The following is a 57,119-nucleotide window of genomic DNA, read 5'->3' as shown; positions in this document are numbered from 1 at the left end:
CGGCTGGAATGAGAGAGCACGAGGCCCACACTATGTTCGCTGAGCAGCGCGACTGCCTCCTTGCTGAAGCATGACTCGTGTCTGAACTCCATCGCGAGCCGCAGCGGGGGCCGTGAAGCGCCGTAGCCGAGAAACCTTTCCACCAGCTTCAGATTCTGCGGTGTGGCGTGAAAGCTCGGCGGAAGCTGAAGAAGAATGGGGCCGAGTTTTTCCTTGAGGGCAACGGCTCGTCCGACGAACTCGGTCCATTCTGCCCTCACACCCTTGAGCCGCTTCATATGCGTGATTAGGCGCGACGACTTGAGAGCGAAAATGAAACCTTCGGGCGTTTGGCTGTGCCAGTTCTCGCAGGTCGTCAAGCGCGGCAGATGATAGAAGGAGTAATTGACCTCCGTGGTGTTGAAATGCTTTGCGTAGTAGGAAAGCCACTGTCGAGACGGAAGATCCTCGGGATAGAAACTGCCGCGCCAGCCGTAGTAATTCCAGCCTGAAGTGCCTACGAAGAATTGAGCCATTTGCACAAGCTCCGACAACGCCCCTTCGTCGCTTCGCGCGGTCCACGTAGCCAGGACCTCCTGCGCCACCTGGCCGGCCGCCACGACGTAGCGTCGGGCTTTTGAAATGAACTCCCAGCCCGGATCAAATCACGGCTTCCTTCGCGCCGGCTTCGCCTTCGCCCTGGCCTTGCGAGGGACTACTTTGGATTTCGCCGCCGCGACGGCCTTGCTCGCCTTCCCGCGAGCCTGGCGTGCAACCGGCCGGCGCTTCTTTTTGCCCCGGGCCAGATCGAGCAGAGTCTTACCGGAACGCCTCGATTTCTCACGCCCGCGCACGATCTCTTGAACAGTCTCTTCAGGCAGCACCTCTACAATCACCGCAAGCCCGTCGCGATCGCTGACATGTGGAAGGAGTCGACGGATGAGTTCAAGGCCGTATCCCGCCTGCTCCGGAGTGATTTCTTCAGCCTCGGCCAATTCGGCGAGCTCCTGAACGGCCTCGAGCGCAGCATCGTGCTCGGCGCCGAGCCTCTCAACGTAGTCGGCTCCATAGATCTCGGCGAGAGCTGGGTAGAGAACCTGCTCTTCGTAATGAAAGTGCGGACCGGCATGCGCCGCCATCTCGCCAACTCCCTGTCGAACCGCCTCGATGTCATTGGCCTCGATGGCGTCCATCAGGCCGAGCAGCATATCGCGCATCTGGCGGTGCTCCTCGCGGAAGACTTCTGTGAATTGATTCGCCAACATTTGCTCCCTCCCGGATTTACAGCGCCGACCCGATCCGGCTGCGCTGCAACTCTCCAATTTGCTTCTTCTCCTGGATCTCAACCTGCAATGCAACACTCACAGAGAAGGAGAGCAAATCGCTTGCCATCGGGACTAACTGGATTGGGCCGGTTATTGCACTTCTTGTGTGACGCAGAAGATGGCGATGAGTCCGAATGCTCCGGCGGAACTGTCTCCAATCGCACCACTCACATCAGCGCCTTCGATATTCGAGATGCTGGAGGAACTCGATGGCGAGCTACATCTGATCGAGCGCGTCGAAGGATGGTCGCCGTACACGCACGCCTATCGGCTTCCTGACGGCTCGGTCTATTTTGGTAGCGCTCGAGGCGGAAGAGAAAAGCGAAGACTAGTAGAGCAGATAGCGCGCGCGCAGGATGCGGAAATTCTCCAGCTCCGGTTGCCAACCCGCGACGATCTGTTTGGGATCCACGCCCGACTTGATTTCCTCCAGCGTTCGACGCGAACCAACCATCGAGAGCGTCGCGTCGATCTTGAAATCATTCGCATATAAACGATGCAGCGCGGCAATCAGCTCGATTCCCAGCGCCGGCGAATCAAGCGCGAGGCGATCGTCGAGAGAAATCCGTACTCCGTGGCAGCTCCGGCCGGCATAGGTGTCGGCGGATGGCGTGAAATCGGCTGACCGAAAGCGAACGCCGGGGATCTTTCGCTGGTCCAGGTAGGAGAGCAGCGCCGCAGAATCGATCCACGGCGCGCCCACCAATTCGAATGGGGTATCGGTCCCGCGCCCGACGCTCACATTGGCGCCCTCGATCATCGCAACGCCCGGATACAGCGTCGCTTCAGTAAGCGTTCGCAGGTTCGGCGAGGGCGGCGTCCATCGCAGCCCCGTTTGATCGAACCATTCGGAACGCGCATAGCCGCGCATCTTGATCACGTGCAGGCGCGCGCCGATGTGGTTTTCGCGATTGAACATCCCGGCAAGCTCGCCGACCGTCATGCCGTGGCGCGTCGGCAGCGGGAAATATCCGGTGAACGATTTCAAATCGGCGTCCATGATCGGGCCTTGCACGACAGCGCACGAAATCGGATTCGGACGATCCAGCACATAAAAGTCGATGCCGCGGCGCGCCGCTTCTTCCATCGCATAGGCCATCGTCGTGACATAGGTGTAAAAGCGCGCGCCCGAGTCCTGAACGTCGAACACCACCGCATCGAGGCCATCGAGCATCGTGGCGCTCGGCCGCCGCGTCTCTCCGTACAGGCTAAAGAAGCGCAGACCCGTGACGGGCTCGGCGCCCGGCGCGACGCTCTCATCGACATCGCCGTGCAGGCCGTGCTCGGGACTGAAGATCGCGCGCAGCGTCAGTCCGCGCGCATGTGAAAGCGCTTCGATATCGCGAGTGCCGGCGTGAGTGACGCCGGTCTGATTGGTGATCAATCCGACGCGCGTGCCTCTGAGTTGCGCGAATCCGTCACCCGCCAATACGTCGGCGCCGCTCAGAACCCTTGTGTGAGCGGCAGTGCGTTTGGCCAATGCGCAGAAAGAGTTCAAGCAAGGCCGGCATTCCACGATGCGATCCTCGGACAGGGCGCCGAGGCGATCTGAAATCAGCGCGAGAATTTCGCGTCGCAACGGGCCCGCATCACCTGCGCCGCCGGGGTACGTGCGGTTGGTCAAGATGATCGCATAGGTGGAAGATACGGGATCGATCCACAGCATCGTCCCGGTGAATCCGAAATGGCCGTACGAACCGACCGGCAAGAGCTGCTCGCGATTCGCGCACAGCGGTGCGCCGAGATCCCATCCCAGCCCGCGCAGGTGGCTCGCATCAACCGCGTCGGCCGGCGATTGGGGGGTCGTCATTTCGTCGATCGAACGCGGAGAGAGAATCGTGACCGCGCCCGCGCGTCCGCCGTCGAGCATCATCCTCGCGAAGATCGCCAGGTCGTTGGCGGTGGAGAACAGTCCGGCATGACCCGCGAGGCCTCCCATTCGCGCGGCGGTCGGATCGTGGACTTCGCCGATGCGCAACTTGCCGTCGACGTATTCGGTTGGCGCAATACGATTGAGTTCCCGCGCCGGCGGGCTGAAACCAGTGTCAGCCATTCCGAGCGGCGTGAAAATGTTGATGCGGCAATAGTCGTCGAGCGGAAGCTTCGCGACGCGCCGAACCACCTCGCCGAGCGCCTCGAAATTGATGTCGCTGTACTCGTAGTGCGTTCCCGGAGGATGAAGCGGCTTCGCATCCGCGGTCATCTTCATTGCGGTCGAGTAGCCGGTCCATTTGCGGCGCAGGTCCAAATCCGGCGCCAGGCCGGAATAATGCGTCATCAACTGGCGAATCGTAATGCGTTCCTTGCCGTTGCGAGCGAAGGCGGGCCAGTAAGTCGCGACCGGCGCGTCGAGGTCGATCCTGCCGCGCTCGCGAAGCTGCATTATCGCGACCGCGGTCGCGACGGGTTTGGTCAGCGAGGCGAGATCGAAAATTGTGTCGGGAGTCATCGCGACTCGCCGGGGCTCGAGCGCGCGATATCCGAAAGCGTGGCGATAAACGACCTGGTTGCCTTGCCCAATCTCAACCACGGCGCCGTGGATTCTTCCCGCTTTGATCTCAGACTGGACGATGGTGTCGATTTGTTGCAAATCCGCTTCGCGCAAGCGAGCGGACGAGGCGGCATCAGCAGACGCCAATGTTGCAAGGATCGCGGCGAGCAACTGGAACGCGAGTGCCGCGATCAGACGGTGCGAGAATGACGCCGTCGGGTTTCTCATTGCGACGATTGTACCACGTCCGGAACGTCATCCTTGCAGGCCGCGCCCTCCACCTTCAAGCCGGCGGCGGTGTACTGGTTGCGCGGGTTCCATAGCATCCAGCCGTCGGAGCCGAACTTTTCGGCGGCCGAAATTTGCGCCCTTATCTGCGTGCCGGTGAACTCTCGATGGTCGAAGGCGTAATCGCGAAATGCTTGCAGCCACGGGCGAAACCGAATCGAGGGGATTCCACGCTCGCGCGCGTTCTGCAGCGAGAGGAAGACGATTTCATACGGATGCGCGACCGGATTGCGATAATTGGGAATGCCGAACTGGAAGCACGACGGGTACAGCATCGGCGAGATGTAGTCGACGATGGGCGCGAGTTCCTCGAGCCGCTGCCCGATATGGGTATCGTCGAGGTTCCACGTCACGTATCCAAAGGTGTCGGCGGCGAGAAACACATTGTAGGGAGTGAGGCGCCGCCGCGCCTCGGCCAGAAAGCCGGAGATTGCGGCGAGGCGACTCTTCATGTCGGTCGGCTTCGAGAACTTCAGCCCTGGCGCGTCGGGAAAGCGCACATAGTCGAACTGGATTTCGTCGAAGCCGAGGCGCGCCGCCTCGAGCGCGATCGCGATATTGTAGTCCCACACCTCGGTGTTGAAGGGATCGGTCCACGCCAGGCGTTCGCGGTCCCTGAAGATTGCGCCGCTGGCGCGCTTCACCGCCAAATCGGGTCGCGCGGTCGCGAGCGGATCATCCTTGAAGACGACAATTCGTGCGATCGCGTAAATGTTATCGTGATGGAGCCGGTCAATCATTGCCTTCGCATCGCGCATCGTCGTGAGCTGGTTCGAATGAGCCTGCTCGGCGAGCGGAAGCGAGGTTTTGAATGCGATCATCCCGCGGTCGCCTTTGACGTCGATCACCACGGCGTTAAGTTCGGTTTTGTCGAGGAGGCCGAGCGCCGCCTCGCGCAACTTCGTGCTGCCGATGCCGTAAAATGAAAGATAGAGCGCCTTCGGCATCATCGGCGTGAGCGCAATCGGTCCGGAATGATCTTTCAACTCGCCGATGGAGATCGATTCCCGCTGATGGCCGTATGCTCTCAAGCCGATCCTGTCACCGTGGCCGCTGATTTGGAACTTGCCGTCGTGATCGGTTCGAACCACAACGTCCCCGAGTGTCACGATCGCATCCTCCACCGGCCTCCTGGTCGAGCCATCGATGATGGTCCCGGTGTACGCCAATGCCGGCAGAGGCCTGAACAAAGATGTGAGGACGAACAAAGACAGCGTGAAAATAATCGGTCTCGACATCAACTGTCACCGACTGGTTGTTGGCGTCCGAGCCGGTAGCAGACTCCCGAATCTTTGTCCGATGTCGCCATCGGTAACGATGAAGCGGGGAAGCGCCATGACGTTGTCGCCGCGCGAGACCTTGCGTCGTTCGATGCTGAATGCGGCGACGTATCCGGATTTTGTGGCGGCGGCAATCAGCTCATCGTCGTAGATGCCGAACGGCCAACTCAGCATCGTCACGTGGCCACCGAGCCGGCGCTCGAGCACCTGTCGCGATTTGTTGAGCTGACTATCCACCAATTTCCAGTAATCCTCGGCGGAGAGTCGGCGCTTCTCGATGCGAAAATTGGGATGCCAGTACGTGTGCGATTCCACCGAAAAGAGCCCGGTGGCTTTCAGTTCCGCGAGCTGTTTCCATGTCATCGCATACGAGGCGTTCGAAATCGCGGATGGATAAATGAACAGTGTCACCGGGATTCGATAGCGCTCGACCAACGGCGCCATGTCGCTGAACACGGTACGATGGCCATCGTCGGCGGTGATCGCAACGGCGCGCGGCGGCAACTCGCCGTGACCCGCGGCGAAATTCACTACGGCACGAAGCGGCACGATACTGTAGCCATTGTCATGAAGATATTTGAGCTGCGATGCGAAGACCGCGGTGGTGACCGTCATGCTATCGGCAACCACCGGGCCGAACCGATGGTAGACAAGAATCGTCGCGGACGTTGCGCTCTCTGATGCGGGGCCCGCGATTGCGATCGACGTTATCGCACTGAGGAACAGCGCCAGAAGTGTAACGACAAGATCGAAGCGCCTCCTTTTGTTCATTGCTCTGTGGCCGCGCACAGTCCAGTCGTGAACGCGCAGTTCTTCGTATTCCGAAGCTGGCCTTGGAGCACGCCAGCACCCACCAAAAGGAGCTTGGCGCGTGCGGCTACGGCGATTGCCGGTAGCGCTCTGCCGTTTGCTTTATCTGTCGTGAGAGCTTCAAGAATATATCGCCCTCGTCGTAGATGAAGAGCACCAGAGCGCCGCCGGCGCCGACAATCAAACCGAGGATAAATGCGCCCATAGTTTCGCTCCTCCGGATGCTCCGGATTATATTCAAATTCGCACTCTGAAACCTACCCAAAAAAACAATCCCGCTCGCGTCATTTCAGCAGGGGTCACCCCTCCTCTTAACATTGGGTGCAGGGGTCGCCCCTGCTAGTATCTTGATTCTGTCGTGGCACATCTCGAAACAACTGATCGTCCAGGCGCGCCCGCTACCGCCGCCGATGCGGCCGCCTTCGACTCCGCTTACGATGCGGTCATAAACGCGGCGGGCGTGCTCGTCCTCGACCGCCGAATCGTCGTGCGCGTGGCCGGCGACGATCGCGCCTCGTTCTTCCACGGCATGTGCACCGCCGACGTAAAGGGCGCCAAGCCCGGTTCCATCCTGCCCGCGCTGTTTCTGACCGAGCACGCGCACGTGATCGCCGATGCGTTCATCTGGGTGACCGGCGATGCACTCCTGCTCGATATCGACTCCGATGCGTGGACGCGCACGCGGGCGCATCTTGAGCGCTTGCTGGTCGCCGACGATGTCGAATTCGAAGACGCCGGCGAGCTTGCCCTGATCGACGTCGAGGGACCTGCCGCCCTCGACGCGGCCTGCTCTGCCCAGGCCGCAGCGTCTCTGCCCCCTTGGCGCTTCATCGAAGAGCGCAAGTCGCTAATCGGCAACTTGCCCCGCTACGGCGGACCCGCGGTATCTGTAATCGCTTCGCGCGATTCGATTGATTCGACCGTCGCCGGCATACTGGCGAAAGCGCCGTATTTTCGCCGCGTCGATTCGTGCCTGCTCGAAACTATCCGCGTCGAGAACGGCATCGCACTCATCGGTGTCGATACCATAGACAAGACGATCGCACTCGAAGCGCGGCTCAATCGCGCAATCTCATTCAGCAAGGGATGCTACCTCGGGCAGGAAACAATCGAGCGGGCGACCGCGCGCGGCGGTTTGAAAAAAAGGATGCTCGGACTTAAGTTCAGTAATGCGCATGTGCCGCCCGTCGGCGCGGTCGTCAGTCTGGCCGGGACGGAAGTCGGCCGTGTGACCAGTGCCGTGTGCTCGCCACGATTTGGCGCGATCGGGCTTGCGATTTTGCATCACAGCGCATGGACGCCCGGGGTTGAGTTGAAGATTGGCGAGGACGGCGCCGCGATCGTGACTGATTTGCCGTTCGCGCAGAGTTAAGGAGTTGAAGCGATACTTTAAGTTTATTATGCGGGCCCGCGCGGCCCCGGTTCAAGGAGTGGATTGCGATGGCTAACGTGCTCGGTAAGCGTTACATGTGTGAAAAGTGCGGCACCGAGGTGCTCTGCAACAAGGCCGGCCCCGGTGGGCTTGAGTGTTGCGAGGTCGAGATGAAGATCAAGGAAGCCAAACCGCTTCCAAGTTCCGACTAGGATCTCCAGACGCCGCCGCGCTCGGTCGCAGGCGACGAAGGCATACGTTCCAAAGTGGTAGTCGCGCCTGGGAAAGCCGACCTGGTTCTTCACAAGGGTCTCGTCCTTGGTCACCCCGGTAGCGACTCGGTTGCCATCTCCGGCGGGGTGATCACCGCACACGGTCCGTTTGCGGAACTAAAACCGCTGGTCGGTCCGCGAACTCATCTGATCAAGCTCGCGGGCCGCGCCGTCGTGCCCGGCTTCATCGATTCGCACCTCCATTTCCTGGAAGCTGCTGCCGCTGCCACCGGAATCTCGGTGCAGCGATGCCGCACGGTTGGCGATCTGCTGGGCGACCTGCGGCTTGCCGCCGGCAAGACTCCGCCCGGCAACTGGCTGCGCGCGTTCGGATGCGACGAAGCGCTGATGCTCGAAAAGCGCGGGCCCACGCGCGCCGAGCTCGATCAGTCGCTGCCCAAGAATCCGCTGCGCTTGCGCCATCAGACGTTGCACGCGACCTGGCTCAACTCGCGCGCCATCGCGCTGCTGGGCCTCGAAGCTGCCGGCTTCACTCCGCCGCTGGGCGCCAACATGATTCGCGACGCCGCCGGCAAGCTCACCGGCCTCGTAGTCGGGATGGAAACGTGGCTGTCGAATCATCTGCCGCCCGTGACCGCCGCGGAATCGGAATCACGCGCGCGCATCATGAGCCGCGAACTGGCCGCCGCGGGAGTGACGACGTTCACCGACGCAACCACGCGCAACGGCCCCGTCGAAGTCGAACTGTTCGCCAGGCTGGCGGATTCGGGCGCGATATGCCAGCGCGTTGGCGTGATGATCGGCGGCAATCATCTCGACGCCGTCGATCGATGCGAAAAATTTGCCAGTGCCGCGCGAATCTCGTTGGCCGCCGTCAAGTTCATGCCCGGCTATCAGTACGACCCTGCCGGCCTCGCGCGCCCCGTGCTCCACGCGCTCGACCGCGGACTCGATTGCGCCTTTCATGCGACCGAAATGGAAGAGTTGGAAGAGGCGCTCGCCGCGATCGAAGCCGCCAGGGCGGGTTTCGCCGGCGAACGCGCCATCCCGCGGTTTCGCATCGAACACGGCGGGCTGATTACGCCCAACTACATAGACCGGCTGATGGCGCTCGGCGTGTGGGTCGTCACCAACCCCGGCTTCATCTACTTCCGCGGTCCCAAGTACGCCGCGGAGCCCGGCCTCGTCGCGCATCTCTACCGCGCGCGAAGTCTCAAGGCCGCTGGTGTTCATCTGGTCGGCGCTACCGACGCCCCGGTCACACCCGCCAAGCCGCTCGCGGCGATTGCGGCCGCGGTTTCCCGCACCACCATCGACGGCGTCGAGCTCGCACCCGCCGAAGCGCTTCCCATCCACGAGGCCTTCGCGCTTTTCACGATCGACGCTGCGCGCCTCGCCCGGCTCGACGCCGGCGCCATCGAGCCCGACCGTCTTGCCGATCTCATCGTGCTGCCGCGCGACCCGTTCTCGCTCAAGCCCGCCGATCTGATGAACCTCGCCGTCGATATAACAATCGTCGGCGGCCGCGTGGTTTACGAGCGCGGCCGTCCCGCCATCGCCAGCAGCGACAGCGCCGAGCTGCGTTCCGGATGATGTCATCGAGCGGCTCGAGCGCGGTCCTCTACAGCAAGCGCGGGCCCGTCGCGTGGGTCACGCTCAATCGTCCCGATCAATTCAACGCTTACAACATGGCGATGCGCGACGATCTGTTTCAGGTTCTCGCCGCCATCCACGACGATCGCGACGTTCGCGCGATGGTGTTGCGGGGCGCCGGTCAGGCCTTCTCCACCGGCGGCGATCTTGCCGAGTTCGGGCTGGCGCCGTCGCCGATCGTTGCGCGATGGGTCCGCTTTCGCCGCGACGTGTGGGGGATGCTTCGCGCGCTGCCCGTCCCGACAATCGCGGCGATCCACGGCTACACGGTTGGCGGCGGACTCGAGATGGCGCTGCTGTGTGACCTCGCCATCGCCGCGGACGACACAAGGCTTTGCCTGCCCGAGACCGGCGCCGGAATGATTCCCGGCGTCGCTGGCACCCAAACCGCCGCCCGCCGGCTCGGTCTGGGCCGCGCCCTCGATCTTTGCCTCACCGGCCGTTGGATTGACGCCCAAAACGCGTTACTTGTAGGTTTGGTCGCCGAAGTAGTTCCCTTGGCGGATTTGGATCGCCGCGCTCTCTCGATCGCCCGCGCCTTTGGACGCGTCGCGCGCGAGCGGTCCGCGATACTAAAGCTGGCGGTCTGGGGAGGCCTCGATTTGCCGCTTCGACAGGGACTCGAACTCGAACGCCGGCTTTGGAAGCGGCTCGCGCTGATCGAACTCGACCGCAGCCCCGGGCCGGTCCGCGGCGGAAAAAATGCCAATATTTGATTTGCATCTACCTGGAGGAATCGCGCGCTGTGAACACGGTTAACTTCGTCACGATCCCATCGTCGATCGTGCCCGACCAGGAAATCCTGGTCTTCGGCGCGCGACGCCTTACCTACGCGGATCTGAACGACCAGGTCGCGCGCCTGTGCGCGGTCTTCAAACAATTCGGGTTGGCGCATGGCGACGTCGTTGCCCTGCTCGACACCAATTCCGATCTCTACGTCGAATGCTACTACGCTGCCGCCAAGGCCGGACTCATATTCCTGCCGCTTAACTATCGCGCCAAGGATGCCGAGCTCGAATACATGATCAACACCGCACAGGCGAAGGCGTTGCTCGTCGGCGATCGCTACCTCGAACTGATAAGCAAAATTCAGTCCCGGCTCAGCGCGAGCAGGATTGTCGCGATCGGCGACGGCGCCCGTGGATTGCCGCGGCTCGCCGATCTGATCGCCAAGGCTGTGCCCGATGAATCCGAAGCTGAAGTCGAAGACGAGGATATTTCGATCCTGATGTACACCAGCGGCACCACCTCGCTGCCCAAGGGTGTGCAGTTGCGCTTTCGCGATTTCACCGCCTACGTGACCGCCAACGTCGAGATGGCCGACGGCACCGATCGCGGCGTCGCTCTGGTGTGCGTGCCGTTTTACCACATCGCCGGAACCACCTCGTACATGACCAACATCTGGACCGGCCGCAGGATGATCGTGATGCCGCAATTCGACGCCCGCACGTGGCTCGATCTCGTCCAGCGCGAGCGCGTCACGCATGGCTTCGTTGTGCCCACGATGATGAAACAGATCATCGACGAGCCGTCATTTGCGAACTCCGATCTCTCCAGCCTGACCAACCTCGCCTACGGCGGCGCGGCAATGCCGGTGCAGGTAATTCGCCGCGCGATAGAAGTCTTTCCGAAACAAGTCGGCTTCGTGAACGCGTACGGACAAACCGAAACAACTTCATCGCTGACCGTGCTCGGCCCCGACGATCATAGAATCGAGGGCACGCCCGAGCAGATCGAGATCAAACTCAAACGCCTCAATTCGGTAGGGTTGCCTCTCCCCGACGTCGAGATTCGCGTCCGCGACGAGGACGGCAAGTTCCTCCCCACCGGCCAGGTCGGCGAAATAATCATCCGCACGCCGCGAATCATGAAGGGCTACGCTGGCCGCGACGACAACGCGCAAATGCCCGACGGATGGCGCGCCACGGGCGATCTCGGATGGCTCGACAGCGGCGGCTACGTCTTCTTCGCCGGCCGCAAGGACGACATGATCATCCGCGGCGGCGAAAATATTGCTCCCGCGGAAATCGAAACCGTCCTCATGAGCCATCCGGCCGTCGATGAATGCGCCGTTATCGGCGTGCCCTCCGTCGAGTGGGGGCAGACCGTCAAGGCCTTCGTCGTCGTGCGCAAGGGGAAGACCGTGACCGAGCAAGAGCTCGCCGAGTTCTGCCGCTCGCGGCTCGCCAGCTTCAAGCGTCCCGAGCGTATCGAGTTCATCGACGCGCTGCCCAAAAATCCGCTCGGCAAAATCCTGCGCAAAGACCTGCGCGCGCCCGCGGGAGACGTCTGACGCCGCGCCCCGCCAAAAAAACCCGAACCCGCGCCGCGCGCCACCAGGCCGCCGGCGTGATCGACGTTGCCTTCGCCAGCGGATGCGTCAGCGCGACGCTTCGCTACGCCGCTCCGCGCGCGATGCTCACGCCTGCGATGGCGGTGCGGATGCTCGAGCTGATCGAGCACGTCGAGGACGACGCCGCCGCCCGCATGCTCGCTATCACCGGCGCCGGCTCCGTGTTCTGCACCGGTTTCGACAACGGCGTGGATCCGCGCCTCGTCGAATCGCTCGCGGTGCTCTCCAAGCCCACCGTTGCGATCATCAACGGCGACGCATTCGATGAAGGATTGGAACTTGCCATGGCCGCCGACATTCGGGTCGCCATTTCGTCGGCTCGATTCGCGATCACGCTGATGAAACGCGGCGCGATGCCCCACTTCGGCGCGACCCAGCGACTCCCGCGGCTCGTCGGTGCCGGCAACGCTCTGCGCATGATGCTCACCGGGACGCCTCTGGGAGCCGACGAAGCGATGCGCACCGGCCTCGTCGCTTATCTCGCCGACAGCCGCACCGAGCTCGCCGCATTAAGCGGTCGCGTCGCCGAGGCGATCCTGAGCCGCGCTCCGCTGGCCGCGCGGCTGGTCAAGGACGCCGTGCTCAAGGGTTACGACATGACATTGGAGCAGGGCATAAGGCTTGAGGAAGATCTATACGCCCTGCTACAAACGACTGCCGACCGCGCCGAAGGCGTGCGCGCCTTTCTCGAGAGGCGCAAGCCGCTGTTCAGAGGCGCGTAAATTTTAGGCACAAAGTTTTAAGAAAAAATCGTCCCAAAGGATCAGGACTCAGGAATGGCAAATCAGCTCGGCAAAGTTTACATCTGCGCCAATTGCAAATCGCAGGTTATCGTCACCAAGGGCGGCTCCGGACAACTCAAGTGCTGCGGCGTTCCGATGGAACAAAAAAAGTAGCAGTCTCGCCCCGTCGTTCGAGGCGTTGTTGCGACAACGAGAAACGAAAGACGAAAAACGTAATGAGGGCCTCACAATGGTTGGTGCAATCATAGTCGGAATAATCGCGGGATGGCTCGCAGGCAAGCTGATCCGCGGCGAAGGCTTCGGATTGATCGGCGACCTCGTGCTCGGCCTGCTCGGTGGCCTCGTCGGCGGATGGATCTTCGGCGCACTCGGCATTCCGGGGCAGAACGGCATGATCGGCGCCATCGTGGTCGCGACCATCGGCGCCATCATCCTGGTCTGGATCTCGCACGTGATTCGCGAGGCCTGACTAAAAAACCCCCGCGCGCGCCGACTCTCACCCCAGCGCCCGGATGCGCAAGCCCTCGGCCTGCGTCCGAATCGGCTCCGGCAACTTCACTTCGTGCGCGTCGATCCAGTTGGTTTCGAGCCGATAGAACTCCCGCGCCGGTTCGTAGAACAGGTGGATAACCACGTCGTCGTAGTCGAGCACCACCCAGTGCGCATGATGCATCCCTTCGACCGCCAGCGCCCGCTGTCCCGCCTTGCCCATCGCGTCCTCGATCCCGCGCGCGATCGCCTGCACCTGCACGTCGGAGCGCCCGGTCGCTACCAGAAAATAATCCGCGACTGACTTCAGATGCTCGACTTCGAGCACCACCAGGTCGTAGGCCTTTTTTTCCAGCGCCGCTTCGGCGGCGGCGTATGCCTTCTTCAGCGCCGTCAAGAAATGTGTCCGCGACGCGGCAACTTACTCGCCGCTTGTGGCTGGTTCGATCGGAATGAACGCAAAAGTTTAAGCAGAGTGATCCTCAATACAGCGCGTGGTACTGAATGTAATCGACGACGTCGATCGGCACCAGGTACCTGATCGATTCACCGCGTTGCAGTTTGCCGCGAATTTCAGTCGCTGAAATGGGTAGGAACGTGGTTTCGACGAAAGATAGCGTTTGTCCGCTCGAATGCACGTAGTGATCGTCTGCCTGAGTGTAGCCAAATCGTTTGAGCGCGGCAACTGAAATTCGCGGCGAACCCGCCTCGCCTTCGGTTAACCTTGTATGAACGGCGAAGTTGCACAAGCGCGCCAGTTCGTCCGGCTCCTTCCACGATTCGAGCTCGGCAAACTGATCCGCGCCCATCAGCAGGTACAGCGTCGCCGGCTGGCGCAGCGTCGCCAGGAAGTAGCGCACCGTGTCGATCGTGTACGAGCGCCCGGCCCGCCGAATCTCCACGTCCGACGCCATGAAATGCCGGTTGCCCTTGGTCGCCAGCCGAACCATCGCGAGCCGATGCTCCGCGGGCGCCAATTCGCTCTTCGCCTTATGCGGCGGCGACGCGGCCGGAATGAAATATACCAGGTCGAGATGGATTGCCTCGCGAACTTCCTCGGCCGCGCGCAGATGCCCGAGATGAATCGGATTGAAAGTGCCGCCGAACAATCCTACTCGCATGTGATTTTAGCTTCGTGGCTCAGGCGCGAACTTGTCCGGTCCCGCCAACGACGTACTTGTACGTGGTCAACTCGTTGAGTCCCATCGGCCCGCGCGCGTGCAGCCGATTGGTCGAGATTCCGGTCTCTGCGCCGAATCCGAATTCGAAACCGTCGGTGAAACGTGTTGACGCATTGACGTAAACCGTAGCCGAATCGACCTCGCGTTCAAAGCGCGCCGCCGCCTCCGCGTCGCCCGTGACGATCGCGTCCGCAAGATGAGACCCGTGACGCGCGATAAACGCGATCGCCTCGTCAATCGAATCCACCACTTTCACCGCCAGTATCAGGTCCAGATATTCCGTGTCCCAATCTTCGTCCGTCGCCGCGCCCACTGCGGGGACGATTTTTCGCGTGCGCTCATCGCCGCGGATCTCGACGCCGGCCGCCGTCATGCGCACGGCGAGCGCGGGGAGAAATTTCTCGGCGACCGCGCGATGCACCAGCAGCGTCTCCATCGCATTGCAGACCGACGGCCGCGAGCATTTCGCGTTCAAGCAGATTTCCTCGGCCATCTTCAGATCGGCCGCCCGGTCAACGTAGGTGTGACAGATACCGTCAAAATGCGGCAGCAGCGCAACCGCCGAGCCTTCCAGCGCCGCCTTCAACGACTTGCCGCCGCGCGGAATTATCAGGTCGATCAGGTCGCGGCTGCGCTTCATTGTCTGGATTACTTCGCGATCCGGATCGCGGATAAAGGTCGCCGCGTCGGGATTCAGCCTGGCGTCCCTCAACGCTTGCGAGATCAGTCCCGAAAGAAATCCGTTGGTGCCGAGCGCCTCGCTGCCGCCCCGTAATACCACCGCGTTGCCGGCTTTCAGCGTCAGCGCGGCCGCATCCACCGTGACGTTGGGCCGAGATTCGTAAATCATCGCGATCACGCCGATCGGCACACGCCGCTTTTCGATCTTCAGTCCGTTGGGCCGCGTCCACTTCTCGATCGCAGTCCCGACCGGATCGTCGAGCGCCTCGACTTGAAGCACGCCCGCGGCCATCGCTTCGATTCGCTTGTCATCGAGCGTCAGCCGCTCGACGAACGCTCCGCCGCGTCCACTCTTGCGCGCGCGCTCGAGGTCGATTGCGTTGGCGCGGATAATTTCCGCGCGTGAATCGCGAATCGAACTCGCCAACCGGCGTAGAAAATCGTTTTTCTCCGCCGTCGTCGCGAGCGCCATCCTTGGCGCCGCCGCCCGCGCCCGCCCCAACGCGGCGATTGTATCCGCTTCGACCGTCATCCGATTTCGCTGCTCGTCCGCCCTCAAGTCTGTCACTAATTGAGGATATATTCCGAAGCCGCTCAAATAAACTGCGAGTCTTCTGCCCCTCTACTTCTAACAGGGCGATAGCCCGCACGTTTCTTAACATTGGGTTCAGGGGTCACCCCTGCTGAAACCCATGGTGGGTTTCACCTTCAATTAAGTGACTCCCCTGCCCTACGCGATTTCCTTAATCAGCACGAAGTTGTCGCGATGGATAATCTCGTCGGCCACTTTGTAGCCGAGCAGAGCCGGGATTTCAGTCGAACGCCGCCCGGCCACTTTCAACACGTCGGACGCCGGATAGTTCACCAAGCCGCGCCCGAACTCGACTCCGTCGGGATCGAGCAGGCTCACGCAATCGCCGCCGCCGAAGTCTCCCCGCACCTCCCGCACGCCCGAGGGCAGCAGCGAACGTCCCCGGTTGCAGAGCGCGTCGGCCGCTCCCTTATCGACCGCGATTGAGCCCGCCGGCCGCAGCGCGAACGCTATCCAATGCTTTCGGCTCTTGAGCCGCACTCCGGCCGGCACGATCAGCGTGCCCGCCTCGCGCGCCGGATCCAGCGCGGCGGTGACGATGCCGGCTTCGCGCCCGCGCGCGATTATCACGGCGATTCCGGCCTGCGCCGCCTGCCGCGCCGCCTTCAACTTGGTCGCCATCCCGCCGACCCCCAGCGGACCCGCGTTCTCGACCACCAACCCGCGCATCTCGGCCTCCGGATCGTTGATCACGGGAATCAACCGCGCGTCGCTGCGCTCGCGAGGGTCGGCGGTCAGGACGCCGTCCACGTCGCTCAAGATGACCAAAAGTTGCGCCTGCACCAGGCTCGCGACCAGCGACGACAGCACGTCATTGTCGCCGAGGCGAATTTCCTCGACTGCGACGGTGTCGTTCTCGTTGACGATTGGAATCACGCCCGCGCCGAGCAATTCCGAAATAGTCTGGCTTGCGTTGAGACGCCTGCGGCGCTCGGCCAGGTCCTGATGGGTGAGCAAAATCTGCGCGACGGTCCGATCGTGGACGGCGAATGCGCGCGCCCACGCCGACATCAGCTCGATCTGCCCGGTGGCGGCGGCGGCTTGCCGCGCTGCGATCGTTGCGCCGTGAAGTTTCGAGAGTCGCGCGCGTCCCGCGGCCACCGCGCCCGACGTGACGATCACGATTTCATAGCCGGCCCGCACCGCCGACTCGATCTGCGCCGCGAGCTGCTCGATCACATCGACGCGCAGTCCATCGACTTCGGACAATACGGCGCTGCCGACCTTGATCACGATCCGCCGCGCGCGCGCGACCGTCGATTCCTTGTAGTTCAGCTGGGACATGCGGCCGGTTGATCCATCCGATGAAGCATCCGCGCGATCGCCGCGACCAGCGGCGCCAAATTTTCGCTCTTGTCCGCCGAAATCGGGAATACTTCGAGACCGGTGAGCTTGCGGAGCTTGCGCGCGGTCTTATTCACTTCGTCGGCGGCGATCAGGTCGATCTTGTTGAGCGCAACCAACGCCGGGCGATCGGCCAGCGCGGGATCGAACGCCGCGATCTCGGCGTGCACGGTCGCGAACGCGGCGTCGGGATTGTCCGCGCCGTCGAGCACGTAAACGACGAGCCGCGTGCGCGCCAGATGGCGCAAGAAACGGATCCCGAGTCCAAGCCCGCGATGCGCGCCTTCGATAAGGCCGGGGATATCGGCCAGCGTGAAACTTTCCTCGCCCGAGATGGACACGCGGCCGATATTGGGCGCCAGCGTGGTGAACGGGTAGGACGCGATCTTCGGGCGCGCCGCGCTGAGCGCGGTCAGCAGCGTCGATTTGCCCGCGTTCGGAAGTCCTACCAGCCCGGCCTCCGCGACCAGCCGCAGCTCCATCCGGATCCATCGCTGCTCGCCCGCGGTTCCCGGCGTCGCGATTCGTGGCGAGCGTCGCGTCGAGGACGCGAAGTGCATGTTGCCGCGGCCGCCCTCGCCGCCCTGCGCGATGATTGCCGTGTCACCCGGCATCACCAGGTCCGCGAGCGTCTTGCCGCTTTCCTCGTCGAAGACAATCGTGCCGGGCGGCACTCGCACGATGATGTCGTCGGCGCCGTGGCCATATTGTTCCTTGCCGCGGCCGGGTTCGCCGTCTTTCGCGATCAAACGCGGCTGATATTTGAAATCGAGCAGCGTCGAGAGGCCTTCATCGACCTGGAAGATTACGCTGCCGCCGCGCCCGCCGTTGCCGCCCGCAGGTCCGCCGAACGGTCGGAATTTTTCGCGCAGAAACGCGATTGCGCCGTCGCCGCCCTTGCCGGCGTGCACGAATACCCTGGCTTCGTCGATGAATCGCATGGCGGCGTGGCCATTATAGTATCAGCGATCGCGCCGCCCGATCACCCTCGACCTTGGTGCGGGGCTTCGCCAATGTCAATCTACTAATTGAACGCCGCCGGAGCCGCTCCAGGAGTCACATGGCGACCGCTGAATACCTGCAGTTTATGGCCGATGCTATTGCCGAAGCCCGTCGCGGCGGGGCAGAGGGTGAGGTCCCGGTCGGCGCGATCGCGGTCGCTGATGGGCAAATCGTCGGGGCAGGGCATAACCAGCCAATAGGGCTCGGCGATCCGACGGCGCACGCGGAAATCCTGGCAATTCGCGCAGCCGCATCGACGCTCAAAACGTACCGGCTGACGGCGGTGTCGGTGTACGTCACTCTCGAGCCATGCGTGATGTGCGTAGGTGCGATGGTAAACGCGCGAATCGCACGGGTTATATACGGCGCGCGCGACGACAAGGCAGGTGCGCTCGGCTCAGTATACGATATCGGCCGCGACGGCCGCCTGAACCATCGATTCGAGGTAGTGGCCGGCGTGATAGAACCGGAGTGCGCCGAGATAATGCGCGAGTTCTTTCGCGCGCGCCGAGCAGAGAACTGAGGCGAGATGGGAAATTTCAGATTCTACCGGCGCGTTTCGATCTTCCCGGGTCCATTTTGTTTTCCGATCAGTTGACGTTTTTTTTCGGGGTGGGTGACGCGGCGAGAAATATATGAAAGAACTCATTGGTGCTCGAATGCAAATGACATCTTCAGAAAAGTGGTGCGGCCGCGATGCCAAGTGATAAGGCCAAGCAGAACAAGGCGCTGACGGCGACCTGCGTCGCCTGCAACAAGCCCGTATCCACGGAAAGCGCAGTCGCGCTCACGGGCGTCGAGGACGGGCGCCACAAGCAGTACGTGGTGTGCAACGCGTGCGCGAACGGAGGATGGCGTCCGCCGGGCTTCATGGGATTGTATGCGTTCCGCCGCGAGTAACTCGCGACCCGGAAATTCCGGCGGGATCAAATTCCGCTGCGATCGCAAAATCGTCCGATCGAGAATGTTCCAAGCGCGGCATTTCGTTGACGAGCGGCGCGAGAACGAATCCGAGCCAGGGTCAGCTTGACTGCGCGGGAGCAAACATCGATGCTCGTCTACCGCGGAGAGGTTCGGGAGTCTGGTTTAACCGGCGTGACTCGAAATCACGTGAGCCCTTGCGGCTCCGGGGGTTCGAATCCCCCCCTCTCCGCCACACAGTATGTATTGTTTCACTACAGAGCGGAGATAGCGGCAAATTCGCGCGTGGGCGGGCTGATTCGCACCGCTTGTGGCAGCGGAGAGAGCGACCAATCTTGCAAATCGCCAATTCGCCCCGATTCCTCTCTGTTCAGAAGAGATTCGGTGCCACGAGCGGGTTGTGTCCGATCGCGCCCTGGCGCTTCTCGGTTCGCTAGATCGAAGGTCCTTAGTGGGCAAGAAGCGAAGAGGCCCGGCCCTCTAATCCGCAAGGAGCCGCTGCTGCGCGTCCCATTCGATCGGAACACCGGCCTGAGTCTTCAGACGCTCGGCGGAGAGGCATACGCCTTGCCGCCCTGCACAGATGGATTCCACGATTGCTGGAGCGAGCAGCGCGAGCGGCACCAGATGGCGCACATAGCTGTCGCTTGCACCCCGGCCGAGGATCCAAAACCGGACAGTTTTTCGGCCGCCCTCAGAGAGTGAAGCGCGGCCAGAAAAACTGGGATGAAGATGAAACCAAAGCCTCAAACAACATGTTCCAGGAGGGGCGAAATAACCGGCGGACTCTACTTATGATTGGTTGGAAATTGGGGTGCAGGCCATAGCCTCGAAAGTTCTCCGCCTGATTGGTCGAGAACCCGATATCGGAGAGTCAAAACGGAAATCCCGGCTTGATTCCAAACGGCAAGGGGGCGAGTATGCTCGGAGTGCGTCACGAGCCGAAGGAGGCACACCCAGCATGCGGGCACCGACTTTATTTCTGTTACTATCGCTCAGCAGCGCCTCTCTATTCGCAGGTTGTGTGACACATGTGATACCTGGAGGCGCATCTGCTGCCAATAGTACAGTTGCCGACACTCACGCGGGCGGACCGGCATGCGATGACCAGTTTACGCCCATGCCGCTACTCTGTTCGGGCAATAGTACGTCCGCCCTTCCCGTTCCATCGTCACGGTTAGAGCCCTTCCCTGCGAAGCTGACTGGCGAACACTTGCAGTCGGTGCTCGCCCAGAGCGATGTACCAAACAGTCGGCAAGACCGACCCGCTATCATTTTCATTCCCGGCATACTAGGTTCCAAACTCACCAAAGGAGGTAAGACAATATGGGGACAGGAAAGAGTCAGCGCGGAGGATCTGGTCTTTGATCCAGCCGAATGTCCAGCAAACGTCCGTGCCGAACTTCTCCTCGACTACCAGGCGATTGAAGCCGTACACATATATGGCCAAGCGATAACAACAATGTGCTCAACCACCAGCGGTCGTCAGGATCTATACGCGTTTCCTTACGACTGGCGGCGAGATATCCGCGACGCTGCGATCGACCTAGACAAACACTTGCGGAGTCAAGAGGATTTGCGAGACCGGGACCTCGTAATCGTGGCCCATAGTCAGGGTGGGTTGGTCGCGTGGTACTGGCTACAGCACTACTACACGCCCCAGGTACATCTAAAACACCTGCTGCTGCTCGGCTCTCCGCTCGATGGTTCCTGCGAGATGGTACGAATAATGGCTCACGGCTATGAAGACATTCCCGCAAACTCTGAAGGTCTGCCCGCAGCACCGTTGGACTTGGTGTACAAATATTATTTTTCAGAGTTGAGGGCGAGTGCCTATACCTTTCCATCCATTTTTGAACTGTTGCCTCCAGAGACTGACCAGGACCGCGCGTGTGTGATGGATCAGACCTTCCCCCCACGAGCAAGAAATCTCTTGAGTGAGCAAGAGTGGGAGTTGCCGCAAGTGGAGAAAACTTTGTTGAACGAGGGCGCCTTATTTAGCAAGAGTACCTGGAGTTACGACTTCCCTAATAGTAGCAGCGACAAAGCGGCGCGAGACCTTTTTTACCAGCGGCGATCGAAGGCGATAGCATTAGCCCAAGCCTTCCGCCGCGAGTTGGATATCGATCGGCAACACGAACAAAACGTCCCGCTTACCATATTCGTGAGCGAGAATTTCAAAACCGTGGATAGAGTCATCATCGACGGATCGCTGGGATCCTTCCATCTAACGGTCGACCCGCTTTCCAACAGCGGAGATGGGCGCGTACCTCGAAGAAGAGCCATACCCGATTCTTTAGATGAAGCTGGGAGATGGTTCGAGGTGCAATACACCCACAGTGACCATGGTTCTCTCCCGGACGATCTGACCTTCTTAGAGTATTTGAATCACCAGATGCAGTACGAATTGCAGGCGTGGTCTGCCGGCGAGGCGGCGAAGAAGGCTTCGGCCAGCGATCAAGCGGTCAAGACGTTGGCAAATATTTCCAAGTCCCCGGTAGACGTGCACGCGGTGGCATCTTTGGTACCGCAATCTGAGCGAGAGGCTCTTACGCATGACCTCAAGGAACTTAACTGTAAGGTAGCGCGGCAGTCAGGTCTGACATGGCCCGAAATTCGGAAAGCGCAGAAGTCCGAGCCAGCGATTGATACTGCGGCTGCAAGCGACACGGCCCGCGATTGTGGCCAGCTGGACCAGTTAGATTACATCTTTAACTTGAACGACGCGGCATTTTCACGCCTAGAGGACGCGAGTGCACGGGGGACGGGGGATGGCGGGTCTGTAGCCTCCGCGCAGAAGTCTGCCGCTCTACTGGCGGAACCCTTACTGGAAAAGGCGCGGACCGCTTATGAAGAAGATCCGACCAAATATGATCGCTATGACTCACCCGCCCAACCGAAGCAATTCGCACAAGGGCTTTACCGTAACTTGGGCACGGCGTACTGCTGGACAGGCGACAAAAGCAAAGCTGCGACTTACTACAAACAGGCGCGAATGGCGGGCCATCTCGGCGAACTGTCGTGCCCCTAGCAAATGGCACTTGGAGTCGCAGCTTGCCAGGAGAAGGATCAATTCTGCTGGCCGACGGTTTTCCACGGCCCCTTTTGGTGACGACGATCACCCCGCTTCTGCGAATCCTGTCTGCTCGTGATGCGTCGAGATTATCTTGGCGTGAATCGCCCGCTCTTTACCGCGCCGATTCCCGTTAAAATAGGACGCGGCTGGTCGTGGCGAAGGTGGAGTCCCACTTTGGGGAGTTGTTCCCTCGCGTCGGCTTCATCGTGACCGCCCTCGCGGCTTATGACAGCGGTGGTGCGATTCTACGATAAGCGCGGCAGACCTGAACGATGGATACAGGAAGTGTGTGAAGAATCCGTTCCCAAAAGCAGCGGAGTCGGCCTGCGAAGCGGTCGCGCGGCTCAAACCCAGCTTCCCTGCGGATGCCCGCGTCGGCCGCGATCGTCAGCAGGGCAACGACTTGACTCTGAGTTCAATTAGGGGCTACGAATAGCCTGTTTTGAAAGAGAAAAAGGAATTCCCCATCAATGTCGCTTAGCGAAAATTGAACCAACCGCGGCAAAAGGCCGAGCAGGAGCAAAGAAAGATGGAACGGAGAGTGGTACTTCTAGGGTGCGTAATCGCACTGGCGATTGTTGGCTGCTCGACAAATTCCCCGGCGCCAATCCAGACGGTGGCAGACCTGATTCCGACCAAGAATAATTTAACCGCGCGATGCCATGCACCCACTCCTGATCAAGCCGCGTGCCTGACCTTGAAAGTCTTCGATGCGCCGACCAAGAGTGATTTGGCCGCGCGATGCAACGCATCTACTCGTAATCCTCTCGCGTGCGCGACCGAGGATGCCGTCGAGGCTGCGTGTGGCGACGTTGCGAGCGGTAACCCGGTGGACGCAACAATCGTACCACTCGTCGCGGGGGCAATGTACGGGCCGGCAGGCAGCGAGGGCGGTAAAATCGGTACGGCCCTCCTCAATGACGGTGTCAAGATCTGGTGCACGAACAACGGCTACTCCATACCGGCAAGCGCCGTGCCGACGGCAACCGCCTCTCCGGCCGCATAAGTTCTAAGGAGGGCCGGAACCGGGTAAAGATGAGACTACTCGTCCCCTGTGTGTGGCGAATTACTGATTTCCCTGATCCGTCCTGTAAATTCCCTGATCCGCGGAAAAAATTCCCTGTTCCTCCAAAATAATTCCCTGTTCGGTTGAGTAGGGAATTTCCTCAAAAACCCGAGAGAAGACAAGACTTATTTGGTCTCAATTCGACCCCAAGGCGGCCGAAATCGCGAAAATTCCCTGTATTTTCCCTGATGATCAGGGAATTTGACGCAGAGAGCAGTTCGCATAAGACTGCGTCATCCGCCACACAGTATGTATTGTTTCACTACAGAGCGGAGATAGCGGCAAATTCGCGCGTGGGCGGGCTGATTCGCACCGCCCGAGGCGCTGTAGTAAAAGCCCAGCAGCCACCCGCTGACATCCGGCTCGATCTCGGCTTCGGCGCGACCCGGCTGCTGAAAGTACTCAATGTAGAATTCCTCCTTGCCACCCATCACGCGGAATGCTTCGCTTGGCCGGCGCGCTCCTCGGGGTGAATAAGGGACGCTCAGGAGCACCAGCGCGCGGAACACGTCGGGACGCAACAGTGCGGAGTTTGCCGCGATCGGCGCGCCCCAGTCGTGGCCGACAATAGTCGCGATCTTCTCACCAAGCGCCTCGACCACGCCCAAGTTATCGGCGACATGCTTCGTCATTCGGTACTCGTCAATCCCCGCTGGCGCCGACGAGCGACCGTAACCGCGCACATCGATCGCCGCCGCGCGGTAGCCCGCATCAGCGAGCGCATGAAGCTGATGCCGCCACGAGTACCACGATTCGGGAAAGCCGTGGACCATCAGAACGAGCGGACCCTTGCCCGCCTCGACGAGGTGGATGCGAATACCGTTGGCCATTACCACGCGGTGCTTGAGTTCAGCCATCTGTGCAGACTCCTGAGCGAAGTGGCCGAACTCTATCTCAGGTCAGCGCGAATTTGTATGCCGCCTTCCCGTGCCTTAAAACTAAAAGCCTTAAAAACGGCCTGAATTCCATTTTTCTCGGACCTTTCGGAGTTGTCAGGCGGCACACACCATCAGAGGGCTGACACCTCGAACTCGTCAGCAACGCCGCGAGCCGTTTGGGTGACCCATTCTAGCGGCGCTGCAACTGCGCCATTCGGGCGAACAGGTCCATGATGTTGCGCGGTGAGTGATCGTCGTTTATCTCGCGAAAAATCGTATCCACCGTTACGGCCAGCCGCTCCGCATCTTCCCAGGCACCGAATGAGCCCAGAGCGATATTCTGTGCGGCCTCCCATGAATTCATTCCCGCGGCGTGACGTTTGCGCGCTTCCTGGTCGACGTAGACCAGATAATCCTGCATCCGCTTGACGCCGGCCCGGTCTGTGATCGGGCCATGGCCGGGAACAACCACGTCAACATCCAGCCCCAAAATTCGATCGCAGGCTTTGATCCAGTTGCTCACGGGACCCGCCCATGCGATCGGAGTCCCATCTATGAACAGAATATCTCCCGTGTAGACGACCCGATTCGCAGGCACAAAGGCGATCACGTCGCCCGCTGTGTGCGCCGGCCCCACCTGGACGAGTTTTACCTGCTTGTCGCCGACTCTGAGCGTTTCCTCTCCGGCAAAGGTCCGGTCGGGCAGCCTGAGTGTCACCCCGGCGAAATCGAACGCTCCGAAGATCCTCTTGAAAAAAGCGCCGACCTCTCCCATCGCGGCCGCGTTTCTCATCAGTTCGGCGAGCATCTGCGGATTACCTTCTTCGCGCATCTCGTGCGCCGCCGCTTCCGACGCGATAATCACCGCATTTTTCGCAAGCCGATTGCCAAAGGTGTGATCGCCGTTCGAATGTGTGTTCACCACCAGGCCAATGCGGTCGGCTCCAAAGCCGGTCGCGTCATGCATCACGCCAAGCATCTCGGCGGTCAGCCGTTCGTCGAAAAGCGTATCGACCAGCAGCGATTCATCTCCGTCGGTAATCAGGCCGGCGTTGCTGTAGCCCCAGGTTCCTGACGGCTGCAGGTATGCATAAGCGCCACGTCCAAGGTCATGCAGACCTTTGGTGAATTGCCATTTGCTCACGAACGTTCTCCTGATGGGCCGCGCACCGCCGCCCAGAACTTGTGGACCAGCGCACGCACGCGCAAGGCGAGGAGAATATCGATGGCTTCGCTCATGGGATTCTTTTTCTCAGCCATGTTTTACAATTCGGTTGCGAAGGACGCCGATCTTTTCGATTTCCAGCTCGACCGTATCACCCGGCGCCAACAGACGCCCATGCTCGAGCCCGCAGCCGCCGCCAACCGTCCCGGAACATAGCACCTCGCCGGGATAAAGCGTTTCGCTCTGGCTGACGTGCGCAATGCAGTCCTCGAAACGATGGTGCATGGTTGACGACGAGCCGCGAGATAGTTGCTCGCCGTTGATGCGGGCGGTCATCGTCAGGTTGTAGGGGTCGATCTCATCGGCGGTCACGATGCATGGACCCAGGATGTTCCCGGTGTCAAAGTCCTTGCCTTTCGCCGGGCCCAGCGAACCCGTCATTTCCCGCATCTGGTAGTCGCGTGCGCTCACGTCGTTGAAAATCGTGTAACCGAAGATGTGCTCGCGTGCGCGCTCGCGCGAGATGTCAACGCCGCGCTTGCCGATCACTGCGGCCAATTCCAATTCGTAGTCGAGCATATGGGCGTAGCGGGGCCAGATTACATCTTCGTCCGGCCCGACCACCGACATCCGATTGCATTTGTAATAGATGGGAAATTCGTACCAAACGGGAGGAATCGTGAAACGGCCAGAGGCTTCCAGCTGGGCGCGCGCCTTGGCCGGATCTGATGCTCCTGCTGTGGCCACCTCGATCGCCCTGGCGAAGCTGTTTTTCAGGTGCTCCTCAAAGCACAAAAAATCCCGCATCTGAACCGGCCGCGGCAGTGGCGCTTTCAGGCGAACATCGCCAAATGCCAGCACTCCATCGCCGCGGGAACGCGCGTGCTCGAGCGCAGCACGCGCAACATCGAGTGCCGGCAGACCACCCTCGATTACCGCCTGCATCGAGGACAACTGCGGCGCAATCTTCCCGGTTCTCATCCGATGCGCCTCAGCCAGGTCACCTGCTCGCGAGTCGCCATCGAACAAGGCGCCAAGCCTTTCTTCTCCGTTTTTATTTGCAAACGTCACCAAGCGCATGATTCCGCCTCGCTTCAGACTTTTCACCGTTGCGGGGGCATATTATGTGGTTCTGAAGAAATTGAAAAATGGATTTCTCTGATCATCAAAATCCAAAGTTGCCGATCGCGTCGCGCAATGCCTTTGTCCAGCCGAGCCAGCGTTGGTCGGGGCCGCTAATGCCGTCCCACAACATGCTGTTGCATACATAGGCCACGGCGATGCCGGATTCCGGATGCGCGAACGCCATACGGCCGCCCGCGCCTGCATGCCCGAAAGATCCTGCACCCAGCATCGGCTCGATCGCGCGCGGCAGCTCGAAACCCAGGCCAAATCTCTGCGGCCCCGGCCCGACCAGCGGCATCAGCGAAGCGGGGGCGCCAAGCCTCTCGTTCTGCGATTCGCGTGCGCGCTCCATCGTCTCGCGCGTCAATAGGCGGACGCCGTCGATCTCGCCGATGCAGGCGGCGTACATCTTTGCAAGCGCGCGCGCATTCGCGATGCCATTGCCGAATGGCAACTCGGCGGCGTGAGCTTCGCGTGTGTTGATAATGCCCAAGCCTTCTATGCCGGTTGTGATCATGTTGAACACCGCACGCACCGGGCGGGAGTTCATATCCAGTCCCAGGCTGGTGAACAGGGCCCTGCACTGCTCCTCGGTTAGCTGCGTCGCGGGAACGATGTGTGGCGCGACGCGATACTCCTGCTCGGACGGGAGCCCGATCCACAGGTCAATTTTGAGCGGCGCAGCGATTTCCGAATCGACAAACTCGCCGATGGTTTTCCCGGAGACGCGCCGGACGAGCTCGCCAGCGAGATAGCCAAAAGTCAAAGCGTGATAGAAGTACGCCGAGCCCGGTTTCCACCATGGCTCCATGTTCGCGAGCGCTGCGGTGCAGCGGTTCCAGTCGAATAGATTGCGGCCGTATATTCCGGTTTCCTCGTCGAAGCCCATAAGGCCCGCTCGATGTGCAAGGATGTCGCGAACCGTGATTGCCGTTTTTTCTTTAGCGGCGAATTCTGGCCAATAGCTTGCAACGGGCGTGTCATAGTGGATCAGTCCGCGCTGGGCGAGCATGTGCACGCACACGGCGGTGACCGCCTTAGTGCACGACATCAATATCGTGATTGTGTCCGCGGTAAACGGACGGCCATTCAGCTTATCCATTCCCGTCCATAGATCGACCACTCTCCTGCCGTGCCGATACACGCATAGCTGCGCGCCGCCTTCGTCTTGGGCCTGTCCTTCCGCGAATGCGTCGCGCACCGCCTCGAACCCTTGTCCCACCGTTCCTTCAGCACGCATATTCGACACCTCGAATAGATTCGTCGCCGCTAACCTACCGATAGAATACTTAAGTGGGTACGACCAAGGGAGCAGGCCAATTTTCGACAGGGCATGCGGATCGGTCGAGACTGGCATTCCTGGTGGATCCCCGCGAGCTGCTCAAGCTCGGCATTGACGTCAGCCGAGCCACGGTCCCCAAGTACATGTTGAACCGTGGGAGGCTCGATCTAGGTTGCAGCATCTGACGAGGCCAAAGTCCATCAGATATTTCGTCCGACCGGCATATGTGATGGATCGCAGCCCCCCACGTTGTCTAAGCTGCGGGGGAGTTGTAGTTGCTCGGCGGAGACCGGATACTTACGGCACCCGCTATCAAACAGGAGGCGAAATTGGACCTGAACAGGATAATCACAGAGTTGAAAATGGAAAGAGACAGGATGGGCCGGGCTATTGACGTCCTTCTCGAGGATGCGAAGGTGGCGGTCAGCGGTATTGTTCGAAGGGCGGGTGCGCCCAAACGGCGGCGTGGCGGTATCACTGCAGCGGGGAGACGTCGTTTATCACAGGCGATGAAAAGACGCTGGGCAGAGCGTCGTATAGGGAAGACCACCGGTAAGGCCTCTGCGCCCAAGCGAGGTGGCGGGCTCACTGCTGCGGGCCGGAAGAAGCTCTCTGAAGCGATGAAGAAGCGCTGGGCAGAAAAAAAGAAGAACGCTTCCTAAGCTCGCTCGTGTCCGCCGCGCTTTTCGGGCAGGACGACAAATTCCTGCCCTGTAGCTCCCGCCAAACGCGTGCTCTGCATGGCGTCCGCCTGTGGTTCCTCAAAACCCAATCCGCGATGAGTCCCACGGGCAAATGCCGGTGACGCTGTCTTGCGCCCACTCTCGCGCCGAGGGGAGAATTTTGAAATCATGCGCGGCATATGGCGGACTCACAGCGGCGAATTCTGACCACCCACGCGGGCAGTCTCCCGCGCCCCAACGAACTCTCCGAACTGCTCGGGCGCAAGAGCCGCCAGGAGCCGACCGACGAACGCGCCCTGGATGAGCTCGTCTTCCGCTCGACCGCATCGGTCGTCGCGCGCCAGCTCGAAGCCGGCATCGACATCGGCAATGACGGCGAACAGGGGCGCGAAAGCTTTTTCACCTACGTACAGCACCGGATGACCGGCTTCTCCGGGCGCAGCCAACGCCCGGTGATGAGCGATCTCGTGCACTATCCGACCTTCCTCGCGCTCAAGGCGCCCGAGTTCGCGCGCGTTCAGGTCGACCTGATGCACGCGCCGATGGCCACCGGCGAGGTGCGTTACGTGGCGCGCGGGGCGATCGAAAAGCAGTGCGACGACTTCCGCCATGCGCTCGCTGCGCAGGAGCGGCAATTCACCGCCGCGTTCATGACCGCGCCTTCGCCCGGAATCGTCGCGGCCGCGATGCTCAATTCACATTACGAATCAATGCGCGACTATGTGATGGCGCTCTCTGGCGCTCTGCGCGTCGAGTACCAGACCATAATCGCGCACGGCCTGGTCCTTCAGCTCGATTGCCCGGACCTCGCGATGGAGCGGCACACGAGCTTCGCCGGCAAGCCCCTGCGCGATTTTCTTGCCTTTGTCGCACTGGTTGTCGAGGCGATCAACCGCGCGATCGAGGGCCTGCCGCGCGACAGCGTCCGGATGCACGTCTGCTGGGGAAATTACGAAGGGCCGCACAATGACGACGTCCCGCTCGAGGCGATTATCGAGCACCTCTACCAGGCCAAAGTCGGCGCGCTGATGCTCTCGATGGCGAATCCGAGACACGCCCACGAGTACCGCTGCTTCACGCAGCATCCGCTCCCGCGCCATCTCAGACTGATCGTCGGCGCGATCGATACTACCTCGAACTACGTCGAGCATCCCGAGGTCGTCGCGGAGCGAATCGAGCGCGTCGCGCTGGCGATCGGCGATCCCAACCGGGTGATGGCGGGCACCGATTGCGGTTTCGCGACCTCGGCCGGGCTCGGCGAGGTTGCCGATGAAGTCGTGTGGCTCAAGCTCAGGGCGCTGAGCGACGGCGCCGCCATCGCGAGCAAGCGCCTGTTCGGCTGACGAACCTTCCGTCGTTGGATTCAAGGATGCGGGCCCGCGGGCCTGGATCGTAGAGGGATGGCGACCGTCCCGCGCAAGGTTTCATCATGCCAGTGCGGCGGCGGCAAGAGAGTTGAGGACCTCCGCCGGATAGGCCTGCACCCGGCAGCTGTCGCTGTACAGCAGATCCATGGCGAAGAAGTGGATCTTCGGCTCCACTCCGCCGATCACCGGCCGCGCCTCGCCGAAGTCGACCTGGGCATGCCCGGGATCGAGTCGCAACGGCACGAACATCTCGCGCTGCCGCTGCCGCCGTTCGTGCACGTAGTCCTTTACGATCATGATCCCGCCATCATATCCATGCTCATCCCGCAGCCGCTCGAAGATCCTTTTCGCCTGCCAGCCGCTTCTTGCCCGCCTCCAGGAAGTCCTTCGACCAGCGATAATAGAGGTTCTGGTTGATGCCCTCCTTGCGGCACATGGCCTTACCCCTTTATGTATTCCATAAGAATTATCCAAAACCACCACGCCCCGGCCGAGCGGTGCAGAGACCGGAGAGTTTTGAACCGTCACGTGCACGCGATAAAAACCCGGGATTCCAATAAGGGAGGAAGGTGCGATGAGCGGAAGTCTCAGCGGCGCGAAGCCGAGCGGCGCGAGGAAAGTGTCGAGACGCGCATTCCTGGGCGGCGTTGCCGCCGGCGCAGGGGGCGCATGGGCGCTCTCCCACGGCCTTGAACAGCTCGGCGACGATCCGGCGAAGCCGCCGCAACTGTACGAATACTTCCTCGACAATTTCTGGTTCGAGGCGGCCGACCTCGAACACCAGCAGATAAACGCTCCCCTCAAGGGCAGCCACAAGGCCGACATCGTCATTGTCGGCGGCGGCTTCACCGGGCTTTCCTCCGCTTTCCATCTGAGCCGCAGATTTCCCAACAAGCACATCGTCCTGCTCGAAGGCGCCTGCTGCGGATACGGCGCCAGCGGCCGCAACGGGGGCTTCTGCGACGCGGGCTTCTCGGGACTGATGGAGTGGGTGAACAAGGTGGGCCCGGAGCTCGGCCGCAAGGCCTTCGACGCGAGCCTCTACGGCATCGGACATATCAAGCGGATGGTGGCGGAACACGGCGTGGCCTGCGACTTCGAGGAAAATGGCGTGCTCGAAGCCGCCATCGACGAGGAGCAAGCCGCCCAGCTCGAGCGCCGGCTTCAGACCTACAAGTCGATGGGGCTCGACGCCGCGCTGCTGCATGGCAAGGAACTCGAGGCCGAAATCAGATCGCCGCGTTACATCGCCGCCCTCAAGTTCCCCTACGGCGGCATTCTCAACCCGGCGAAGCTGGCGCGCGGCATCAAGCCATTGGTCGAGCGCGCTGGCGTCGAGGTTCGCGAGCGGACCCTGGTGATGCGTGTGACTCCGGGTAAGGTGCACCGCGTGGAAACTGAAATGGGCGACATAAGCGCACCGGTGCTGGTGCTCGCCCTCAACGGATACTCCCCGAGGCTCGGTTTCTTCCGCGATCGCGTGTTGCCGCTTTGCAGCTATGTGATCGCCACCGAGCCGTTGACCAAGGCGCAGTGGGAATCGATAGGCTGGAAGGGCCGCCAGGGCCTCTCCGACCTGCGGGTGCTCTTCGACTACCAGCGTCCGACCGCGGACGGGCGCATCGTGATCGGCGGTTCGGACGCGCCCTACTTCGCCGGCGACGCGCCGAGTTCCGGCAACTACAGGCCGGCCCTCGAATTACTCACCCGCAGCCTGTTCAGGACGTTTCCGCAACTGGAAGGACTGCGAATCGATCATGCATGGGGCGGCACGATGGGCTTCACGATGGATTTCACGCCGTCGGTAGGGGTGATGGGAGATCACAAGAACATCTTCTATGGAGTCGCCTACAACGGCGAAGGCGTCGCATTCACGCAAACCGCGGGACGTATCATCTCCGAACTGATTGCGGGCGAGCAAAGCGAATTCACCGAATTGTTCGTGGTGAATCACAAGATGCCCTATCTCGGCCCCGCCAGTCTTCGCATCGTGTTCGAAAGGCTCTACAGATGGTACCTGATGCGCAACGCCGGCAGAACCGTGCGCTGAGCTTTCAAGAGTCGCCGTTGCGCCCGCATCTGCGCGGCCGCTCGCTCATTCGGCGTCGTTACCGAAAATTAGATCCGAACATATTGATGATGCAGCCCTTCGAGGAGCGGCACCCGCCGCATCAATTCGATAGCGATTCTCGCAGCCGCTCGAATTCCGGTTCAGATGAAATTTTTAGTAACGACAGCCAATTTAAAGCGGTCCCTCCCGTCTTCCTTTTCTCTCTAGCTGGTGCGCGAATGCAGGTAGGCCACGCAGCCGTTTAAGCTGGTCATTCGCGGATAGTCCGCTTCCGGAATATCGACTCCGGTCGTTTCGTGAATAACGATCGCGAGGTTCAGGATGTCCATCGAGTCGAGGTCGATTTGCTCGCGCAGATCGACGGCCGGATCGATTTCGCTCAACTCGACCTCGGGCGCGATCCTATGTAGCTCGCGCAGAAAGAGCGCCTTTATCTCGTCGTCGGTCACAGGTTCTCCGGCTCCTGTAATAGACGCTCGATGGCGGTGAGGAACAATGCGCCTCGATGACCGTCGCTCGCGCGATGGTCGCCCGACAGGCTCGCCATCATAACCGGTCTCGCGCCGACCATTGCGCCGCTGGCCCACGGGCGCTCGACGATCTTGCCGAAACCGACCAGCGCAACCTGCGGCGGATAGATGACTCCGAAGACGCTTTCGACACCCTCGTCGCCGAGACTGGTGATGGTGATTGTCGCATCGGCGATTTCGGAACTGCGAAGCACTCCCGCGCGCACGCGCTTAACCAGATCGCGCAGACTCGCCATGATCTCGCTGAGGCTCTTCCTGTCAACATCGTGAATCGCCGGCGCGATAAGGCCGCCTTGCCGGATCGATATCACGACGCCGACGTGAACCGCCTCGCTTGGTTCGAACGCGCCATCGATCCAGAAGCCGTTCATCTCGGGTATCTCATGAGCGGCGAGCGCGACGGCCTTCAGCAGCAGCACGGAATAGAGCAGCCTCTCCGTCACCGGACGCTTGAAATTCTCCGCCTGCAGCCACCCCATCGCTTTGCTCATGTCGATGTGAGTGCCGAGGTAGTAATGAGGTATCTCGCGCTTCGAGCGCGCCATCAACGCCGCGATCACTTTGCGCATCGCCGCGTGATGATCGATCGGCGCGACCGCGGCCTTCGGCCGCGCCGCTGGTGCTGGTCCTTCAATGGGCGCGGCAACCCGAGGTGCAGGAGCTGGTGTCGGCGGAGCCCCAGCGGCGCGCTCGACATCGGCCTTGGTGATCGCACCTTCGGGACCGGTCCCCTTGACAGTCGCGAGATCGACCTTGAGTTCCATCGCGACTCGCATCGCGAGCGGCGAGATACGCGCGCGATGGGGCGCAGCAGGCTTCAGCATCGGCTTCGCCATGACACGCGCAACAGCAGGCGGAGTCGGTGGAGCGGGCGCGAGAACCACCGGCGCGTGCTCAGCGGGTTTCGGTTTGGCCTCGTGAGCGGCAGCGACAGCCTCGCCATCTACGGCAAGCACAGCCAGCAGCGTACCGACGGGGACCTTTTCTCCCTCGGGCACGACGATCTTTTGGATGACGCCGGTCTGGAAAATTTCCACCTCGATAGTGGCCTTCTCGGTATCCACCACGGCAACTATATCGCCGCGCTTGACCGCGTCGCCCGGCTTCACCAGCCATTGCAGGACAGTCCCGGCTTCCATATCGGCGCCAAGCGAAGGCATCAGGAAATCAGCCATGACCGCCCATCATCCGCGTCACGGTTGCGACGATCGTGGACGCTTGCGGCAGCGCCGCCTCCTCAAGATGCCGGGCATAGGGCATCGGAACTTCGGCGCTGCAGATGCGCTCCACCGGCAGGTCGAGCTCGTAGAACGCCCCTTCCATGATGCGCGCGCTGATCTCTGCCGAGATGCTACCGCTGCGCCATCCTTCGTCGATAACCACCGCGCGATGCGTGCGCATGACCGAATCGAGGATCGACTCGGTGTCGAGCGGCCGCAGCGTGCGAAGATCCACGACCTCCGCATCGACCCCAGATGCCGCAAGTTGCTCGGCAGCTTGAATCGTCTTGCCCAGCGTGCCGCCGTATGTGATCAGACTCACGTCCGTCCCCGCGCGCCGTACTGCGGCCTTTGAGATCTCGACCGCGCCCGCATCGACGGCCATCTCGCCCTCCATGTTGTACAGCGTGCCGTGCTCGAAGATGAGCACCGGGTCGGGATCCTCGAGCGCCGTCCATAGCATCCCGCGCGCGTCTTCCAGGGTGGCCGGCGCGAGCACCTTGATGCCGGGAATATGCGCGTACCATCCTTCGAGGCTATGCGAATGCTGCGCCGCGAGTTGCCGGCCGGCGCCCGTGGTCATCCTGATCACAAGCGGAATGTTGATCTGGCCGCCCGACATATGGAGGATCGTCGCCGCGTTGTTCACTATTTGGTCGAGCGCTAGCAGGCTGAAGTTGACCGTCATGATTTCGACGATGGGCCGCATGCCGTTCATCGCCGCGCCGATTCCCGCGCCGACAAACGCGGATTCGGAAAGCGGGGTGTCACGGATGCGATCGGGGCCGAATTCCTCCAGCAATCCTTTGCTAACTGCGTAGCATCCGCCGTAAGCGCCGACATCTTCGCCCATCAGGAAGACGCGCTGATCGCGGATAAGCGCGTCGCGGATCGCCTGGCGCATCGCCTCGCGATAAGTGATCTTCACTTTCTGCGCGTCCGGGCTCACGTCGGCTTCTCTCCCGAGTACGCGAAACGCGTAAGGTCTTCGATCGGCTCCCAGGTGCCGGACTCGGCGAATGCGATCGCTTTTTCGATCTCTGATGCGACCTCATCTTCGATGCGCTTCATGTTCGCGTCATCCAAAACGCCTTGTGTTGTCAGACGATTCTGAAAGGTCGCGATCGGGTCGCGTTTCTTCCATTCCTCGACTTCGCGCTTGTCGCGATAAAGCTGCGGATCGTACATCGAGTGCGCGCGGAAGCGATAAGTCCGGAATTCGAGAAAGCACGGCCCCTCGCCGGAACGCACGGCGAGCGCCGCTCGCTGCGCGGCTTCCTCGCACGCGACGACGTCCATCCCATCGACCGGCCACGAGGCAATTTCGTATGCCGCCGCTTTCAGGCTCAGATCGGTTTGCGACTGCGCGCGCTTGAGCGCCGTGCCCATCGCGTAGAGATTGTTCTCGCAACACAGCAGGACCGGGAGCTTCCACAGCGCCGCGAGGTTCATGCATTCGTGAAACTCGCCCTCGGCCACAGCGCCGTCACCGAAGAAGCATGCGGTCACGCGCTGGCGATGTTGCAGCTTGTCGGCCAGCGCGAAACCGATCGCCAGCGGCAGCCCGCCACCGACGATTGCGTTGCCACCGTAGAATCGCGTCGCCGCGTCGAACAGATGCATCGAGCCGCCACGCCCGCGGCTGCATCCTTCCTGCTTGCCGTACATCTCGGCCATGATCGAGTCGGCCGAAACGCCGCGCAGCAGCGCATGTCCATGCTCGCGATAGGTCGCGACGACAGCGTCTTCCGGCCTCAGCGCGCGCATCGCGCCGACCGCGACGGCTTCCTCGCCGATATATAGATGGAGAAATCCGCGGATTTTGGACGCGCTGTACAGCTCGGCGGCTTTTTCTTCGAAGCGGCGGATGCGGACCATGTCGCGCAGCAAGGCGATCGCGTGCCCGGCGTCAAGGTTTGGTGTCGCGATGGTTGGTTGCAACGCCACGATCTACGAACTCTCCAGCGTCGAGATGTCGCCCTCGGGAAGGCCGAGTTCGCGCGCCTTGAGCAGTCTGCGCATGATTTTTCCGCTGCGGGTCTTCGGCACGTTGGCGATGAAGTCGATTTCCTTGGGCGCGACCACCGCGCCCAACCGCTTGCGCGCGAAGCCGAGTAGCTCGCTGCGAAGCTCGTCGCTCGCTACGAACGCCGGCTTGAGCGAGACGAATGCCTTCACGATTTCACCGGCAATCGGGTCCGGTTTGCCGATGACGCCCGCCTCCGCTACCGCAGGATGCTCCATCAGCGTGCTCTCGACTTCGAACGGCCCGATCAGATGACCCGACGACTTGATGACATCGTCGGCGCGTCCAACGAACCAGAAGTAGCCGTCGCCGTCGCGCCGCACGAGGTCGGCTGTGAGATACCATCCGCCCGCAAAGCATTTGCGATAACGCTCTTCTTCATTGAGGTAACCGCGAAACATCGACGGCCAACCGGGCCGCAACACGAGTTCGCCTTCGACGCCGGCTTCGCGAATCTCTTCGATGGCGCCGTCCTTAAGGCGGCGCACTACGCCTGCTTCGATGCCGGGAAGCGGGCGCCCCATCGAGCCCGGGCGAATATCCATCGCGGCGAAGTTTGAAATCATAATGCCGCCGGTCTCCGTTTGCCACCAATTGTCGTGAATCGGAAGGCCGAACGCTTTCTGCCCCCATATCACCGCTTCGGGATTGAGCGGCTCGCCGACGCTCGCGATGAAGCGCAGATGGCGAAGATCGTATTTGCTGATCACCTCGGTCCCGATCTTCATCATCATGCGAACCGCGGTCGGCGCGGTGTACCAGTTGGTGACCTTCTGCTTCTGGATCAACGCGTACCATCGTTCCGCGTCGAACTCCGCCTCATCGATGATGCTGGTGATGCCATTGGTGAGCGGCGCGATGATTCCGTATGACGTACCCGTGATCCATCCGGGGTCCGCCGTGCACCAAAAAATATCGTCGGGATGAAAGTCGAGCGCGAAGCGGCCGGTCATATGATGCGCCACGACAGCCTGATGGACGTGCATCGCGCCCTTGGGCTTGCCGGTGGTTCCGCTGGTGAAATGAAGCAGCGCGAGATCCTCGGGATCGGTCTGCGCGATCTCGAAATCGTCGCTCGCGTCGTTCATCAACTGATGGAAATCTTCGGTGCGTGGTATCGCGCGAATTTCTTCGGGGCGGCCAATCAGCAGCACGTGCTTGAGCCCCGGTATCGAGGCGCGCATGTCGGCGACTTTGCGTTTGTACAGCAGGACCGTGGTCACCAGCACACGGCCATCGCCGATGCCGATCCGTTGACGAATCGGTTCCGGGCCGAAGGCGGAGAAGAGCGGGCAGAAGACGTTGCCTTTTTTCAGCGTCCCGAGCGCGCTGATATAAAGTTCGGGAATACGCCCGGCGAGGATAAACACCCGCTCGCCCTTGCTCAGACCGAGACGCCGCAGCACGTTCGCAAAACGGTTGGTGAGCAGCCGCAGGTCGGCATACGAGAAATCGCGCGTCTCGCCGCCCTTGCCGATCCATCGCAGCGCCAGGTGATTGCGGATCGCACCGGCCGCGTGACGATCGATCGCCTCGTGCGCGATGTTCAACCCGCGCCCGCCGGGCAGGCCGTCGAGTTCGCCCCGGGCCGCGTCCCACGAAAATCCGGCGCAGATTTTCTCGTAATCGAGCAGATTCGGGGCGACCGCCCATCCGCGCTTCGGCTTTTCGATGGTCTCGGAGATCATTAAAGATTGACTCTCCTGGGGGATCTGATGGAGGACCGATATGCCAATCGACCTGAGATTCGATTCAAACGAGGTCCCTCTGCTCACCGATCTTTGCGAGCTTACCATGGCGGCACGCTATTTTGCTCTGCTGCTCAATGGCCGGGATCTCAGCAAGAAGGGCAATCGCAAGCGGCAGGTCGACTACGTGGCGAGGTGTTCGGGGATGAATTGAACCTGAACGGTCGTGCCGCCGTTCCCATGATGGCATGCTACTAACTTCTCTGATAATAAAGAATGAAGCGTCGTTTTTTATAGTGTCACGATGAAAGACAGTCAAGCAAGCCGCACCGCCCAATCGATGGCCATGTTTCGAACGCTCGAATCCGGCCGCCCACCAAAGGAAAGGCTCTTCACCGATGAATTCGCCGCGATGTTCCTGAGTCCATCGATGCGCCTGGCAGCCAGATTGCGTTCACATACATACATCGCGGGCTGCTGGATGGCTCCGGCGCCTTCTCGGTGAGTCCCAACGTGATTCGACATTTGCAGCGCGCGGGAGAGCCATGGACGTTCGGCTTCTATCCCACAGAGCTTCCGTCGTACTTACACGCGCGCGGCCTTGAGCTGAAGCAGGATCTCGGAGCGACCGAGTACGGAGCTCTCTGCATGGGCGCAAGCAAAGACAAAATGAAGGGCTATGAATTCTACCATGTCGCAATCGCAGAGGTTCGGAAACAGGAGGAGACGAGTTGCCAAAGGTAAGTGAAGCTCATCGAGAAAATCGCCGGCGGCAGATTCTGGACGCGGCGATTGAGTGTTTCGCGCACGACGGTTTTCAGCGCACGACTATGGAAGACATCATCCGGGAGGCGGGCTTGAGCGCTGGTGCAATATACAGCTACTTTCAGAGCAAAGACCAAATCATCGAAACGCTCGCTGACGAGCGGCATGAACGAGAGAAGCGGATCATCGAAGCGGCGCTGAATCGAGACGAGTGGGCCGCGTCTCTTCGCGAGCTGTTCCGAAGCTTTTCCTCCGAATTGCTTACCGCATCCAGTGTTCGCAAGGAGCGCCGGCTCGGGATCCATCTGTGGGCCGAGGCTCTCTGCAACCCGAAGGTTCTCACGCTGATCCGACGCGGGATCAATCAGCCGCTAAAGCTGCTGTCGAATGCAATCGCAGAAGCTCAGGGCGGCGGACGGTTGCCAAGAACGCTGAATCCTGAGGCCGCGGCACGTGTTCTGATTGCCATGTTCTATGGGCTGATCCTTCAGCAGGCATGGGATGAACGAACCGACGTAGCCGAGTTCGCCAGAACGGCGCAAGCGATTCTGGCCGCATACTTTTCCTCGAAAGCAACCGCTCATACTCCGAAGATTCGGGAGCTCCGGCCACGCTGAGACGGTGGAGAAATGGCTATTCGTCGACGCGTATTGGGATTCGCTCTTTATCACCAATTCAGATCGGGACTGTAGACGCGCATTAGAACCGCCACTCCGGGCAGCATCGGCGGGAAAAGCATCGCCAGTAGCTGCCCGAACATGTGGCCAGACGGGCGAGGGCTGGCGGCTCGTCAAAACCGCCTACGATGATGGTGGTCTTTCGGGTGCTAGAGGCGAAATCGGGGAACTAAATTCCAATCCTGACCGGGCCGCCGAAGTCGAAACGGCCGGAGCCGCGCTGAGTCTTTCTGTTCGCCATTTGTCCGTCGCGCGACTCTCTGTTAAACCATTTCGACAATAGGCGCCTGATTCCGACGATGACCCTCAGTCACGAAGCCCGCGAGGGGCGGGTTTTCTGGCGGATGACGCCTGCCCCAAGGAGGGTCTATGATGGGCCGCTTTTTGGACCATGCGTAAAATACTTAGGCTGACCGTCCTTCTATTCTGTGTACTTATAAGACCAGTCCTGGCTCAGACTGGCCACCCGGCGCCAACCCCGCTGAGTGCTACCAAGGATGCTTGCACGCTGGCATCAAATGTTTGGACATGCAGCCCCATTGGATTCAGTATCGGAAGGCTTACCCTGACAGACACTCAGCAGATCACGATGGGATTGGGTGCCTTAGCCGGCCAATACTTCACAATTCGACTAACCCAGGATTCTACCGGGGGCCGCATCCCGACTTGGGGCAGTATGTTCCTGTTCCAGAACTTCAGCACTAACTCTGCGAATACCTTCGTTCCGCTCTCTTTTCCCAATTCGGCTGAAAACATTCTATTTCAGTATGACGATGTGCTATCGAAATGGATATATTTGTCTCGCTCCGGTATCCAGCAGATTGCTCCTACAATTCAGGGCGCCGGTACGAACATAGGCGATCACCCGGGTAATGCGAGTTCAGTGCAAGCCCTTTTTCTTCCAGCCAATACTGAGACAGGAGTCTTTGGTGATAATGGAGGTTTTTTTGGGCCAGAAGGCAACGGTGTTGTCAGCTATTATGAGATCCAATCGGGCGTCATCCAGTTCTGCAATTTCGATGCGATCACCACGCTTGCGACGTTTCGTTGTAACACGGTGGGGGACTGGCCCTCGGCCATCGCGCAGACCGCTCCCGCTCAAGTTCCAGCGGGAGGGTGTACTGAATTTCAGGTACAGATGATTGCTTGGAGTGATCCTGCATTGCGCGTGTTTACAGGCCATGTGTGCTACATAAATCCCGGCAACTCGGCAGCCGCCTACGCAACATGGAACAGTGTCTATAATGAGGAGATTCCTATCAACTAGTGAAACCACAAATATTGGCGGGAATCGTTCTAGTGCTCTTGATGCGTTTCACATCAGCACAGGCACAATTTATCGGTGGCTCATCGTTCACGGGAAAGGATTCTCTCGTTGCGACCTGGTCCGGCAATGGGAGTGCTGCGTCGATAGGATTTGCTGCGCTGGGAATGAATCCACCGGCGTTGCAAAACCTGGGCGGCGTGGTCCAGCTTATCCTCGGAAGCTCAACCGCTTGCGCTTGGGCCACGGCGGACTACCGTTGGACAATCATCTCGAATACAGAGGCCGAGGGAGACGGGCTATGTCAGGTGCTCTATTACCGCACCTTCCAGGCGGATGAACGCTTGCCATACAGGTTTCGTTGGTTTGTCACAGTACCCTATGACATCAGGACCTACGTGATCTCGAATGTGTCGGCCGTGGACGTGGCTTCCCACAACAGCGGGAACGGCACGACGCTGACGGCAAGCGGAGTCATGACGACTGAGGTGGGCGACTACTTTATGGCTTTTTATGCGAGCCTTGGGTCGGGAACTTGGACACAACCCTCCAACATGGGGGTCGCCGTTGAGAACGACTATGCGTATAGCGGTCCTGCGAACTTTCGGAACCTTGCGACGCAGGCTTGGGCATACCCAATAGGCGCGACAGGTACAGAAACCGCAGCTATGAGATCATCAGCGCAGTGGGTAGCCGACCTTGTAGCGTTCAAGCCGCTCTATCGAATACTTATCCCGGGCATCGCGCAACCGCTGGCAACTTTTGGTACTTGTGCTCCTTCTGTTGAAGGCGAAATGCAAACGGAATCAAACTCAACGGCAGCGTGTTCGCTAGGAGCTACAGCTACCAGTGGCGGAACCACGCATTGTGCTATTCGCTGTAACGGGACGAACTGGATACAAACGGGCTTATAAGGTCTTAAGCAGGTTGAAAAAAGGACTTTCACAGCGTGCTGTCATTATCGAAAATGCGATCTGGGTAACAGGTCGCATGAAATCGGGTAGGTTGGCGGCTGTGCTTAGTCAAAAGCTAAACCCTGACATATTGGTGATGCAGCCCACCGAGAATTGAGATGCTTGCGATGGCGCCGAGCTTCTGCGGCCACCGATAATTCGGCGCATTCTTTTCCAGTGATAGATGCGTCCGGACCTGATTGTAATAGGAAGCGTAATTCTTCAGACCGCGACGCAACTGTGCTTCGTCGGACACGATGAGGTGATCGAGAGATTCGCCGCGGATCGATCCGATTAGGCGCTCAACGTAGCCGTTCTGCCAAGGTGAGCGTGGCGCCGTCGGGTGATCGCGGATTCGCATTGCACGAATGCGGCGGGTGTAGGTTGGGCCGAAGGCCCCGTCGCGGTCGCGAATCAGGTGACGTGGCGCTTCGTCCCAGGGAAACGCGTCAGTCACCTGGTGCGAACGATCGCATCCAAATCAGAGATCGGATTCGCGAGTTGCGCCGTGTCCCTGCGAAGGATCTGCTGCCGAATCCAAAAAACTGGAGGCGACATCCGAAGCTACAGGTCGACGCACTACGCGGGCTTCTTGATGAGATCGGCTATGCCGACGCCTTGCTCGTCCGCGAGTTACCCGACGGTAAGCTCATGCTCATCGATGGTCACCTCCGCGCGGAGACGACGCCGGACGCACAAGTTCCAGTTCTTGTGCTCGATCTCGATGAAAAGGAATCCGACAAGCTTTTGCTGACGTTAGATCCGCTGGCTGCAATGGCGGAGTCGGACGCCGAGCGGATCACGGCGCTTCTACAGACCGTCCGGACCGACAGCGAAGCCGTCGAAAGCCTCCTGAGACGTACCGCCGGGGAACAGGTATGGCGGATTATTCACCCTGAAGACACGTTCGAGCCCCCGGCGCAGTTCGACCAGGCCGCCGAGCTGCAGAAAAAGTGGGGCACTAGCACAGGTCAACTCTGGCAGATCAGCGACCATCGCCTCTTGTGCGGCGATTCGACCAACGCCGAGGACGTGATGCGGCTGATGAACGGCGAGCGGGCGGGTCTCTTCGCAACAGATCCGCCGTATGCGGTCGGCTATACCGGGGGTTCGCACCCCCAGAGCTGGGCCAACGGGGGCGCCTCAAATCGGGACAAGGACTGGTCGGCCCAATACGTCGAAGCAAAGAGCGCCGACGTGAAGAACAGCGAGGAGGCCGGCGTCGAGCTCTATCGCGGCTTCATCAATATGGCTATCAAGCATGCGATCAAGCGGGATGCGGCCTGGTATTGCTGGCACGCGAGCAAGCGCCACGCGATGGTGGAGAGTGTCTGGACCGAGTTCGGCGCTTTCGTGCATCAACAGATAATTTGGGTTAAGACCCGGGCGGTGCTGACCTACTCGGTTTATCTCTGGCAGCACGAACCATGCTTGTTCGGCTGGATCAGGGGTGAGAAGCCAAAGGTATTCCGAACGGAGGTCAGCAAGCGGGCGGGGGAGTTTCCGACCACCGTTTGGAATGTCCCAAGCTCCGAGGTCGAGACCGACGCTCATCCCACATCAAAGCCCTGCAGACTCTTTGCGCTGCCAATGGAACTGCATACCGGTGTCGGCGATGTCTGCTACGAACCATTCGCCGGTAGCGGCTCGCAACTGGTCGCCGCGCAGCAGATGGGACGCCGATGTTATGCGATTGAAAAGTCACCGCCGTTCGTCGCGGTAGTCCTGGAGCGAATGGCCGCCCTCGGTCTCAAGCCGGAGCTCGCGGATCATCGATGAAGCGCCATCCGAATGGAACCTGGCGGGGTGCGAGACAGCCGGTGGTCGTGTCAGAAGCGGTTCTGAGGGCTCGATGGGTCGAGGCCGAGACGATTCACCTCAAGCGCATGGGGCTATCTTTCGATGCGATCGCCGAACAGATCACCCGCGTCGGGCGTCGCCAGGCACAGGCGATCGTGACGATCGCCGACGGCGTGACGTTCCCGCCTGACTTTCAGATCTCTCGGCAGGCCTGCCACAAAGCATTCAAGAAGGCGGTGGCGCGGGAGCCATCGCTCGCGGTGAGGGAGTCCCGCAAGCTCGATTCCGCCCGCTGCGAGGAAATGTTTTTAAATCTGCAGCCCGGAATCCGCAAGGGCAACCCGCGTTCGATCGAAGCGGGAGTCAAAGTTCTGCGCCACACGGCACAAATCAATGGCTACGCCGCACCGCAGCGGCACAAGCTGACTGCTAAAGACCGCGGCCCCGTTACTATCCTTGACTTTCTAAAGCTCCTTAAGGGTAAAATTCCGGATGGGCCTAGCATCGAGGTTCAGGCTACGCCAGTGGTTGATACGCCGCCGATAGCTATAGAGCCGCCGGCGTATAGCGCGGCCGATGTTGAACTAGCGCGCACCATTCTGGCGACGAAACCAAGGGATGAGGCGCAAGATGGCTTATGACAGACAGTAGCGCCGCCGAACTCGAAATCATCGCGTCGATTCGCAACCCAGTCAAGTTCGCTGCGGAGAAGCCCCAGCCCCAATCGGATGACTTTTCATTCCCGCTGATGTACTTTCTCTCCGACGTTGGTAATCACGCTTCTCTCTCCAGAGAATAGTTCTCGTTTATGGGAATAGACGACAAAAGAAGCAGCGAAGCGATGCGGTGAGTAGCTTTCTCGGGATTCGTTCCGCATCGCCTCGAGATACCACGTAGGCCCGAGTTGTCCGCTTTTCCGCTTAACATTCTCTTTATGAGTAGAACAATTAAGAATGGGGTACAGATTTCAGGCTCGGCTCTCTACGAACCAGAATTCGATACTTATCGCAAGGATGGCGACGTCAGTTCTATGAGGTATCACAACATCTATGGCACAACATCCCATCTCGTGATTGCCTACGATGAGAAAAACAAACGATACCGCGGAGAGCGGTTTTTCGCGCAGTTGACAATGCCCGGTCTTGCAAATGGTGAACGCTGCAAATTCAGCCAGGAGAAGCAGGAAGCTTATCGCCGTTGAACCGGAGCGCGCAGCATTTGCAGGCTTCGCCGAGATGAAACTCGAGGGTCCCCTGCCCTCGTCGCGCGACTTTCACTGACCGCACGCTCGGACGCCCGGCGGCGAATTCAGGAGTAGGGCACAATCATGATGAAGGAATTGCCTTTATCCAAGGTCTACCAGTTGCTCGAACCCGGTCCGGTGGTCCTGCTCACGACTGCCCGCAAGGGCCGCGCCAATGTTATGACGATGTCCTGGCATATGATGGTCGAATTTGAGCCGCCGCTGGTGGCCTGCATTGTCAGCAGCGCCAATCACAGCTTTGCCGCCCTGCGGTCAACCGGCGAATGCGTGATCGCCGTGCCAGCGCTGGAACTGGCGCCCAAAGTCGTGAAAGTTGGGAACTGCTCGGGGCGCGACCTCGACAAGTTTATGGCGTTCGGACTAACGCCGATACCGGCCGCACGGGTTGCGCCGCCTCTGGTGGCCGAATGTTTTGCCAATCTTGAATGCAAGGTGGCCGACACCAGCCTCGTGAAGAGATACAACCTCTTCGTCCTCGAAGTGCTCAAGGCCTGGAGAGATCCGGCACAGAAGAATCCTAAGACCATCCACCATCAGGGATACGGCAAGTTCATCGTCGATGGCGAGACGATCAAGCTGAAGTCGAGGATGCGATAGTGGTCGCCGCAAAGCGTACTCTCACGGGGCACCGCGCTCGGCCGCCGTCAGGAAGGGATAATCGGTGTATCCGGCGGCGGCGCCGCCGAAGAAGGTCGCTCGATCGGGAACGTTCAACCGGGCGCCCATACGCAGGCGGTCCACGAGGTCCGGATTGGCGATGTAGAGTCGGCGGAAGGCGATGAAGTCGGCCAGATTGCGGCGGCGTGCTTTCCGGGCCAAGTCCAAATCATAGCCGTTATTCGCGATGTAGAGGCCTCTGAACGACCGCCGCACGATCTGGAGATCGAATCCGCCTGGAACCTCACGTGGACCCTGCGTTAGACCAGCACGGCGCGCCCCTTAGCCGAGCGATCGAGTCTTTTCAGTGAATCCATTTCAATTCTCCGTGTCGAGCACGCAACGTGACGATTGTCGAGCTATCACATCCAGTGTTAGTTGAGGTAGCTGAGGGCCAGTCTTACTCACGATGAACAGGGAGAAAATTACCCGGTGACGAACAACGAACAGGAACGCGACGCGTGGCTCGCGCAAGTCAGTGAGGCTGCACTCGAGCCGGAACTGCCGATAGTCGATCCGCATCATCACCTGTGGGACCATCCCGGCAGCCGCTACATGCTCGATGAGATAGTCCGTGACACGGCGTCGGGGCATCGCGTGCTCGCGACGGTGTTCGTCGAATGCCTTTCGATGTATCGCGCGGACGGCCCGGAGCCGATGCGGCCAGTCGGCGAGACCGAGTTCGTCAACGGCATCGCGGCCCAAAGCGCGAGCGGGCAATATGGCGAAACGCGGGTCGCGGCGGGAATTGTGGGCTTTGCGGATTTGACCTTGGGAGCCGCGGTCGAACCGGTATTGCAGGCGCATATCGCCGCCGCACCGGCGCGTTTTCGTGGCATCCGGCACGCGGGGGGCTTCGACGCGAGTCCAGAGGTGAGGAATTCGCATACCAACCCGCCCGCGGATTTGTACGAATCGGCGCGTTTCCGCGAAGGCTTTGCCAGGTTGCGCGGCTTGGGTCTCAGCTTCGAGGCGTGGCAGTACCATCCGCAGATGCCGGCGGTGATCGAGCTTGCAAGAGCGTTCCCGGATACGACGATCGTGCTCGATCACTTCGGCGGCCCGCTGGGAATCGGTCCTTACGAAGGCCGGCGCGCGGAGATACTCGGCGAATGGAAGAAGAACATCGCGGAACTCGCGCGATGTCCAAATGTCGTGGCCAAGCTCGGTGGAATCAACATGCCGGTGAATGGATTCGGCTGGCATCGCAGGCCGTCGCCGCCGAACTCGGACGCTCTCGTGGCGGCGACGCGGGACTACTATCTCCACACAATCGATCAGTTTGGACCGCGACGATGCATGTTTGAGAGCAACTTCCCGGTGGACCGGGTTTCATGCTCGTACGTCGTGCTGTGGAACGCGTTCAAGAAGATCGCGGCGGGTTTCACGAGGGACGAAAAAACACAGCTATTCCAGCGCACCGCGTCGCAGCTCTATCGCTTAACGCTCACGCCCAAGGCACCGAGCCAGGCGCCGGCGCGGTAATTCGGGCGCCGTGGCGACGGGGGCCGCCGAGCTTGCCAGCATTGCCTGGAAACTCGTCGATTACGCGCCGATTGAATTGGTTAAATTCCGCCAGGTGATTACCGGCGACCTTTATCTAGACGTTGATGGTGCTCATGTCGTTATAACGTGCGCCGGCGGCAAAGCCCTTGGGCGCGACTTCCTCGATGCGGGCAAGATCGCTTTTCGACAGCTGGCATTTGGCCGCCGCAAGATTCTCTTCGAGATAGGTACGACGCTTGGTGCCAGGAATCGGGACCATGTCGTGGCCCTGCGCGAGCACCCACGCGAGCGCGAGCTGACTCGGCGTAATTCCCTTGTCGCGGGCGATTTCCTTGATGCGATCGACGACCTTGAGATTCCTTTGTATATTCTCGGCGTCGAAACGCGGCGAGATTCTGCGGCGCATATCGTCGGCGGGCAACTCGCGAATGTTTCCGCTGAGGAAGCCGCGACCGAGCGGGCTGAACGGGACAAATCCAATGCCGAGCTCGCGCAGAGTCGGAATCACCTGGTCTTCGTAGTCGCGGGTCCAGAGCGAGTATTCCGACTGTAGAGCGCTGATGGGATGCGTCGCGTGCGCGCGGCGAATCGTATTGGCGCCAGCCTCCGACAGGCCCAGGTAGCGAACTTTTCCTTTGCGCACCAGTTCGGCCATCGCGCCGACGGTCTCCTCGATCGGCACCTTCTTGTCGACGCGATGCTGGTAGTAGAGATCGATGTGATCGACACCGAGGCGCTTGAGCGACGCGTCGCAGGCGGAGCGCACGTATTCGGGTCTGCCGTTGATCGCGCGCTTGCCGTCGGGCAGGACCTGGTTGGCAAACTTGGTCGCGATAATCACGCGGTCGCGGTATTTCTTCAGCGCTTTGCCGACCAGCTCCTCGTTGTGGCCCACGCCGTAAACGTCGGCGGTGTCGAAGAAATTGATCCCAAGCTCGACGGCGCGCTCAAGCGTCGCGATGGATTCGATGTCGTCGCGCGGGCCGTAAAACTGCGACATCCCCATGCATCCCAGGCCCAGCTCCGATACTTCGAGTCCCTGCGCACCAAGTTTTCGCTTTTCCATGACCGAGGTCCCTCACGCTCATATTGACATAGCGGAATAGTGCGGGAGATCGAAAGCGCCGTCACTTTGCTTGCGCAAAACTCCGACGATCACGCACCACAGGGCATTATGAGCAGCGACAGGTTTCCAGTAATCGGGCAAGTTCGGTGGCTGATGGCGGTAGCGCCACTACTTTTGAACCACGCAGTGGACTCTTGCGCGAACCTCGAGATGCCAAGTCCTTTGCCTTGCGATCCAACGCAGAGATCAGTTGATCCATAGATGCTCACGCTACCCGGTTCTCCAACTGGGGATCAAATGGATTCTTAGTGCTTGGTGTTGCTCGCCAATTTCCAGCCAATCATGAGTAGAGTCGGTCATTTTTTGACCTGCCCCGCAAAACTAGGACGACGGTTCGAAGGCGGCGATTTCTGCTGATCCGCCCCGCGAAACTACTACCACCAGGAGTTGAGAAATCGACCTGGCGTGGTCGGTTAGCGCCGGTGTTTCCGGCAGTTTGAAACCTCCAGTAGCTCAACTGAGACCCTCTTGCAAACCGTCCGAAGACGCGGTCGCCGCCGCGGTTTGCCAAGCGTTGGCGAACTCCTCCGGGGTGCTGTCGCCGAGTGCGCTGTGCGGACGGACCCGGTTGTAGTCCTGCCGCCATCGCTCGAGCTTGTCGCGCGCATCCGCCACGCTAAAGAATACCTGTACGTTCAAACATTCATCGCGCAGCCGACCGTTGAACGACTCGATGTATCCGTTCTCGGTGGGCCGGCCGGGCCGGATGAAGTCAAGTTGGACCCCGTGCTGGTATGCCCACACGTCCATCGCCTTGCTCTGAAACTCGGTGCCATTGTCGACTGTAATCGAGACCGGCGCGCCGCGTTCGGCGACGATCTCGGAGAGCGCCAATGCTACCTTCTGGCTGGTTAGCGAACTGTCGACCAGCAATGCCAGGCACTCTCGGGTGAACTGGTCGACCATGGTCAGCACGCGGAACCAGCGGCCGTCGAGCAGCCGGTTGCTGACGAAGTCCATGCTCAGGCGCTCGTGCGGTCGAGTCGCCCTTTGGAGTGGAACTCGTTGGCGCCGTGCGATTTTCCTTCGTAGCTTGGTTCGCACTGCCAATCCGTCCTCCGTGTATAGCCGGTAGATGCGCTTGGCGTTCACGGCCCAGCCCTCCCGCCTGAGCAGCACCGTCAGACGCCGGTAGCCGAAACGCACCCGGCTGGCGGCCAGTTCCCGCAGCCGCATCCTCAATGCTGTCTGCGGGTCCCTGCGACTCCGATAACGCAGCGTTGCCAGTTGGATCGGCAACAGCCTCGACACCCTACGCTCGCTCACCACAAAGGCGGCTTGCGTCCAGCGCCCCAACTCGCGCCGGTGACGAGGCCTTACAGCTTTTTTCGGACGATCTCCTGCAGCATGTGCCGGTCCAGCGACAGATCCGCCACCAGCCGCTTGAGCTTCGCGTTCTCCCCGCGCAGTTGCCTGAGCTCGCGCAGCTCGCTCAGTCCCAAGCCTGCGTACTCCTTCTTCCACACGTAGTACGTGGCTTCGCTGATGCCGTGCTCGCGGCACAGCTCGCTTACCCTAGTGCCGCCTTCCGCCTGGTGCAGCGCCCGCAGAATCTGCTCTTCCGTGTGACCTCGCTTCGACATCCTGGTCCTCCTTCCTCGTGCTCAGAGGACCACACCAAACGCCAATGCCTCAACTTATCGCTGTCCTAGTTTTCGGGTTTTGGGTCACCCTGTTTCTTTCGGCTTCAAAACGGCGGCGACCTGGGGTGTAGCTCGAGATTCTTTAATTTTCCCGACGAGGCGCAAGAGGCCGTCAAGGATTGTCACAGGGTGTGGCGGGCAGCCAGGAACGTAAAGGTCCACCGGAACGATGCTGTCTGAGCCGTTGAGAACCTCGGGATGATCGCGAAATGGACCGCCTGAAATTGCACAAGCGCCCACCGCGATTACAATTTTCGGGTAGGGCACGGCTTGGTAGGTCTTCTCAAGGGCCAGGCGCATGTTCTGAGTGACGGCACCGGTAATCAGAAGTCCATCTGCATGGCGTGGGGACGCCACAAACTGAATGCCGAATCTGCCGAGGTCGAACACTACGGTATTCAGAACATTTACGTCAGCCTCGCATCCGTTGCATCCACCGGCGCTGACCTGTCGAAGTTTGAGAGACCGGCCAAGGATCCGGTGGGTCTGTTCAGCTAGACGACCCGCTAGTTGCAGCGTTTCTCCTTCGGTCAAGACCAAATCATTCCGATTGCTGGCCGCGAGTTGATATTGCGAAGTGAAACGGATCGCTCCTTCGGGACATGCGTTGGCACACTCGGGGCAGAACAGACAGCGACCGAGATCGATCTGCAAATCTCCGTTGCTGGTAATTGCATCTGTCGGGCAAGCATCCGCGCAACTCGTGCAACCGGAAGGACATCGTGCCTGATCCAGCATGGGCAGACCGCGGAATCGCTCCGGTAGAACCGGTTCGGTCTCGGGAAATGACAACGTGCGTTTGCCCTGACGCAGTCGAGTGAGTATCAAGCTCGGCACTGGCTATCCTCAGAGATCGTGACCGCAATAGGAGAGGTTGAAGCTCTTGTTGCACAGAGGAAAATCGGAGATTTGCTGATTGCGCATTGCTATCGCCAATCCCATCCAATTGTGGAACGAGGGATCGACTATCTTATAACGTGCGAAGCGCCCGTCTGCGTCAGTGATCGCGACGTGGCAAATTTCTCCGCGCCATCCCTCGACCAAAGACACTACAAGATGATCGCCGAGTAGCGGCCCTGCCGGCGACAGTATAGGTCCGTCGGGCACGGAGGCGAACTGCTCTCCCAGGAATGCGCCCGAATGCTGAATTTCAAGCCATCGCAACCAGGCCCGCGCAAAGACGTCCCCGCTAGGCCACTTGGATATAGGTATCTGCGCGAATCTGAAGATGCCGCTGGGAAAGTCTTGTCTGATGTCTCGCTCAACCCCGCAGGCGCGCGCCGCGGGACCAACCAGCCCAAGCGCCTCGCATGTTTCTCGCGTTATCGTCCCGGTGTGCTCGAAACGCGCTTGGACCGATGCTGCGCTCCATAGCAGTGCGAGCGCGTCCTCGACATCCTTCAAGGCCGCTTCCAACCGCTGCTGTAGCTCGGCGACAAGAGGCTTACCCACATCGAATCCGACCCCGCCAGGTCTGATCAACCCCCGGCCGAAGCGGCTTCCGCATAGTGCCGCCGTTAAGTTGAGGAAGTCTCCACGAATGCGGCCGCAATACGCTGCGGTCGGGAGATACCCGACATCTCCCGCCAGCGCGCCTAGGTCGCCGGTATGGTTTGCAAGACGCTCGAGCTCCAGCGCTACCCCACGCAGCACTTGCGCCCGGGCTGGAATCGCAGCACCGCCCAAGGCTTCGATTGCTTCACAATACGCAGTCGAATGTCCTATCGAGGTATCACCGCATAGCGTTTCCACCAGATGGATTGTTCGCTTGCCGGGTCCTCCCACGAGTGCCCGTTCGACCCCCCGATGCTGGTAGCCAAGCGATATCTCCAGATGAAAAACATCCTCACCATGACATTGGAAACGGAAATGGCCGGGTTCGATGATTCCCGCATGCACGGGGCCTACCGCGACTTCGTGAACCTCGGGTCCGGCCATCGCGAAGAAATCAGTTACACCCGGAACTGGTGCTGAAGATAAGCTGTTGCCAGACCTATAGGGCGCGTGAAATCGAATCGGCTTCAGCCAAGGATGCCCTTCCGGACGAACCTGCCACTGCTCGGCGATTTCACGCTCGAACCAATGAGCTTGCGGGCATTCGAGCGTCAGGCATGGGTACGACTGGTCGACTTTGGTGCTGAGGATCGAGAGGCTATTCGTCACCGAATCAGCCACGACGGCGATCAGTCGAACATGGCCATTCTCGCCAGGCATCCCGAACAGCGCTGCCAGGCTGCAGGTACTGCTCACCGCGGAGAGAATCGCGGTTCTGAACTCGGCAATCGAAAGATTGGGAATCTCTCGAAGCGGAATTGCTTCGCCAGTGTGAAATGATGAAAGCGGAGTCACCATTTCAACGCTGACCAAGCAGGCGCGCGGCTTCATGGATTGTCCGACTCAGGGCCGGAGGAACGTAGATGCCCATTAGCAGAATTGCAGCGCCGAGTATCGCCGGGACTGCGCTCAGCGCAACACCTCGGCCTGCCGGGACAATGATATCTTCGCGCGGAGTTCCCTGTGCCATTTCAAGCACGGGCGTAGCCATTCCCGCCAGAATGATCGCCAACAGAATCAGATAAGTAATCGCGACGAAAGACCGGCCCTGATCCAGCGCGGCTTTCAGGATCGTGAATTCACTCAGGAACGGGCCGAATGGCGGCGAGCCTGTGATCGCAAGAAAGCCTAACACCCACAGCAGTCCGGATACCGGCAAGACCTGCAAAGCTCCGGAGACATTTTTCGCAGTCTTCGTATGGTAAACAGCCAGCAGGTTGCCAGCGACCATGAACAGCATCACCTTGGTCAGCGAATGATTGATCACATGGAGCATCGATCCGAACAGCCCTGCACCACCCAGTCCCACGCCCACCGCCAGGATGCCCATATGCTCGACGCTCGAGTATGCAAGCATGCGCTTGTAGTCAACCTGGCCGGTGATGAATATGGCAGCTACCGCCATCGAGAGCAGGCCGAAAACGAGCAGCAGCCGCTGGCTGAAATCAACTAGACCGCTCGCGACACAGATTTGATGGATTCTGAGAATCCCGAGAAACGCACAATTGAGCAGAGCGCCGGAAAGCAACGCCGACGCCACTGAAGGCGCCTCGCTGTGGGCGTTGGGCAGCCAGGTGTGAAACGGGGCGAGCCCCATCTTGGTGCCGTAGCCGACCAGCATGAGCACAAACGCCGCTTTCAGCCAGAGAGGATTCAAGTGCGGCGCGTCAGAAAGCAGATCTTTCAGAACCAAAGAGACGGCGGCGGTCCCGGGACTAGTCGCAGCTACCGCAAGGAAGAAAATCCCCAGCAGCGCCAACGCGATCCCAACCGAGCAAATCAGCAGATATTTCCACGTCGCCTCAAGTGAGCGATGATGCCGATGGAAGTAAATCAGTGGAGCACTGGCCAGGGTGGTTGCCTCGACCGCCACCCAAAGAAGTCCCAGATGCTGGCTCAGGGTGACCAGAGTCATCGCGGCAAGAAAGAGAAGGAGACAACCCGTGAAGCTCGCCTCGCGTGCGTTTGAAAAAAGAAACCCTTCCTCGAAATCCGAGTGCGACTCACCGCGCTCTCCGCGCAGGTAAGCAACCGCGTAAAAGCTTGATGCCAGGAAGAGTAGACTGGTGAGCGTCAGGAACAGCCGCCCCAGTGCGTCTTCGGCCAGCCAACCGCTAAGAGCGGGCGCAGGCGGCAGTATCCAGGTTGCAACGCTCAATGCGAATTGCACGAGCGCAGTGGACACAAGAAGCCCGCGGCGGAGCGGATCTGACCCGATGAAGAATGCCGCCGCACCCGCCAGTGCCGGAATCAATATCACTAACAGGATCATGGGACCCGGTCGGAAAGAGTTACGAGCCGGCCGGTATCAATATGATCAAACTGGCGACTGATATGAAATATCGCGATGCCCATCACGAACACTCCAACAAAGACGTCAAGCAGAATACCCAGTTCCACGAGGATGGGCATTTCCAACGCAACTGCGGCCCCAAATGCATACACGCCGTTCTCCAGAGTCAGGTAGCCTAGCACCTGGGTAATTGCCTTGCGCCGTGTGATTAGCAGTACAAGGCCCACCAGGCACGTGAAGAACGCCGCGGGCACCAACAAGAACGAAGTGGGTTGGTTGGGAAGGGGCAGGCGCTGACCCAGCCACAGCGAAACCCCAAGTGCTACCGCTCCGATAATCACCGATAGGTTGTAGCCGATGACCGGCTCGATCTCGCGGACGGTGTCAGCGTCGCGCATGGCTCGAACTATTAGCCACGGCAGTATGAAACCCTTGACCGCGGCGCTGGTAAGCGGAAGCAGCACGCCAACAACGGATGGGTGTCCATCCTGCGCGGCGATGGCCAGGAGACCTAGCAGTATTCCCTGAATTGCAACGGCGCGGATACAGGCGACGAGCCGGCTCGATGCCAGCAGCAGAAAGCCGGTTAGCACCAGGAAGACCAGAATTGCGTTTACCAACTGGTTCATCTCTTCATCTTCGAACCAGCGCCAGAGCCAGACCGGACAGCACGATGGCGGCGACCAACAGTTGCGTTATGCGAAGCAGCCGCAAACGCGCCATCGAAGATTCGATGATCCCGGTTACTACCGCCAGACCGAACATCCCGGCGATCGCGCAGCCGCCGTCGAGCAAAGGGTTGCCCGAATGCCAGGGGACGGCGATCGCGATTATGACTGCGCCCAGCAGCCACATTTTGAGCGCCGCTGCGTACTGGATCATCGCGAAATCAGGACCGCTGTGGTCGAGCACCATAACCTCATGAATCATGGTCAACTCGAGATGCGTGGTGGGATCGTCCACAGGGATACGAGCATTCTCCGCAAGAAACACGACACCCAGACCCGCAATAGTCAGACCCAGCGCCGGCGCGGCCCGCATCCACATGGCGGTAGAAACCGATCCGAGCATGGAAGTAAGCGAAAGAGTTCCAGTCTGCCGGGCCAACGCAGCCAATCCCAGAAAGAGGGCGGGTTCGGCGAGCGCTGAGAATGTGACTTCGCGGCTGGCGCCCATTGCTTCAAAGCTGGAACCGGTATCGAGCGCGGCGAGGACCGTGAAGAACCGGGCCAGCGCCAAAAGATATGCGGCCATCACGAGGTCGCCCGCGAATGGCGCAAGCGCCGGAAAAGCTCCGAAAGGAAGTAGCGCTATGGCGCAGATCATGGCCGCAAGACCCACTACTGGTCCCGCCCGGAAGACCCACGTAGTCGTCTGGCTATATACGGCGCCTTTTCGTAGCAGCTTCCAAAGGTCGTGGTAGGTCTGCAAGAGCGGCTGGCCGACACGACCGGCGGCGACGGCCTTGGTGCGATTAATAACTCCCTGAATGAGGGGAGCGAGCACCATCGCAAGCATCAATGGTAATGTCGATCGCAGACTCATGCGTTACGCCAGCTGCCAAAGCAGAAGCAGGAGGAGCGTGACGGCGATATACAATATGTAAAGCTGAACCTGCCCTTGTTGCAGCGGTCGCAGCAGCAACAGGTCGCGGCCGATAGCGCGGAACAGCGGCCGAAAAATGTATTCCTGGTATGGATCGGGAGTCTCCGTGGCAAGACTGGCCTCCTTCGGAAACAAGCCACGCGGCGCAATCACAACGCGGTGTGTCTGCAACAGCAAATCGAAGGTGTCTGTTAAAGGTTGAGCAAACGACGATGCGGTATATTGCATTCGCCGCGACGGTTCGGCATAGCCACAGTCCCAGGTCACATTTGTGGAGACCGATCGTTTGGAAAGTGCGATCGCGCGGCCTATCGCGAGAAGGGTAGCTATTCCGACCAACGCCCCACTGGTAATGCTCACCAACGCAATGGAGTGTGCGGCAGTCGAGAGGCTTGTACGCACGATCGTCGCCGACAGTCCTGTCACTTCCGAAATCAGCGGAGTCATCGAGTACACTACGCTGGCGCCGAGCAGGCCGATCAATATGCATGCGGCCGCCAATACGACCCCGGGGATCACCATGGCAAGCCCGACTTCGTGTGCTTGCTCGGCGTGCTCGCTTCGCGGTTGACCGAGAAAAACGATACCGAAAGCCTTCGTGAAGCAGGCCGCGGCCAAGCCTCCGATCAATGCAAGTCCCCCGATCGTAGCCAGCATCGGCACGCTATTGACGCCATCGAGGGTCAGCGCTCCTTTGAAGCTCGCGAGATAGATCAGAAACTCGCTGATGAAGCCGTTTAGCGGCGGGAGACCTGAAATCGCCGCCGCGCCAATCAGGAAGATCGCGCCGGTACGTGGCATTCGCCGCAGCAGACCTCCGAGGTGGTCGATCTCGCGGGTATGAGCGCTATGCACAACGTTACCAGCGGCTAGAAAGAGCAGCCCCTTGAAAAGCGCGTGGTTCAGGACATGCAACAAGGCGCCGGCGAAACCCATGGCCGCCACTGCCGGGAGGCCCGCGCGCAGTCCGAGTGTTCCCACCCCCAGCCCCAAGGCGATGATGCCTATGTTCTCGACACTGTGGTAGGCAAGCAGGCGCTTAAGGTCATGTTGCGCCAGCGCGAGCAGGACGCCAATGACCCCGGAAGAGAGGCCAATCCCGCACAGTACCCATCCCCACCACGCCTGAGGGGCACCCAGAAGCATCATGACCCGAACCAAGCCATAGATGCCGGTCTTGATCATGACCGCCGACATCACGGCGGAGACGTGACTCGGCGCCGCTGGATGCGCTTCGGGAAGCCATACGTGCAGCGGGATAAAGCCCGCCTTGGTTCCAAATCCGACCAGCGCCAGCACGAACAGAAGTCCGGCACCCGAGGATGCCGAGAACCGATCAAAATCCAAAGACCCGCTTGCTCTGCCGAGCAGTATGAATAGCACGAGCAGAAAAGCAGTGCCGATATGACTGGCGACAAGATATATCCATCCGGCTTGGCGCGTGCTTTCCTTTTCGTCTTCGTAGGTCACCAGGAAGAATGAGGACAGCGCCATCATTTCCCACGCCATCAGGAATAGGACGCCGTTACGAGCGAGAATGACCACGACCATGCTGGCGACGAGCAGATTGAAAAAGAACCACGGCGTGGCAAGCGCCTTCCTGCCGCGGTAGGCCTCCAGATAATCTGCGCCATATATCGCAGCCAGTGCGCACAGCACGAAAACAGGAATCAGAAAGAAGCCCGACAGCGGATCAAGTTCGAGGAAAAGGCTGCCGTAGGGCACATCCCACGCCATCCGGATTGACTGTGACGGTTCACCAAGCACCACGCGCACAGCGGGAACAATTCCGCACAGGCAGCCGATCAGGATTCCGCCTACTCCGCATATCGTCGATCCTCGTCCACGATTTGCGAAGACCAGTGCCCCTATTGCGCCGGCGCCAAAGGACAGTACCGCTATCAGCAGCGTCGACATGATTCAGGCATGATCCTCGGTTTCGATCTGCGGTTCCTTGAACGCGCGCTCCACGCGCTCAAACTGGGCGAGAATTTCGTCGCGCGCCGCCCGGCGTACGAGAGCCGCCTTCAGCTGCGAGTCGTGCAATGCGAATGAAAGACGCGACAGCAGATGAAGGTGCATGCGGGCGGTTGGGCTGATTAGCAGGAAAATAGCGAAGACCGGCTGGCCGTCGAAAGCGCCGAAATCAACCGGCGTCTCGAGAAAGCACAGCGCGATCGCTGGACTGGAGTTGTTCAACAAGATTGGTCTGCGGACGTGAGGGATGGCGATGCCCTCGCCGATCGCGGTTGAACCAAGTGCCTCGCGCGCCAGTAGGAGCTGCGCCAGCGATTCTCGATCGGTGTTTGACGGCAGCGCCAGACTGTTCACGATTGCACTTAGAACTGCCGCCTTATCGTCGCCCTGCAGGCCATAGAAAATGCCACCCGCATCGAGCGCATCGGCCAATCGAGGGACAGAAATTCCGGTAGAAGAGGGAGCTTCGAAGATCTGCGCGGGAATGTCTATTTCGCGCGACGACGTCCGTTCCAGCAGATCGCTGCGATGCAATCGGTACTGATCATTGACCCGGTCGGCTCGCAGGATTCCCCGCTTGATCCAGTCATAGACTTTCTTTTCGGACACCTTTAGCAGTTTCGACACTTCCCTGACGTTCAATTGCATAAGGACCGGTCTCCATCGTGCGGCACGCTGGTTGCGGCCGTAGCTCTGTCCGCGCCGCAAGTTTCAAAGAAGAGTTCAGCCCTTGCCCGGCTTCAGCAGTCGCACCGCGCCGCGGACCGCGTTACGCAAGCGAGGCAGTCATACGTGACAGACCAGGCATTAAGCTGTTTCTGTCGGCAGTTCGCTCCGCTCCGTATCCTACCCAACAAGGTAATTCATGGTATTTCTAAGCAGTTTGACGTAATCTAGCAACCTTGTCAAACATAATCCCTAAAACGACGGAACCTTCTTCCGGATCAACCGAACGGAAGTCATCACGGCGCCACGACAAACATATAGATCGCAACGATGCCTTCGGCGTGATTCCGCAGCAAGCTGCGCCAGGTCGGGGAAGGCGCACCTCGCCTTCGCACCATGTACTTCGCGACGGTCGCTTGGCTGACTTGGATGCCGAGCTTGAGCAGCTCAATGTG

At 60.2% G+C, this 57,119-nt stretch carries 55 protein-coding genes, 1 tRNA gene and 3 pseudogenes (1 of these 59 running past the window's edge); 26 read left to right on the top strand and 33 right to left on the bottom strand.

Annotated features, from left to right (window positions below):
• From ABR989_RS16095 to ABR989_RS16070, 6 genes are all read right to left on the bottom strand, one after another.
• Window positions 1–515: the 5' portion of a DUF72 domain-containing protein gene (locus ABR989_RS16095; RefSeq protein WP_428130327.1), read on the bottom strand. It extends 226 nt beyond the left edge of the window; the window shows 515 of its 741 coding nt (coding positions 1–515); its start codon is at window positions 513–515; the stop codon falls past the left edge of the window.
• Between the two features lie 129 nt (window positions 516–644).
• Window positions 645–1,241, bottom strand: coding sequence for a hemerythrin domain-containing protein (locus ABR989_RS16090; RefSeq protein ID WP_428130326.1), 597 nt, complete (start codon window positions 1,239–1,241; stop codon window positions 645–647).
• 391 nt (window positions 1,242–1,632) lie between these two features.
• On the bottom strand, window positions 1,633–4,023 hold the full coding sequence (locus ABR989_RS16085; RefSeq protein ID WP_428130325.1) for an exo-beta-N-acetylmuramidase NamZ domain-containing protein: 2,391 nt from the start codon (window positions 4,021–4,023) through the stop codon (window positions 1,633–1,635).
• Window positions 4,020–5,321 (bottom strand): putative glycoside hydrolase, encoded by a 1,302-nt coding sequence (locus tag ABR989_RS16080; protein ID WP_428130324.1) that lies wholly within the window; start codon window positions 5,319–5,321, stop codon window positions 4,020–4,022. The genes ABR989_RS16085 and ABR989_RS16080 overlap by 4 nt, the downstream gene beginning before the upstream one ends.
• A 6-nt stretch (window positions 5,322–5,327) precedes the next feature.
• Window positions 5,328–6,134 carry a polysaccharide deacetylase family protein gene (locus ABR989_RS16075; protein WP_428130323.1) on the bottom strand — a complete coding sequence of 269 codons (807 nt, stop codon included), beginning with the start codon at window positions 6,132–6,134 and terminating at the stop codon, window positions 5,328–5,330.
• 106 nt (window positions 6,135–6,240) lie between these two features.
• The gene (locus tag ABR989_RS16070) at window positions 6,241–6,378 is read right to left on the bottom strand and encodes a hypothetical protein (RefSeq protein WP_423947155.1); all 138 of its coding nucleotides are present in this window, start codon (window positions 6,376–6,378) and stop codon (window positions 6,241–6,243) included.
• A 153-nt stretch (window positions 6,379–6,531) separates the two neighbouring features.
• On the opposite strand from ABR989_RS16070, the gene ygfZ reads away from it, so the two are divergent.
• From ygfZ to ABR989_RS16030, 8 genes are all read left to right on the top strand, one after another.
• Entirely contained in the window at window positions 6,532–7,545 is a 1,014-nt protein-coding gene (gene ygfZ / locus ABR989_RS16065; protein ID WP_428130322.1) for a CAF17-like 4Fe-4S cluster assembly/insertion protein YgfZ, read from the top strand.
• 68 nt (window positions 7,546–7,613) lie between these two features.
• Window positions 7,614–7,757 (top strand): hypothetical protein, encoded by a 144-nt coding sequence (locus ABR989_RS16060; protein ID WP_423947159.1) that lies wholly within the window; start codon window positions 7,614–7,616, stop codon window positions 7,755–7,757.
• A gap of 54 nt (window positions 7,758–7,811) precedes the next feature.
• A complete protein-coding gene (locus tag ABR989_RS16055) occupies window positions 7,812–9,371 on the top strand; it encodes an amidohydrolase (RefSeq protein ID WP_428130321.1) in 1,560 nt (519 codons plus the stop codon).
• Entirely contained in the window at window positions 9,368–10,147 is a 780-nt protein-coding gene (locus ABR989_RS16050; RefSeq protein ID WP_428130320.1) for an enoyl-CoA hydratase/isomerase family protein, read from the top strand. Before ABR989_RS16055 ends, ABR989_RS16050 begins: the two co-directional genes overlap by 4 nt.
• 29 nt (window positions 10,148–10,176) lie before the next feature.
• Window positions 10,177–11,724: a class I adenylate-forming enzyme family protein gene (locus tag ABR989_RS16045; protein ID WP_428130319.1), complete on the top strand. Its 1,548-nt coding sequence runs from the start codon at window positions 10,177–10,179 to the stop codon at window positions 11,722–11,724.
• Window positions 11,725–11,780: 56 nt separating this feature from the next.
• The gene (locus tag ABR989_RS16040; protein WP_428130318.1) at window positions 11,781–12,506 is read left to right on the top strand and encodes an enoyl-CoA hydratase/isomerase family protein; all 726 of its coding nucleotides are present in this window, start codon (window positions 11,781–11,783) and stop codon (window positions 12,504–12,506) included.
• A gap of 54 nt (window positions 12,507–12,560) precedes the next feature.
• Window positions 12,561–12,680 (top strand): hypothetical protein, encoded by a 120-nt coding sequence (locus ABR989_RS16035; RefSeq protein ID WP_331963101.1) that lies wholly within the window; start codon window positions 12,561–12,563, stop codon window positions 12,678–12,680.
• 76 nt (window positions 12,681–12,756) lie between these two features.
• Window positions 12,757–12,996 (top strand): GlsB/YeaQ/YmgE family stress response membrane protein, encoded by a 240-nt coding sequence (locus ABR989_RS16030; RefSeq protein WP_428130317.1) that lies wholly within the window; start codon window positions 12,757–12,759, stop codon window positions 12,994–12,996.
• A 27-nt stretch (window positions 12,997–13,023) separates the two neighbouring features.
• Here the strand turns inward: ABR989_RS16030 and rsfS are convergent, their stop codons facing one another.
• The 5 genes from rsfS to obgE form a co-directional block, all read right to left on the bottom strand.
• Window positions 13,024–13,413 carry a ribosome silencing factor gene (gene rsfS / locus ABR989_RS16025; protein WP_428130316.1) on the bottom strand — a complete coding sequence of 130 codons (390 nt, stop codon included), beginning with the start codon at window positions 13,411–13,413 and terminating at the stop codon, window positions 13,024–13,026.
• A gap of 85 nt (window positions 13,414–13,498) precedes the next feature.
• Window positions 13,499–14,137, bottom strand: a complete 639-nt coding sequence (gene nadD / locus ABR989_RS16020; protein ID WP_428130315.1) for a nicotinate-nucleotide adenylyltransferase — start codon at window positions 14,135–14,137, stop codon at window positions 13,499–13,501.
• 19 nt (window positions 14,138–14,156) lie between these two features.
• On the bottom strand, window positions 14,157–15,410 hold the full coding sequence (locus ABR989_RS16015) for a glutamate-5-semialdehyde dehydrogenase (protein WP_428130314.1): 1,254 nt from the start codon (window positions 15,408–15,410) through the stop codon (window positions 14,157–14,159).
• Between the two features lie 198 nt (window positions 15,411–15,608).
• Window positions 15,609–16,754, bottom strand: coding sequence for a glutamate 5-kinase (gene proB / locus ABR989_RS16010; protein ID WP_428130313.1), 1,146 nt, complete (start codon window positions 16,752–16,754; stop codon window positions 15,609–15,611).
• Complete coding sequence (gene obgE, locus ABR989_RS16005) at window positions 16,742–17,755, bottom strand: GTPase ObgE (protein ID WP_428130312.1); 1,014 nt, start codon at window positions 17,753–17,755, stop codon at window positions 16,742–16,744. Before obgE ends, proB begins: the two co-directional genes overlap by 13 nt.
• Before the next feature lie 119 nt (window positions 17,756–17,874).
• Here obgE and tadA point away from each other — a divergent pair, with 119 nt between their 5' ends.
• The 3 genes from tadA (at window position 17,875) to ABR989_RS15990 (ending at window position 18,972) form a co-directional block, all read left to right on the top strand.
• Window positions 17,875–18,339 (top strand): tRNA adenosine(34) deaminase TadA, encoded by a 465-nt coding sequence (gene tadA / locus ABR989_RS16000; RefSeq protein WP_428130311.1) that lies wholly within the window; start codon window positions 17,875–17,877, stop codon window positions 18,337–18,339.
• Between the two features lie 173 nt (window positions 18,340–18,512).
• A complete protein-coding gene (locus tag ABR989_RS15995; protein WP_428130310.1) occupies window positions 18,513–18,716 on the top strand; it encodes a hypothetical protein in 204 nt (67 codons plus the stop codon).
• 165 nt (window positions 18,717–18,881) lie between these two features.
• Window positions 18,882–18,972: transfer RNA gene (locus tag ABR989_RS15990), tRNA-Ser, on the top strand.
• Between the two features lie 245 nt (window positions 18,973–19,217).
• Here the strand turns inward: ABR989_RS15990 and ABR989_RS15985 are convergent.
• On the bottom strand, window positions 19,218–19,487 hold the full coding sequence (locus ABR989_RS15985) for a hypothetical protein (protein ID WP_428130309.1): 270 nt from the start codon (window positions 19,485–19,487) through the stop codon (window positions 19,218–19,220).
• A gap of 472 nt (window positions 19,488–19,959) precedes the next feature.
• Between ABR989_RS15985 and ABR989_RS15980 the strand changes: the two genes are divergently transcribed.
• The 3 genes and pseudogenes from ABR989_RS15980 to ABR989_RS15970 all read left to right on the top strand — a co-directional run bounded on the left by ABR989_RS15980 (window position 19,960) and on the right by ABR989_RS15970 (window position 22,819).
• Window positions 19,960–21,768 (top strand): alpha/beta hydrolase, encoded by a 1,809-nt coding sequence (locus ABR989_RS15980; protein ID WP_428130344.1) that lies wholly within the window; start codon window positions 19,960–19,962, stop codon window positions 21,766–21,768.
• Between the two features lie 188 nt (window positions 21,769–21,956).
• Window positions 21,957–22,098 (top strand): annotated as a pseudogene (locus ABR989_RS15975) (IS1380-like element ISCARN79 family transposase); the annotation flags it as partial.
• 244 nt (window positions 22,099–22,342) lie between these two features.
• Window positions 22,343–22,819, top strand: coding sequence for a hypothetical protein (locus ABR989_RS15970; RefSeq protein ID WP_428130308.1), 477 nt, complete (start codon window positions 22,343–22,345; stop codon window positions 22,817–22,819).
• 368 nt (window positions 22,820–23,187) lie between these two features.
• Here ABR989_RS15970 and ABR989_RS15965 read toward each other — a convergent pair.
• The 4 genes and pseudogenes from ABR989_RS15965 to ABR989_RS15950 form a co-directional block, all read right to left on the bottom strand.
• Window positions 23,188–23,736, bottom strand: a pseudogene (locus ABR989_RS15965) (alpha/beta fold hydrolase); the annotation flags it as partial.
• 211 nt (window positions 23,737–23,947) lie between these two features.
• Complete coding sequence (locus ABR989_RS15960; protein WP_428130307.1) at window positions 23,948–24,901, bottom strand: MBL fold metallo-hydrolase; 954 nt, start codon at window positions 24,899–24,901, stop codon at window positions 23,948–23,950.
• 108 nt (window positions 24,902–25,009) lie between these two features.
• The gene (locus ABR989_RS15955; protein ID WP_428130306.1) at window positions 25,010–25,903 is read right to left on the bottom strand and encodes a fumarylacetoacetate hydrolase family protein; all 894 of its coding nucleotides are present in this window, start codon (window positions 25,901–25,903) and stop codon (window positions 25,010–25,012) included.
• Window positions 25,904–26,087: 184 nt separating this feature from the next.
• A complete protein-coding gene (locus ABR989_RS15950; protein WP_428130305.1) occupies window positions 26,088–27,287 on the bottom strand; it encodes a serine hydrolase domain-containing protein in 1,200 nt (399 codons plus the stop codon).
• Window positions 27,288–27,658: 371 nt separating this feature from the next.
• Here ABR989_RS15950 and ABR989_RS15945 point away from each other — a divergent pair, with 371 nt between their 5' ends.
• Both ABR989_RS15945 and ABR989_RS15940 read left to right on the top strand, forming a co-directional pair.
• Window positions 27,659–27,991, top strand: coding sequence for a hypothetical protein (locus tag ABR989_RS15945; RefSeq protein ID WP_428130304.1), 333 nt, complete (start codon window positions 27,659–27,661; stop codon window positions 27,989–27,991).
• Window positions 27,992–28,191: 200 nt separating this feature from the next.
• Window positions 28,192–29,355 carry a cobalamin-independent methionine synthase II family protein gene (locus ABR989_RS15940; protein WP_428130303.1) on the top strand — a complete coding sequence of 388 codons (1,164 nt, stop codon included), beginning with the start codon at window positions 28,192–28,194 and terminating at the stop codon, window positions 29,353–29,355.
• A 120-nt stretch (window positions 29,356–29,475) separates the two neighbouring features.
• On the opposite strand, the pseudogene ABR989_RS15935 reads toward ABR989_RS15940, so the two are convergent.
• Window positions 29,476–29,730: pseudogene (locus ABR989_RS15935) on the bottom strand (IS21 family transposase); the annotation flags it as partial.
• 223 nt (window positions 29,731–29,953) lie between these two features.
• On the opposite strand from ABR989_RS15935, the gene ABR989_RS15930 reads away from it, so the two are divergent.
• The gene (locus ABR989_RS15930) at window positions 29,954–31,429 is read left to right on the top strand and encodes an NAD(P)/FAD-dependent oxidoreductase (RefSeq protein ID WP_428130302.1); all 1,476 of its coding nucleotides are present in this window, start codon (window positions 29,954–29,956) and stop codon (window positions 31,427–31,429) included.
• Between the two features lie 224 nt (window positions 31,430–31,653).
• Here the strand turns inward: ABR989_RS15930 and ABR989_RS15925 are convergent, their stop codons facing one another.
• The 5 genes from ABR989_RS15925 to acsA form a co-directional block, all read right to left on the bottom strand.
• Window positions 31,654–31,899 carry an acyl carrier protein gene (locus tag ABR989_RS15925; RefSeq protein WP_428130301.1) on the bottom strand — a complete coding sequence of 82 codons (246 nt, stop codon included), beginning with the start codon at window positions 31,897–31,899 and terminating at the stop codon, window positions 31,654–31,656.
• Complete coding sequence (locus tag ABR989_RS15920) at window positions 31,896–33,155, bottom strand: dihydrolipoamide acetyltransferase family protein (protein ID WP_428130300.1); 1,260 nt, start codon at window positions 33,153–33,155, stop codon at window positions 31,896–31,898. The genes ABR989_RS15925 and ABR989_RS15920 overlap by 4 nt, the downstream gene beginning before the upstream one ends.
• Entirely contained in the window at window positions 33,148–34,128 is a 981-nt protein-coding gene (locus ABR989_RS15915; RefSeq protein WP_428130343.1) for an alpha-ketoacid dehydrogenase subunit beta, read from the bottom strand. The genes ABR989_RS15920 and ABR989_RS15915 overlap by 8 nt, the downstream gene beginning before the upstream one ends.
• Window positions 34,129–34,145: 17 nt before the next feature.
• Window positions 34,146–35,078, bottom strand: a complete 933-nt coding sequence (pdhA, locus tag ABR989_RS15910; RefSeq protein ID WP_428130342.1) for a pyruvate dehydrogenase (acetyl-transferring) E1 component subunit alpha — start codon at window positions 35,076–35,078, stop codon at window positions 34,146–34,148.
• Window positions 35,079–35,150: 72 nt separating this feature from the next.
• On the bottom strand, window positions 35,151–36,914 hold the full coding sequence (acsA, locus tag ABR989_RS15905; RefSeq protein ID WP_428130299.1) for an acetate--CoA ligase: 1,764 nt from the start codon (window positions 36,912–36,914) through the stop codon (window positions 35,151–35,153).
• A 40-nt stretch (window positions 36,915–36,954) separates the two neighbouring features.
• Here acsA and ABR989_RS15900 point away from each other — a divergent pair, with 40 nt between their 5' ends.
• The 4 genes from ABR989_RS15900 to ABR989_RS15885 all read left to right on the top strand — a co-directional run bounded on the left by ABR989_RS15900 (window position 36,955) and on the right by ABR989_RS15885 (window position 40,534).
• Window positions 36,955–37,128, top strand: coding sequence for a hypothetical protein (locus tag ABR989_RS15900; protein WP_428130298.1), 174 nt, complete (start codon window positions 36,955–36,957; stop codon window positions 37,126–37,128).
• Between the two features lie 517 nt (window positions 37,129–37,645).
• Window positions 37,646–38,296 (top strand): TetR/AcrR family transcriptional regulator, encoded by a 651-nt coding sequence (locus ABR989_RS15895; RefSeq protein WP_428130297.1) that lies wholly within the window; start codon window positions 37,646–37,648, stop codon window positions 38,294–38,296.
• Between the two features lie 649 nt (window positions 38,297–38,945).
• Window positions 38,946–39,623 carry a hypothetical protein gene (locus ABR989_RS15890; protein ID WP_428130296.1) on the top strand — a complete coding sequence of 226 codons (678 nt, stop codon included), beginning with the start codon at window positions 38,946–38,948 and terminating at the stop codon, window positions 39,621–39,623.
• Window positions 39,623–40,534, top strand: a complete 912-nt coding sequence (locus ABR989_RS15885) for a hypothetical protein (protein WP_428130295.1) — start codon at window positions 39,623–39,625, stop codon at window positions 40,532–40,534. Before ABR989_RS15890 ends, ABR989_RS15885 begins: the two co-directional genes overlap by 1 nt.
• Window positions 40,535–40,649: 115 nt before the next feature.
• On the opposite strand, the gene ABR989_RS15880 is transcribed toward ABR989_RS15885, so the two are convergent.
• Window positions 40,650–41,030 carry an integrase core domain-containing protein gene (locus ABR989_RS15880; RefSeq protein WP_428130294.1) on the bottom strand — a complete coding sequence of 127 codons (381 nt, stop codon included), beginning with the start codon at window positions 41,028–41,030 and terminating at the stop codon, window positions 40,650–40,652.
• Between the two features lie 44 nt (window positions 41,031–41,074).
• Between ABR989_RS15880 and ABR989_RS15875 the strand changes: the two genes are divergently transcribed.
• From ABR989_RS15875 to ABR989_RS15860, 4 genes are all read left to right on the top strand, one after another.
• A complete protein-coding gene (locus tag ABR989_RS15875) occupies window positions 41,075–42,352 on the top strand; it encodes a DNA modification methylase (RefSeq protein WP_428130293.1) in 1,278 nt (425 codons plus the stop codon).
• Complete coding sequence (locus tag ABR989_RS15870) at window positions 42,349–43,014, top strand: hypothetical protein (protein WP_428130292.1); 666 nt, start codon at window positions 42,349–42,351, stop codon at window positions 43,012–43,014. The genes ABR989_RS15875 and ABR989_RS15870 overlap by 4 nt, the downstream gene beginning before the upstream one ends.
• A 293-nt stretch (window positions 43,015–43,307) precedes the next feature.
• Window positions 43,308–43,574 carry a hypothetical protein gene (locus ABR989_RS15865; protein WP_428130291.1) on the top strand — a complete coding sequence of 89 codons (267 nt, stop codon included), beginning with the start codon at window positions 43,308–43,310 and terminating at the stop codon, window positions 43,572–43,574.
• A 129-nt stretch (window positions 43,575–43,703) separates the two neighbouring features.
• Window positions 43,704–44,234 carry a flavin reductase family protein gene (locus tag ABR989_RS15860; protein WP_428130341.1) on the top strand — a complete coding sequence of 177 codons (531 nt, stop codon included), beginning with the start codon at window positions 43,704–43,706 and terminating at the stop codon, window positions 44,232–44,234.
• 21 nt (window positions 44,235–44,255) lie between these two features.
• On the opposite strand, the gene ABR989_RS15855 is transcribed toward ABR989_RS15860, so the two are convergent.
• Window positions 44,256–44,456 carry a hypothetical protein gene (locus ABR989_RS15855; protein ID WP_428130290.1) on the bottom strand — a complete coding sequence of 67 codons (201 nt, stop codon included), beginning with the start codon at window positions 44,454–44,456 and terminating at the stop codon, window positions 44,256–44,258.
• Window positions 44,457–44,726: 270 nt separating this feature from the next.
• Between ABR989_RS15855 and ABR989_RS15850 the strand changes: the two genes are divergently transcribed.
• Window positions 44,727–45,779 carry an amidohydrolase family protein gene (locus ABR989_RS15850; RefSeq protein ID WP_428130289.1) on the top strand — a complete coding sequence of 351 codons (1,053 nt, stop codon included), beginning with the start codon at window positions 44,727–44,729 and terminating at the stop codon, window positions 45,777–45,779.
• Window positions 45,780–45,894: 115 nt separating this feature from the next.
• On the opposite strand, the gene ABR989_RS15845 is transcribed toward ABR989_RS15850, so the two are convergent.
• From ABR989_RS15845 to ABR989_RS15805, 9 genes are all read right to left on the bottom strand, one after another.
• On the bottom strand, window positions 45,895–46,866 hold the full coding sequence (locus ABR989_RS15845) for an aldo/keto reductase (protein ID WP_428130288.1): 972 nt from the start codon (window positions 46,864–46,866) through the stop codon (window positions 45,895–45,897).
• 513 nt (window positions 46,867–47,379) lie between these two features.
• A protein-coding gene (locus ABR989_RS15840) for an IS3 family transposase (RefSeq protein ID WP_428130287.1) occupies window positions 47,380–48,509 on the bottom strand; the annotation gives its coding sequence in 2 pieces (ribosomal slippage) (window positions 47,380–48,248 and window positions 48,248–48,509; 1,131 coding nt in all).
• An 84-nt stretch (window positions 48,510–48,593) separates the two neighbouring features.
• A complete protein-coding gene (locus ABR989_RS15835) occupies window positions 48,594–49,406 on the bottom strand; it encodes an NADH-quinone oxidoreductase subunit B family protein (RefSeq protein WP_428130286.1) in 813 nt (270 codons plus the stop codon).
• A 9-nt stretch (window positions 49,407–49,415) separates the two neighbouring features.
• The gene (locus ABR989_RS15830) at window positions 49,416–50,921 is read right to left on the bottom strand and encodes a hydrogenase large subunit (protein ID WP_428130340.1); all 1,506 of its coding nucleotides are present in this window, start codon (window positions 50,919–50,921) and stop codon (window positions 49,416–49,418) included.
• Between the two features lies 1 nt (window position 50,922).
• Window positions 50,923–52,395, bottom strand: a complete 1,473-nt coding sequence (locus ABR989_RS15825; protein WP_428130285.1) for a proton-conducting transporter transmembrane domain-containing protein — start codon at window positions 52,393–52,395, stop codon at window positions 50,923–50,925.
• On the bottom strand, window positions 52,392–53,045 hold the full coding sequence (locus ABR989_RS15820) for a hydrogenase (RefSeq protein WP_428130284.1): 654 nt from the start codon (window positions 53,043–53,045) through the stop codon (window positions 52,392–52,394). Before ABR989_RS15820 ends, ABR989_RS15825 begins: the two co-directional genes overlap by 4 nt.
• 4 nt (window positions 53,046–53,049) lie before the next feature.
• Entirely contained in the window at window positions 53,050–53,961 is a 912-nt protein-coding gene (locus ABR989_RS15815; protein ID WP_428130283.1) for a respiratory chain complex I subunit 1 family protein, read from the bottom strand.
• Between the two features lie 3 nt (window positions 53,962–53,964).
• The gene (locus ABR989_RS15810; protein ID WP_428130282.1) at window positions 53,965–55,938 is read right to left on the bottom strand and encodes a proton-conducting transporter transmembrane domain-containing protein; all 1,974 of its coding nucleotides are present in this window, start codon (window positions 55,936–55,938) and stop codon (window positions 53,965–53,967) included.
• Between the two features lie 3 nt (window positions 55,939–55,941).
• On the bottom strand, window positions 55,942–56,646 hold the full coding sequence (locus tag ABR989_RS15805; protein WP_428130281.1) for a PTS sugar transporter subunit IIA: 705 nt from the start codon (window positions 56,644–56,646) through the stop codon (window positions 55,942–55,944).
• Window positions 56,647–57,119: the final 473 nt, after the last annotated feature.

The sequence above is a fragment of the Binatus soli (SeqCode) genome, from assembly GCF_050015535.1.
In the GTDB taxonomy this organism is placed as follows: domain Bacteria; phylum Desulfobacterota; class Binatia; order Binatales; family Binataceae; genus Binatus; species Binatus soli.
Note: the sequence above shows the minus strand (reverse complement) of the source record. Positions and strands in the feature narration are given on the sequence as shown.

Excerpts from the sequence above, each read along its gene's own strand:
- ABR989_RS15955 (WP_428130306.1), bottom strand. The coding sequence starts at position 25,903 with ATGAGAACCGGGAAGATTGCGCCGCAGTTGTCCTCGATGCAGGCGGTA.
- ABR989_RS15825 (WP_428130285.1), bottom strand. The coding sequence starts at position 52,395 with ATGATCCTGTTAGTGATATTGATTCCGGCACTGGCGGGTGCGGCGGCA.
- nadD (WP_428130315.1), bottom strand. The coding sequence starts at position 14,137 with ATGCGAGTAGGATTGTTCGGCGGCACTTTCAATCCGATTCATCTCGGG.
- proB (WP_428130313.1), bottom strand. The coding sequence starts at position 16,754 with ATGTCCCAGCTGAACTACAAGGAATCGACGGTCGCGCGCGCGCGGCGG.
- ABR989_RS15940 (WP_428130303.1), top strand. The coding sequence starts at position 28,192 with ATGGCGGACTCACAGCGGCGAATTCTGACCACCCACGCGGGCAGTCTC.
- ABR989_RS15805 (WP_428130281.1), bottom strand. The coding sequence starts at position 56,646 with ATGCAATTGAACGTCAGGGAAGTGTCGAAACTGCTAAAGGTGTCCGAA.
- ABR989_RS16035 (WP_331963101.1), top strand. The coding sequence starts at position 12,561 with ATGGCAAATCAGCTCGGCAAAGTTTACATCTGCGCCAATTGCAAATCG.
- obgE (WP_428130312.1), bottom strand. The coding sequence starts at position 17,755 with ATGCGATTCATCGACGAAGCCAGGGTATTCGTGCACGCCGGCAAGGGC.
- ABR989_RS16060 (WP_423947159.1), top strand. The coding sequence starts at position 7,614 with ATGGCTAACGTGCTCGGTAAGCGTTACATGTGTGAAAAGTGCGGCACC.
- acsA (WP_428130299.1), bottom strand. The coding sequence starts at position 36,914 with ATGATCTCCGAGACCATCGAAAAGCCGAAGCGCGGATGGGCGGTCGCC.
- ABR989_RS15890 (WP_428130296.1), top strand. The coding sequence starts at position 38,946 with ATGGGATTGGGTGCCTTAGCCGGCCAATACTTCACAATTCGACTAACC.
- ABR989_RS15900 (WP_428130298.1), top strand. The coding sequence starts at position 36,955 with ATGCCAATCGACCTGAGATTCGATTCAAACGAGGTCCCTCTGCTCACC.
- pdhA (WP_428130342.1), bottom strand. The coding sequence starts at position 35,078 with ATGGTCCGCATCCGCCGCTTCGAAGAAAAAGCCGCCGAGCTGTACAGC.
- ABR989_RS15815 (WP_428130283.1), bottom strand. The coding sequence starts at position 53,961 with ATGAGTCTGCGATCGACATTACCATTGATGCTTGCGATGGTGCTCGCT.
- ABR989_RS16050 (WP_428130320.1), top strand. The coding sequence starts at position 9,368 with ATGATGTCATCGAGCGGCTCGAGCGCGGTCCTCTACAGCAAGCGCGGG.
- ABR989_RS15870 (WP_428130292.1), top strand. The coding sequence starts at position 42,349 with ATGAAGCGCCATCCGAATGGAACCTGGCGGGGTGCGAGACAGCCGGTG.
- ABR989_RS15995 (WP_428130310.1), top strand. The coding sequence starts at position 18,513 with ATGCCAAGTGATAAGGCCAAGCAGAACAAGGCGCTGACGGCGACCTGC.
- ABR989_RS15830 (WP_428130340.1), bottom strand. The coding sequence starts at position 50,921 with ATGGTGACTCCGCTTTCATCATTTCACACTGGCGAAGCAATTCCGCTT.
- ABR989_RS15950 (WP_428130305.1), bottom strand. The coding sequence starts at position 27,287 with ATGCGTGCTGAAGGAACGGTGGGACAAGGGTTCGAGGCGGTGCGCGAC.
- ABR989_RS15865 (WP_428130291.1), top strand. The coding sequence starts at position 43,308 with ATGAGTAGAACAATTAAGAATGGGGTACAGATTTCAGGCTCGGCTCTC.
- ABR989_RS15860 (WP_428130341.1), top strand. The coding sequence starts at position 43,704 with ATGAAGGAATTGCCTTTATCCAAGGTCTACCAGTTGCTCGAACCCGGT.
- ABR989_RS16070 (WP_423947155.1), bottom strand. The coding sequence starts at position 6,378 with ATGGGCGCATTTATCCTCGGTTTGATTGTCGGCGCCGGCGGCGCTCTG.
- ABR989_RS16085 (WP_428130325.1), bottom strand. The coding sequence starts at position 4,023 with ATGAGAAACCCGACGGCGTCATTCTCGCACCGTCTGATCGCGGCACTC.
- ABR989_RS16075 (WP_428130323.1), bottom strand. The coding sequence starts at position 6,134 with ATGAACAAAAGGAGGCGCTTCGATCTTGTCGTTACACTTCTGGCGCTG.
- tadA (WP_428130311.1), top strand. The coding sequence starts at position 17,875 with ATGGCGACCGCTGAATACCTGCAGTTTATGGCCGATGCTATTGCCGAA.
- ABR989_RS16015 (WP_428130314.1), bottom strand. The coding sequence starts at position 15,410 with ATGACGGTCGAAGCGGATACAATCGCCGCGTTGGGGCGGGCGCGGGCG.
- ABR989_RS15810 (WP_428130282.1), bottom strand. The coding sequence starts at position 55,938 with ATGTCGACGCTGCTGATAGCGGTACTGTCCTTTGGCGCCGGCGCAATA.
- ABR989_RS16030 (WP_428130317.1), top strand. The coding sequence starts at position 12,757 with ATGGTTGGTGCAATCATAGTCGGAATAATCGCGGGATGGCTCGCAGGC.
- ABR989_RS16080 (WP_428130324.1), bottom strand. The coding sequence starts at position 5,321 with ATGTCGAGACCGATTATTTTCACGCTGTCTTTGTTCGTCCTCACATCT.
- ABR989_RS15970 (WP_428130308.1), top strand. The coding sequence starts at position 22,343 with ATGGAACGGAGAGTGGTACTTCTAGGGTGCGTAATCGCACTGGCGATT.
- ABR989_RS15820 (WP_428130284.1), bottom strand. The coding sequence starts at position 53,045 with ATGAACCAGTTGGTAAACGCAATTCTGGTCTTCCTGGTGCTAACCGGC.
- ABR989_RS15930 (WP_428130302.1), top strand. The coding sequence starts at position 29,954 with ATGAGCGGAAGTCTCAGCGGCGCGAAGCCGAGCGGCGCGAGGAAAGTG.
- ABR989_RS15920 (WP_428130300.1), bottom strand. The coding sequence starts at position 33,155 with ATGGCTGATTTCCTGATGCCTTCGCTTGGCGCCGATATGGAAGCCGGG.
- ABR989_RS15845 (WP_428130288.1), bottom strand. The coding sequence starts at position 46,866 with ATGGAAAAGCGAAAACTTGGTGCGCAGGGACTCGAAGTATCGGAGCTG.